Raw genomic sequence first — 57,671 nt, forward strand, 5'->3', positions numbered from 1 at the left:
TGAAGAAGGTTGCTTAAGTATTCCGGGGGTACGCGAAGATGTGTTCCGGCCCGAGCGTGTTACCATCCGCTACCGCGACGAGCAATGGCAGGAACACGAACAGGTGTTCGACGGTATGGTGGCCCGTATTATTCAGCACGAGTACGACCACATCGAAGGCATTTTGTTCACCGACCATTTATCGGGCTTTAAAAAACGCCTGCTCAAAGGCCGACTAACCAAAATAACCAAAGGCGACGTAGACGCCGATTATCGTATGAAATTTCCGGGCGCAAAACGGTAATTCTTTTGCGCTGAAAGCTCATTATTTAATAGGTGAAGGAACACACTCTCCTGTTATTCAGGAGGAAACTTTTTGGCAGATAACCAACAAGTTTCCTCCCGGAATACTTGTATTCCCAGAATGACAAATGTGAGTATTACAAGCATAAACAAATATTTACCTGAAGTGGCTCATAATATTAAGCAGCATCCTTATTCCTTGCTCCTTTTACCAACATCCAACTACTAACAGCCAAATCTAAAACACTTTAGCCGGCTCGTACTTAATCTTTTTGTTTTTCAGGCAATATTGATGGCCCTCTACTAACAAGTGCATCACCAGGTGCTCTACAGCAATAGGCAAACCAGGTGCTACTTCGTGGATGTTCGAATATTTAATTTCGGCGCCATCGATGATGGTAACCACCCCAATCCCGAAAACTTCTACCAAATTACCTTCCCGGATAATGACGCCCGTTTCTTCGCCGAGGCCAATGCCAATATATTCCGGATGCTGCGATACCGCAATCGATAAACGGCCAAAACGGCCACGTTCGGTAAAATGGGTATCGATGTAAACTTTTTTTATAAACGACAAGCCGGCACTGGTTTTGGTCCGGCCTTTTTCCAAAGAGTAAGGGCCATAACCTTCGTAAATCATTCTATCCGACATAGCCGCCGACCCGGCGCTCGTACCCGCAATTATTAAATCTTCGTGCATGTATCGCTCTTTCATGAGCTTGTGCACCTGGGTATCCTTCAGAAACTTTAAAATACGCCGCTGGTCGCCGCCGGTAAAGAAAATAACATCGGCGTTTTTAATCCGGTGCAGATAATCAGGCTGGTCGGCTTCATTTTCTTCGTCGATGTGCATATACCGGACGTTAGGTTGCCCCAGTTCTTCAAAAGCCTCTACATACGCCAGCCCTGACTCATGCGGTTCCGGGGCTGCTGTGGTTATCACCTCTATAGCGGCTTTGCCGTGGCAATGCTCCGAGTGAATCAGTTTTAGCAGCACATCGTCGCCGCCGCCGCCCAGGGCTATGAGGGTACCTTTGGGTTTATTCATGCTTTAATATTAATGATTCTTTTGGCGTAATACTTTTTTACCGGCTGTCAAAATCTTATAACATTTTGGCAGGATGCTGTAACACGAACCTGTACGTACGAGACTATCTTTGTAAAAGTAAAAAAAGAGAGAAAAATAAGATGGAAACTGCCGATATAGAAACTGCCAGCACCGTTAAATCCACTTTCCCGATAGGCGGCATGACTTGTGCCTCCTGTGCGGTAAGCGTAGAATCGATGCTGAAATCCCAGCCGGGGGTGCTGGACGCCAACGTGAGTTACCCCAACCGATCCGCCGAAGTAACTTACCAGCCAGACCGGATTAATTTAAAGAACATGCAGCAAGTGGTGAGCCAGATTGGTTACGAACTGCTGCCCGACACCGCCAATGCGGCCGCCGAACTGGAAGAGACCGAAAGAAAACACTACCAGAAAATAAAGTCCAGAACCATTGCGGCCTTTATTTTAACGCTGCCCGTGGTAGTCATTGGTATGTTCTTTCACCACGGTTTTCCGGGTTCTAACTTAATTATGCTGGTGCTCACAGGCCTGGTAATATTCTGGTTCGGCCGCGATTTCTTCAGCAGTGGGTTTAAGAAAGCCCGCCATTTATCGGCGAATATGGATACGCTGGTAGCGCTGAGTACCGGGGTGGCTTTCCTGTTCAGTGCTTTTAATACGCTTTACCCGGAATATATGCTTAGCCGGGGTTTAACGCCGCAGGTATATTTTGAGTCGGCGGCAGCTATTATTGCCTTTATTCTGACGGGTAAATTAATGGAAGAACGGGCCCGGGTGAGCACGTCGGCGGCCCTGAAAAAATTAATTGGCCTGCAACCCAAAACCGTGCGGGTGTTGCGCGAGGATGACACCGAGGCGGAAATACCGGTAGAACAGGTACAACCGCAGGATCGCATTCGCATCCGACCCGGCGAAAAAATACCCGTAGATGGCGTGATACATTTCGGCGAATCTTTCGTGGACGAAAGCATGATTACCGGCGAACCCGTAGCCCAACCTAAAAAGCCGGGGGCCAAAGTTTTTGCCGGTACCGTAAACCAGAAAGGCAGTTTTGAGCTGCTGGCCCAGAAAACCGGCAGCCAGACTTTGCTGGCTCAGATTATTAAAACCGTACAGCAGGCCCAGGCCAGTAAACCGCCGGTGCAAAAGCTGGTAGATAAAATTGCCGGCATATTTGTGCCGGTGGTCATTCTAATTGCACTCGTTAGCTTTGCCGCTTGGTATTTTTCGGGCGTAGAAAATAACCTGACTTACGCCCTGCAAGCCATGATTACGGTGTTAATTATTGCCTGTCCGTGTGCCTTGGGTCTGGCTACGCCTACCGCCATTATGGTAGCCGTTGGTAAAGGCGCCGAAAATGGCATATTAATTAAAGACGCGCAAAGCCTGGAAACCGCTCATAAAGCCACCGCGATTGTACTGGATAAAACCGGCACCCTTACCAAAGGTCAGCCCGAAGCACAGGAGATTATCTGGGCGCAGCCTGGCCTGGATGAAGGAAAAATTAAAGGTATTATGCTGGCCATGGAAAAACAATCGGAACACCCGCTGGCCGATGCCATTATCCGGAAATTAGAAGCCGAAGACGCGAAGCCGGTACCCGTAGAAAAATTCGAAAGCCTTACCGGCAAAGGCGTTCGGGCCGTTTTCGCCGGCGAAGTCTATTACATTGGTAATCGCCAATTAATGCGGGAAGCTGGCGTGGCGCTACCGGCAGCGCAGCTAAAAATAGCCGAAGAACAAGCTGCCCTGGCGAAAACAGTAATCTATATGGGCCAGGCGACACAATTAGTGGCTATGATTCCGGTTACCGACCCGATAAAAGAGACCTCGGCGGAAGCGGTTAAAGCGCTGCAGGCATTAAATCTGCAAGTGCATCTGCTCACCGGCGATAACGTGCAAACGGCGCAATCTATTGGCAAACAGGTAAATATTACCCACGTTACTGCCGAAGTATTGCCTACCGAAAAAGCCGCCTATGTGCAACAGCTACAAGCCCAGGGCCACGTAGTAGCCATGGTTGGCGACGGCATAAACGACTCCCCGGCCCTGGCGCAAGCCGATGTTGGATTGGCCATGGGCAAAGGTACCGATATTGCCATGGAATCGGCCGACATGACGTTGATGCAATCAGACCTGCGGCATATTTTAACGGCCATTCGCCTGTCGCACGCTACCGTACGCACCATCCGCCAGAATTTATTCTGGGCCTTTATTTATAACGTAATCGGTATTCCCGTTGCGGCCGGGCTTTTATACCCGTTCTTCGGCTTTTTACTAAGTCCCATGCTGGCAGGCGCGGCTATGGCTTTAAGTTCGGTTTCGGTGGTAACCAATAGCCTGCGCTTACGGAATGCCAAGTTGTAAAAGCGCTCTATAGCGTGGAAGTTACTTCCGCGCCTAGCCAAAAATACATTACTTATGATGTTACTGTTGGAATGGAAAGGAATACTTCAAAAAAGAAATATCAAGAAGTCACGGAAGTAACTTCCGCGCCATAGTGGGGGCCATGATAGGGCCAAAGTAGAATTAAGGCGGCAACATACGAAAATCGAAGAATCAAACTTTATCAGAACCAATCGTTAAATAAATTTAAAACAAATAATTTTTATCATGAAAACGCTAAAATTTAAAACCAACATAAACTGCGGCGGCTGTATTGCCAATGCCAAACCTTACCTCGATGCCGTTGAAAATGTGCAGGAATGGCACGTAGACACGAATAATCCGGATAAAATACTAACGGTGAAAGGTGAAGCCGTGAGCGCGGAGCAAGTAATCGAAAAGGTAAAGAAAGCCGGCTATAACATAGAAGAGAAAAAAAGCTTGCTCGGTGGCCTTTTCGGGTAAGTGAATTAAACCCAACGGCAGCGCTACGGAGTATAAGCAGGTATTTATGCCGTAGCCGCCGTCTGGTTTTAAACTATGGCGGTATATTTTAAAATTACAGCCCATGATTATAGAACAATTTGAAGATAAAGGTCTGGCTCATTATTCTTATACCATTATGAGTGAGGGCCAGATTGCTATTGTAGACCCGGCCCGCGACCCGCAACCTTATTACGAGTACGCCAACCTGCACGACTCCCGTATTGTAGCCGTTATCGAAACCCATCCGCACGCCGACTTTGTGAGCAGCCACTACGAAATTAGCACCACCAAAGAAGCCCCTATTTACACCAGCAAATTAACCAAAGCAACTTATCCGCATAAAACCTTCGACGATGGTGATTCATTTAAACTCGGCGACATTACCTTACACGCTCTCAATACGCCCGGCCATTCGTCGGATAGTATTTCGGTACTGGCTAAAGATGAAACCAGCAAAGCTTACGCTTTATTTTCGGGTGATACGTTGTTTGTGGGGGATGTAGGCCGGCCGGATTTACGGGAAGATAAAGAAAAGCCCGAGACTTCCCGCGAATCCCTGGCCCGGGCTCTTTATCATACTACCCGGAATAAATTAATGGATTTACCTGATGAGGTTATTTTGTACCCGACTCATGGCGCCGGTTCGTTGTGCGGCAAAGCCATCAGCAGCAATCCTAGCAGCACCCTGGGCGTAGAAAAACAAACCAATCCGGCCCTGAAAGAAATGTCGGAAGAGGAATTTGTTCAGTATTTACTGGCGGAGCAGCCTTTTATACCAGCGTATTTTGTTTACGATGTAGCCTTAAACAGAAAAGGCGCACCCGACTTTAAAGCCAGTGTTCGCTCGGTGCCACTTCTGCCGCCCGATTATACCTTAGAAAAAGGGGCGCTTGTGATTGATACGCGACCAGCCCCCGATTTTAAAGAAAATCATGTACCAGGGGCCATAAACTTGCCAAACGAAACAAAATTTGAAACCTGGCTGGGCACACTGGTAAGACCCAACGAGCTATTTTACCTGGTAGCGGCCGATGAAGCAACCCAAAAAGAAGTAATTTGTAAAGCCGCCAAAATTGGCTACGAAACCAGCATTGCCGGTGCGCTGGTAAACCCCAACTGCGCCACTGAAGCCAGTGCCGTCACCAATCTCAACGACTTCCGCCAATATCCCGAGCGGTTTACCATTGTAGATGTGCGCAACCCCGATGAAGTAAAAGCCCAAAAGCCCTTTCCGCAGAGTTTGGCTATTCCTTTGCCAGAATTACGCGATCGGTACCAAGAGATTCCGACAAATAAACCAATTATGGTACATTGTGCCAGCGGGTACCGTTCAGCGGCCGGCAGCAGCCTGTTGGCTCGTAAAATCCGCAACCTACCTGTGTACGATCTTGGGGAGACAATTCAGGAGTATATTTGAAATTTTTATTTAAATACAAATGCGTTATTTATAAATAAATAACGCATTTGTATTTAAAAGTCTTTAGTATTTCTAAATACTTGCTGTTCAAATTACAATATTTACTTAACTTGAGGCCGAAATAATCATTAACTGATATTATTAAACCACAAGTGCCTTGAAAATTTCTATCCCTAAAGAAACCAAGCTATTCGAAAACCGGGTTGCCATTACCCCTGATGTGGTTAAGACTTTAACCAAAGTAGGTTTTACATGCTTCGTTGAAAAGAACGCGGGTGTAAATTCCAACTTTCTGGATGAGTCCTACTCGCAGGCAGGCGCTACCATTGTGGCTGATCCCGTGCAATTGTATGGCCAAGCCGATGTTGTGCTAAAAGTAAATGCACCCACCCCCGCCGAAGCCCGCTTAATGAAAGATGGCGCTATTCTGATTTCTTTCTTGTATGCCTATACAGTACCGGACTTAGTGCAGGTGCTCCGCGAAAAACAAATTTCGGCTTTCTCGATGGATGCTGTTCCACGGATTTCGCGAGCGCAGAAAATGGATGCTTTAAGTTCACAGGCTAACCTGGGTGGTTATAAAGCGGTACTGCTGGGCGCTAATGCCCTGGGTAAAATATTCCCGTTGATGATGACGGCTGCCGGTACCATTACCCCAGCCAAAGTGTTAATATTTGGGGCCGGTGTAGCTGGCTTGCAGGCCATTGCTACTGCCCGCCGCCTGGGCGCGGTGGTAGAAGTTACCGATGTACGTCCCGAAACCAAAGAACAGGTAGAGTCGCTGGGCGGCCGTTTCCTGGAAGTAAAATCCGATGAAGGGGTAAAAACCGAAGGCGGCTACGCCAAAGAAGTTTCGGCCGAGTATTTACAGAAACAGCAGGAACTGATTAAAAGCCGCATTGTAGATGCCGACCTGGTTATTACCACAGCGCTGGTGATTGGTAAAAAAGCCCCGGTACTGGTTACCGAAGAAATGGTACGTTCCATGAAACCGGGTTCGGTAATCGTAGATATGGCCGTAGAATCGGGCGGAAACTGCGCTCTGAGCGAAATAAACGAAACCGTAGTAAAGCACCACGTAACCATTATCGGCGAATCTAATTTGCCAGCCTTGTTGCCGGTTAATGCCAGCGAACTGTATGCCCGCAACATCAGCACCCTGCTGCTGCACCTGGCTACCAAGGATGGTTTTAAATGGGAAATAGACGAAGAAATCACCAAAGGCTCGCTCATAACCCACCAAGGCCAACTGGTGCACGGCTTCACCAAAAACATCCTGGAAAAAGCAACAGCTTAATTTGAGTATTGTGCTAATGTGATAATATGCTAATTAAAAAAGCTTAAAATTAAGAACTGATTTTTAAGCTGTAAGGTCATTACCTTGCGGCTATTTATCACAAACAAGTACCTATAATACTTACTACCAGGTAAATTATTTAAACCAATGTAGAGAAAGAATCAGCCTGATAAGCCTATTCCTTTGCAAAAAATCATCAGTTGTTAAACTTAAAACTAATCACTTAAAACTTACAACCTAAAATATGTCGATCGAAAATTTAATTGTACTGCTTTACGTACTGGTATTGGCCAGTTACGTGGGCTTTGAGTTAATTGCCAAAGTGCCCCCTACTTTGCACACCCCGCTCATGTCGGGTTCCAATGCTATTTCGGGAATTACCATTGTCGGAGCCATTATTTGTTCCGGTCCGCTGCCCGGCGAATTTCCCTTGAGTAAAATATTAGGCATCATCGCACTGTTTTTTGCCACCCTCAACGTAGTTGGCGGGTACGTGGTTACCGACCGCATGCTCCAGATGTTCAAGAAAAAGAAATAAAGGAGACTACCCTACATGAATCAGCAATTACTTACAATTATCATTCAGTTATCTTACCTGGTAGCTTCGGTGCTGTTTATTATCGGCATTAAAATGCTGGGCAAAACCCACACCGCCCGCCGGGGCAATATTTATTCGGCCGTAGCCATGTTTATTGCCATTGTGGCTACCCTGCTGGTACGCGATGTATTGAGTTACACCGAAATTTTTGTTACCATTTTGGTCGGTTCGGCCGTGGGAACGTACGTGGCTAAAAAAGTAGAAATGACTCAAATGCCCGAAATGGTGGCACTTTTTAATGGTTTCGGCGGTATCAGTTCGGTACTGGTAGCTACTTCAGAGTACTGGCGTATGGCCCACGATGCCAATATTGCCATGCCCCTGGTAACCGGCATTACGGTCGTACTCAGCGTTATTATTGGTGCAGTTACGTTTACAGGCTCGATGGTGGCTTACGGCAAGCTTTCGGGCAAAGTAAACGGCAATGCCATTACCTTTAGCGGCCAGCACGCTTTTAACGCCATCCTGTTTTTAGCGATGCTGGTGGCCAGTATATTCCTGGTGCTCGATCCTAATAACGATATTTACATGTACGTGGTGTTGGCTATTGGTTTGTTATTGGGCATCTTAACTGTAATTCCGATTGGCGGGGCCGACATGCCGGTCGTTATTTCGCTCCTGAACTCTTACTCGGGCGTTGCGGCCTGCTTTACGGGTTTTGTCCTGAACAACCAGGTATTAATTATTTCGGGGGCACTGGTAGGTGCTTCGGGTATAATCCTGACCCAGATTATGTGTAAGGCCATGAACCGTTCGCTGGTGAGTGTATTACTGGGCGGCTTTGGTCAGGGCACCACCGCGGCAGCAGGTGGCAGCGCTTCCGATATTCAGGTAAAAGAAGTAGGCGTAGAAGAAGCTGCTATGATTTTCGATTCGGCCTCGTCGGTAATAATTGTGCCGGGTTACGGCATGGCCGTGGCGCAAGCCCAGCACATTGTACGGGAAATGACCGAGCTGCTCGAAAAAAAGAATATTACAGTAAAATTCGCGATTCACCCGGTAGCCGGCCGGATGCCGGGCCACATGAACGTACTCCTCGCCGAAGCCAACGTACCGTACGACAAGCTCATTGAAATGGAAAATATTAACGATGAGTTCTCCAATACCGACGTGTGTTTGATTATTGGAGCCAACGACGTGGTTAACCCGGCTGCCCGTACCAACCCGGCTAGCCCGATTTACGGGATGCCTATTTTAAATGCGGATAAAGCCCGTACCGTTATTATTAGCAAACGCAGTATGGCCTCTGGTTACGCCGGCATCGAAAACGAATTATTCGGTTACCCCAATGCGCTGATGCTCTTCGGCGATGCTAAAGCCACTATTACCAAAGTGGTAGGCGAACTGAAAGAGATGTAAATAATTACAACCAGGAATTAAGTAATACCAATCTTTATCCCGATTAGCAGAAAGTTAATCGGGATATTTTTTACTTCATTATTAGGTGATTTTTTTTAAAAACCAACATCGTACATAAAGAATTTAATAATCCGAATGCCGAATGCGGCCGCGGCTGGCTTTTTTGTCGGCATGTTTCTTCTTAGTGGCAATCCGTTCCTGCTGGGCTGCCCGCGAGGGTTTGGTGGCTTTCCGGACTTTCTGCTTCGCAAAAGCTTTAGCCAGCAACTCGTAAAATTTCTGAATACAATTTTCTTTGTTAGCCAATTGGCTCCGTTCGGTTTGGCAAATTAGCTGCAGATAACCTTCCTGGGTGATGTAATTACTTAGTTTTTCGTGTACCAGGGCTTTTTCTTCTGTTGTTAAGAGTTCTGAATTATCCACGTGAAACCGTAATTCCACTTTGGAAGAAACCTTGTTTACATTTTGCCCGCCGGGACCGCCGCTGCGCGAGGTCCGGTATTCAAATTCTCTTGAAAAATCTTCCATAAATATGTACAGGTTCCAAGCCTGCTATTCAGAAATAGCATTACGCAATATTTTAAATATTTATCGTACGGGTAAAATATTTCTACTGCCGGCGTAAATGCAATTATCGTTAATTCCTTTATTGCTCCGCCTGCTTTTGCTGGTTTACGCCTGGTTCATCAGCCTAACTGCCAGGAAAGGAAAACAAAGTTACCATTTTGCGGCCAATACCGTATTTCTTCATTCGAAAGAACCCTTATTTATGAGAAGAGTATGTAGTCTGTGTTTGCTGTCTATGTTTTGTAGCAGTTTATTTTCTTCTTGCCAGGAAAACAAAAGCCGGCAAACAGCGACAAACCGTTCCCAATCAGCCCAGAAAATGCAAGTAACTATCTTAAATAAAATTCTTTACCAGGATATTCCGTCGGCTTCGGGCATGGAATTGATAGAAAACAACCTTTACGTGATAGGAGACGATTCGCCGTTTTTGTATGTACTGGATGCCGACAGCCTGAAACTGACGGGAAAAATAGAACTCTTCCGCACAACCGACTTCCGTACCGGCCGCATACCCAAAGCCTTAAAACCCGACCTGGAATGTTTAACCACCCTTACAATTGCCGGCGAAACCCACCTGGTAGCTTTTGGCTCCGGTTCGGCTTCCAACCGTGCAAAATGCTACACGATAAAACCTTCTGTAATGGCAGAAGCAAACGCCGAAGTAAAGGAATATTCGCTGGAGAAATTATACACTGCCCTGCAACAGGATACCGCTTTGTTAAGCGGCGATTTATTAAACCTGGAAGCGGCGGCGGTTACGCCTGATAACAGATTAATTTTGCTGCAGCGGTCTGCCAACATCGGCCCTAATGCGCTTCTACAAATCAATAGCCAGGAGTTTATACAGCACCTCACTGGCAACCAAACGTCATTGCCGTCTTACACCATCTTTCCTTTTAATTTACCCGAACTGGCCGGTTCTAAAGCCCGGTTCTCCGGCGCTTATATTTTTGACGATAAAATATTTTTTACGGCTTCCGTCGAAAACACCACCGATGCCATACTGGACGGTGAAGTAATGGGCAGTTTTATAGGCTGGATTAATATTTCGGAAATAAAAGCAAGCACCGGATCGCAACCGCTGCAAACCGCGCTTATTACCGACCAGAGCGGCCAGCCGTACAAGGGTAAAGTAGAGTCGCTGGTAATTCAGGAGAAAGAAAACCAGCACACCTACCGGGGCTTGGCTATTACCGATAACGACAACGGCGAATCAGAATTATTGCAGTTCCAAATAAGTATTTAAAATATTTTCTGATTAGCTAATAGGTACTTTGCGCAGAATGGCTTCTATAAAATCTTTGGTTTTAATTTCTTCGGCTTCGGCTTCGTAGTTTAAAATAATGCGATGGTTTAGTACATCCAGGGCTACGTCTTTAATGTCTTCGGGTAATACGTAATCGCGTTCATCGAAAAAAGCTACGGCCTTGGCCGCCAGGTTTAAGGCAATACTGGCCCGCGGCGAAACCCCGAACTGAATGTAATCCGCAAATTCAACTAAATCGTAGTCGGCGGGGCGGCGGGTGGCAAATACCAGTTCTATAATATAACGTTCCAGCGTTTCGGAAATCTGCACCTGGTTAATTTCGTGCCGGATGGCGAAAATATCGGCTTTGGTAAGCACCGTATTTACGTGGCTGTCGAACGACATATTGGCCATGCGCCGCATTACCTCCAGTTCATCGGCTTTAGATAAATAATTCACAAATACCTTCATCATAAACCGGTCGACCTGCGCTTCGGGCAAAGGATAAGTACCTTCCTGCTCTACCGGATTTTGGGTAGCCAGTACCAGAAACGGCAAATCGAGCTTAAAAGTAGTTTCGCCAATGGTAACCTGTTTTTCCTGCATGGCCTCCAACAGCGCCGATTGCACCTTAGCCGGCGAACGGTTTACTTCATCGGCCAGCAACAAATTGGCAAATATGGGCCCCTTCTTTACTTCAAACGCCGAAGAGTTCTGGTTGTAAATCATGGTGCCAATCAGGTCCGAAGGCAATAAATCGGGGGTAAACTGAATGCGCTGGAAATCGAGGTGCAGCACTTTGGAAAGCGTGTTAATAGTTAGGGTCTTGGCCAGCCCCGGCACACCTTCGAGCAAAATATGACCGTTGGTAAAGAGTCCGATCAGCAGCCGGTTTACCATGTATTGTTGCCCCACAATAACTTTACCTACCTCCGCAAATACCTGCCTTATTTTAAGCTGTTGCTCCCGGATACGCTCCTGGTACGATACTTCTTCTGTCTCCATATTCAATTAAAACTTTTGTATGGTTTGGCACCTGTTTTTAAACCAGCTCTACCATTTCTTAAAAATAAAAAAGACCGCGAGTACCAGTAACCCAAAGCCTACTAAGTGGTTCCAGGCCAATTTATCGGTTCTAAAAATAAACACGGTAATTAGGGTGAATACCACCAGCGAAATAGCCTCCTGAATGGTTTTAAGTTCGAATAAAGAGAAGGGCCCACCGTTTTCGCGGAACCCAATTTTATTCGCCGGTACCTGAAACACATACTCGAAAAATGCCAGCCCCCAGCTAATTAAAATAATAACCCACAAACCAGCCTGCTGCAACCAACCCAGTTTCTTAAATTGCAAATGCCCATACCAGGCAAACGTCATAAAAACGTTTGATAGTATCAGGAGTAAAATGGTATAAATTCCTTTCAAAATAACAGGCTGGTTGTGCCGGAACATAAAAACTTATTCCGGGTCTGCAAAATTATAAAGTTCTGACATATTTTGCGCTTTTTACCGCATTAACCAGATTGCACGTGGCAAATGGTTACCTCATTAGAGACGGGCGCCAGATTAGAGACATAAAAGGAGGGCAAGCGTTTAATTTGAAATAATATTAATCCCGAAAAAATAGCGGGCGCTGCTAAAAACCAGAAGTAAAACCAGTAATAGCAATATTATTGATAAAGATGCTGGCTGTTTTTAAGTAAGAGGTCAAGATCAGGCAAGCAGATAGAAAAGAAATAATCCTTAAAAGTAATACTGGTCACTTTATTTCTGGCAATCATCAGGCGTATAGCTGTGGGCTTAACGCATTCTTTCCAGCAAACGGGAAGCTCTTTCGAGTTTAAGCACCTGAATTATTTCGCGAATGGCATCGAACTGGCCACGCCGCATTAAGTGTAAGAGCAACAAAACGATGTTATAACCGGTTTCGCCTTCGCTGTTACTTACAATAGCCATAAAGCCAAAAATCAATAACTCGGCCTTTTCTTTGGCTTCATTTTCGGGCAATGTTCCAAGCTCGTTTCGTAATTTATAGCTTATGCGCTCCCGGAAATCCTGGATATTGCGAGCTTCCGGATGGGTTTGCAAATAAGTTGAAAACAACAACTCAACTACCTCATCGGTTTTACCTTCTTTCAAAAAAGATTGTACTTGAACAATCAGCTTTTCGTAAGCCATTTCCTTATGGTTAAAGCCAGATAAATATTTACCCAAACCGGAGGTTTAAACCTTTACTGCCAACAGAAAGGCAGCATAAAACTGATTTTTTCAAGTTCGGGTTATAGGAGCCAAATACAGCCTGATAAAATAATCAGAGCCAACAGAGAAGAGTTAAATTTTAGTTAAAATAAAGAAAATTCTCCTAAAAAACAATTTCTACGGACTTTTAATTTGTATTCAGGCAGAGATTAAGAATTGGCCGGCTAAAGAATCAGGTTATCTTTTGAGCAATTTTCCGACCCTGTAACAGCGATGGCATTATAGGTTCCACCGCCTACTTGCGCGGAACTGCTTATAGGCAACCACAACCTTAATGGAATAAGAGCATAGGCCTTACATAATATCTATGGTAATTTCGAAACTCTTGATGGGTTTATTTTCCTGATCTACGCTGTTGCTATTTTGCTCTAACATAACGGTGTAGGAGCCCCATTGGTACGTGGTTTGGCTTAAGCCTTTGGCATTTTTAGACGAAACTTTCCGCATATTTTTACTCGTTATCTGTCTTTTTAACGCTTCAAAAGTCTTGGCATCCAGGGTAGCGTAAGAGAGTCGGCGGCATTTATTATCTTTATAAAAATAAACCAGCCAGTTTTGGGCAAACTGGTCCGCTTTAGACAAAGCTGAATGTTTCCAGGTAAGCCGGCCGGCTGTGGTTTCGGTCGGGACTTTGGCTTCACTTAAAATCCATTTTTTTTCTGCTACATAACTACTTACCGCCGCCGAATCGCGTTTGGTTAAACTTACCAGTTGCTCAAAACCAAAAACTTGTCCGAAAGATGGAACAGAGAAAACGAAAAACAAACTAACTACCAGAAGTAAACGCATCATTAAATATAATTAACACCCAAAGTTAATCCTTTTAAATAAAACAGAGCAACTATTTAGCCTAAATAAATTGTAAAAATCCAATAATTCCAAAATCAGGAAATAAAATTATATATTTATCTAATTTTGGAATTTATCAGGTTGTTAAATCTTTAATCGCGTTAAATAGATAAGGAATAGCCTGGTTCAGTTCTTCTGTAAACTGCCTAGGTTAAACTTTTAAACATTAAGTCAGCAAACTTACCCACAGAAAATAACCTGTTTAAGGCAATTGGGTAAAACTTTTTACAGTTCTGATTCTAATACTCATTCTAAGTATTTTTAATACTTAGTCTTGCATTATTCTAAAAAACTACTGGATTTTTCTTATCTTACACTTTAATCTAATTTTAAATTAGGAGCTAAAGCTGTTCTTTCTACAATAACCCTGAACAATTCGTAGCTTTTAAGCGCAGTTGCTGGAGCTTGAAGGCAGTAAATTACCATAGCACGGCTAAGTCGGGTCTGCATTTTATGTCTGAGCAGAAATAATTAAAAAGAAAAAGCAGGTACACATAAAAAGGTATGAATGAACATCTGAATAGCGGGCAGCCTTCGTTAAAGAAGATATTAGAGCGGTACCAGCAAAGCAAACCCGGCACTTCTTTAGAGGAATATGAGTTTTTGCTTAACCGCAACCCACTTCTAGAGAAAATATTTATCGGTGCCGATTGTGCCGTGGCTATCTTTGATGCAAGCCAGACCAATTACCTGTATATAAGTTATAAGCTGGAACAATTGTTGGGTTACTCGGCCAATGTTTATCACCAGGGGGGCTTATGCTTTACATTATCTAAAATTCACCCCGATGATGTAATGAGCCTGCTGGGCATCTTAGAAAAGGAAATCTCTTACATCGCTGATTTGGTGCCGGCTCAACGGCTGGAATATCGTTCCAGCTATGACTATCGCATTCAAAAATCTAATGGCAACTACATCCGGGTACTGCAACGCAACCTCGTTTTAAACCTCGATACTGCCGATAACATGCTGCACGTGCTGGTTGTGTTAACCGATATTACTCATCTAAAAAAAGATCATACCAAAATCCTCCACATTATAAACAAGCAAGATACCGGCTTTGCCTACCTCTACAACCTGACCGATCAACGGATTATAAAAGATACTTTTTTAAGTAAACGGGAGAAGGAAATTCTTAAACTATTGGGGAAGGGATATTCCAGTAAAGAAGTAGCAGACGAACTGTTTATCAGCATTCATACCGTAGAAACCCACCGGCGCAATATGCTCGAAAAAACAAATATAAAAGATACTTCCTGCCTGGTTCATTTTGCTATTCTGGCTGGGTTTTAATATCTGGCTAAACTCACATATAGGAAAATACAATATATACAAAATGTAATTATACAGATGAGCTCTATATTTTGGCTATTGCCGGCTGAAGAAAGAGCATTCATGCCTGTATGGTAGCATTATAGTTGAAGTAGCAATAATTAATCAATAAAGAAAAGTTTAAAACAATTCACAAAATACTTATACTTAGTATTTTATTTAGGTACTAGAGTAGTTACCTTTACCGATATTACTGCAGGAAATAATAATTGAAGCTGCTTTTTTAAAGGGAGAAGAGACAGCTACCAACACTACCGGTTCTTAGCTTTAATAGTATAGGCTGCTAAGATATTTACCGATGATCTGATAAATTAACACCAAATTTTCACTTATATTTTTTAAAATTCACTGCTGCTTAAGCAACTATAACCAAGGTTAAAATCCTATTTTGGTATGGGAGATGTGCTTAAAGAGCAAAACCTGGAAAAACACGTCCTTAAAAGTTAATTCGCATAAAAGTTATTCTTTTGGCCATGGAAGCGCGGCAATCTTAATTGCCTGAAGCGCAAATGCCTTAAATATTTAGCTACTGCACCACTTGCCTGCTATTTACCCTTAATAGCAATGGCTTTACACTCAGGCTTAATCCGCCAAATCTTAATCCGCCAAATCTTAATCCGCCAAATCCTCCTAATTAAAATAGGCTACCTATTTTCCTGCGTCCGGAAGCAGGCAAGCTGTACCCGGTTCCTCTCTTGCCATCTAGCTTGTCTTATATTTTTTATCATTTACCTATTTTATCATTTGCCCAAAATGTTAATCAGTTTTAAACATTTAACCTGTTTCGTAAGTAATCGCCGCTGCTATTGATAAGTTATAATTGCCCGCACCGCATGAAAACCAGAGTACAGGCCGGCGAATTAAGAAACAGATTAAACTCACTAAATATCTTTAAAACACAGTTATTCATAATTTTTTACAAGAGTTCTTTTTACAAGAGTACTTCACCAATTAAAAACAAGATCATGAAAACATCAGAAAAAACCAGCATAAATAAAATCAAATTCCTGATTCCCGCCCTAATGCTAAGCTTAGTGCTGTTATTAGCCGAATCAGCCATGGCTCAGGCTCCTACTAAGAATAAAAAGGTCGATAAAATTCCGCATGCCGAGTTAAAAGAAGCAAAAGTAATAGCCCGGGTTACTACCAACGTACAAGAAATTGCGCCTATGAGAGTTAAGCTGAATGTACTAAATCCCACCGGCAAAACTGTTCGTATCTCTATTCTCGATTACGCAAACCTACCGGTGTATCAGGAGTCTTTTACCGGAAGAGAGTATAACAAAATTTTAAATTTTACTTCTACTGCTGCCGGCCGGTATATGCTTCGGATTACCGGGCCCAAACAGGTGGAAATCCGGCGTTTTGCCATTAACAGCAACTTTAACCGTAACCTAACACCTTCGCCAATGGAAAATCACAATCCTGCTGAGGTAATGGCGGCTATCTACCAAAACGAAAAAAATAAGATTGTACTGCACGTAGTAAATAATACGGGGAAACCAATAAGTTACGTTTTACGGAACAGTAACCAAGAGGTGTCATACCGGGGTGTAATAAGAGCAGCTACATTCAGTAAACTTTTTGATTTCACTGAATTAGGCGACGGCAACTACTCTTTTGAAGTACAGAATCAATCGCAGAAGGCAGCATATCGAACATTTGCTCTGCATACTGCTTATGATCGTTCCTTTGCCTGGACTGATAAACGCGGCCGGCCGCTTAAAGCAGTTGGTTCATCGCCCATATCACTCAGAACCAATACCCTCAGAACCAATGATTAAAACTTAGCGGGCAAATAGACAAACCAGTTGGCGGTATAACAACAGCCAACTGGTTTTGTGTTTTAAGCACTTTTTTCTTTTGTAATTACTACTCAGAACCTTAATACAGCATAAGGCAAAGAAACAATCAAGTGTTAATCTACTAAACTAATCCGGCGTTTACTTGTACGCGGGCCTTGTTGCCATAAGGCCATTTTCTATCTTTAAACCTTCCGAATTATTATGCAGCAGGCGTGCCCCAAAACGCATTACAGCTTTTCAAATTCTACTCACCACCTATTCAAATCCTCTCCCCTGATACTGCTCACCTTAATTTCTGTGTAGGGGCTGATTATAAAAAATGCAACCGCTCCTTATTCCTCCCTCCTCCTTATATTTTCTTATCTCTTCATTTCAGGTCTAAAGGCAAATAGGCGTAAAAGCAGTAGCTACAAATACGCTGGAAGAAGAAACATAAAGCTGCCCCAGCTACAGCAATTTATTGCCGCCCACATCAACGCCTTCCGCATAAACGGTCCTATTTCCACTCAACAGCTTACCTGGCAGTACTACCTACAAATAGGTAAAATTCTTGTTTATTAAATTATATGTAGGTTTTTTAAACTTTTATTCTCTATATTTTGCCTGTTCCTTATTTTACCCGCAAAAAGAGGATTTTATAGATATGAAAAAATTGTAACAAAGCAGCTAATTCTCCCGCAAACCTGTATAAACAGATATTAAACCAACAAAGCAGCTTTTTCAATAAACAATATATTAATGTATAAATATAAATTTTTTAATCTGAATATATAAATTATTACATTTATCTGTCCTTACTTTTTCTAATTTAAAATTTAAACACGATGAAACACAATCTACTTCGAGGGGTCCGGTATGTCTTTTACGCCGGATTGTTTTACTTTCAGATACAAACGGGCTATACCCAATCTCCTAAATATACCGATGGCAATAAATACAAAGTTTCGGCCGATCTGCGGGAGCTAAATAATGCGCCCGTTAATGCCCGGATGCGAAAAGCACTGACTGGACCACAAAAATTAGATTTGCTCCAGATAGAGGATGGTTATGTAGCCATTGATGCAGTAGCTGAGGGAACAGATGGGCAAGCGTTACTGCGTCAGCTTGAAAGCTTAGGTTTAAAAAAAGGTGTCTTTTACAAGCGGATTGTTTCGGGCTATTTTCCTGTAGATAAAATAGATGAACTGGAACAGGTAAAAGCCCTGCACAAGGTTTCGCCGGCTTATAAATTGCAGCATGGTGCCGGCGCAGTAACTACCCAGGGCGAAGCAGCCTTAGCCGCCGACAAAGCCCGTCAGCAATTTAAGGTTTCGGGCGTTGGTTCTAAAGTTGGGGTTATTTCGGATTCGTACAGCTCCGACCCTGCCGGGGTAGCTGCCGGTATTTCTTCCGGCGACTTACCCGCCGATGCCCAGATTTTATTAGATGCAGTAGGCGGAACAGATGAAGGGCGAGGTATGGCCGAAATAATACACGATGTAGCGCCAGGCGCTAAAATTGCTTTCCATACGGCACTGGGAGGCCAGGCTGTTTTCGCCAATGGTATTCAGAAACTGGCCCAGGCAGGGTGCAATATTATTGTTGATGATGTTATCTATTACGGCGAGCCCATGTTCCAGGATGGCATAATTGCCCAGGCAGTGGACGAAGTAGTAAAAAAAGATATAGCCTATTTTAGTGCGGCGGGTAATAATAACCGGCAATCGTACCAATCTCCTTTCCGTAATTCGGGCCAGGAAGTTGTTGCAAATGGTATTAACTTTGGCGTGGCCCACGACTTTGGCAATGGTGATATTACCCAAACTATCCAGATTCCGGCGGGTGGCACCTTCGTAATCCCTTTTCAATGGGACGATCCTTTTTACTCGGTTAGTGGCGGAACCGGGGCCCGAAGCGATTTAGACGTACTGGTGTTCTTCAATGGCAGCCTTTTAATAAATTTGTCGTCTACGGAGTATAACATTAACCGCGATCCCTACGAAATTGTGGGCGTATCTAACCCTTTTCCCACAGACATCAATATTGAAATTGTAATTACTAAATTCGAAGGGCCTGATCCCCGCATAATAAAATGGATAGACTTTGGAGAAGGCACGCCCCTGGAGCATCATACCAAAAGTTCTACTATTTACGGCCATTCTAATGCCCAGGGGGCAATTACAGTTGGGGCTACGGCCTGGTTTAATACGCCGGGGTTTAATCCCAATCTTACCCGGCCGGTAATAAATAGTTTCTCATCTGCCGGCGGCACACCCATTCTTTATACATCCGCTGGCCAACGAACCGCTCCTAATATCAGACAGAAGCCAGAGGTAGTAGGTCCGGATGGGGGCAACACAACTTTTTTCGGGAACGACCATTCCGAAGATGCAGACACTTTTCCTAACTTTTTTGGGACCTCAGCCGCCGCTCCACACGTAGCCGCCGTAGCCGCTTTAATGCAGGAATCCCGCCGCAACAGCCTGAGCCCAGCCGCCATTGCCAAGAATTTAATAAGCTCCGCCATTGACATGAATGATCCGCTGACACCCGGCTTCGACACGGGTTTCGATTATCAGACCGGTTATGGTTTTGTGCAAGCCACCAAAGCCCTAGAAACTACCCTAACTTACGGCTGCAACCTTTCGCTTACTACCAAAGTAACGCAGGCGCAGCCCGGCTGGAACTGGCCCAACGGTGTAGGCGCCATAGATTTAACAGTTTTGGGAGGAACAGGCCCGTATACTTATCGCTGGAACTCCGGTACCGCTACCGAAGACCTGCCCAAAGCGACCCCGGGCTTGTATAGTGTAACTGTGACCGATGCTACCGGCTGCTCGGCTACCACCACGGTAAATGTGGGTGTTATAGATACCCCGCTAACCGTAACCTCTTCGCATACGAATGTGTCGCGTTACGGGGCGGCAGATGGCTCTATAGATTTATCGGTAATTGGCGGTACCGGCCCTTATACTTTTAAATGGAATGCCGGCGCAGCAAACGAAGATTTGTCCCGCGTTACCCACGGCCTCTACACCGTTTGGGTAATAGATGCTACCGGCGATTCGGCCTATACCGCTGTTTATGTATCGGCTTACAAAGAGCCGTTGGCCTTACAAACCGCTCATAACCCAGCTTCCCGCTCGGGTGCCGACGATGGCTCGATAGATTTAACCGTTATTGGGGGTGTAGCGCCATATACCTACCGCTGGAATGCCGGCGTAGCTACCGAAGACTTACCCAGGGCCACGCCGGGCCTTTATACCGTAACCGTTACCGATGCCACCGGTGCTACTGTTACTACTTCGGTTTATGTGTCAGTAAAAGGCCAGCCACTCGCCTTGCGAGCATCTCATACCGATGCTTCCGATTGGGGAAAAGATGATGGGTCGATAGATTTAACTATCGTGGGCGGAGTAGCCCCTTATAAGGTTAAGTGGAATGCTGGCAGCGCGATGGAGGATTTGCCGCGGGTGTTACCCGGCATTTACAAGGTAACCGTAACTGATGCCAAAGGCGCAACCGCAACCCTTACCGTGGAGGTGGGTGTGCGGGGAACCAAATCACTCTTAGCGGCCCGCAAACCCGATACGGCTCTAGCTTTAAACACCAATCCGGATAAAAAAACCAGCCTAACCGCGTATCCGAACCCGGTTAATAATAAAGCAACCATTGCGGTAACGTTAAGCCAAAGCGGTGATTATGCGCTGGAGGTATACGATTTAAAAGGCAGTTTAATAAAAACGCTGAAACAAGGCAAGGCTCAGGCCGGCAAAACGGTAGAAGCCGAATGGGAACCCCAAACTACGGCCAAAGGCATCTACCTATTGCGCCTGAAAACTCAGCACGAAGTACAAAACCTGCGCTTAATGGTAAACTGATTATTGGTTTAGCGTATAAGTAAACGCTACAAAAGCCGTTTGCGCCTGCAAACGGCTTTTGTATTTCACAGCTCCTCTAATAATAATTATAAATTAAAATGCCATCTGCTTCTTTCATACCATAAGAATTTGCCACCTGCTACCAGTTTAGCTATAGCGTAACCGGTGGTTACAATAAAGACAAGTTGGTAGCATATCTAAGCTGGGGCCCAATCTTTATGTAAAACAGAAATAATACCGGTATAATATTTACCCTAAAAACAAAAGCCCCGGACTTTTACCCCGAGGCTCCATTATCAGAACTAAAACAATACTTTTACGCGGTTTGCTTTTCCAGGTTAAATAAAGCTTGTAATCCTTCGATCAGAGTCTCCGACTCGCCCCGCTGGCAGGCCGCTTTCAACTCCAAAACAGGTAACTTCACAATTTTTTGCAAAATATTGCGGGTTACTTCTTCGAGTAAATCTTTTTCTACAGCACCCAGGTTTTTCATATAGCGGGCAATTTCCTGCTGCCGTATTTGCTCCAGGGTATTTTTAAACTGCTGTACGGCCGGTGAAATAGCCATTTCCTTAGTCCAGGCATTAAATTCAGCCATGGCTTCAGAGATTATTACCTCAACCTGAGGCACAGCGGCCAGGCGTTTTTCCAACGCTACCGTGGCCCGGTTCCGAATGCTGTCGATGTTGTGTACCGAGGCGCCGGGTAGTTGCGCAATGGCACTATCGATGCTGCGCGGCATTGATAAATCTATATAACTTTTCGGAGTAATTTCCTGGTTAGCCACAGCCGCGGCACCAATAAAAAAGCAATCGCCGGGCACCGACGAAATTACAACATCGGCTGCTTTTATCTCGTCCCAAACCGTTTCCCAAGGAGCAACTACCTGGTTACACTCCTCTGCTAGAGCTACTGCTTTGTTGTACGTCCGGTTAGTAATAACTACATTTTTCAGGTCGGTTTTTACAAAATTACGGCACACGGTTGCGCCAATATCGCCGAGGCCAATCATGAGCACCCGCGGGTTTGGTATATTTTTAGTTAATTCCTCAACTAACTCTACGGTAGCATAAGCTACCGAGGCGGCACCATCGCGGAAGGAAGTTTCGTTGGCAACGCGTTTATTCGCAAAAAAAATGGTGTGCAGCAAACGGTGCAGAAACGGTCCGGCCATCTCGGCATCGGCAGCCCACTGGTAGGCATGTTTTACCTGGTTCATTATTTGCATATCACCTGCCACCTGCGACTCCAGCCCCAACGTAACCCGGAACAAATGCTGCACCGCCAGGTTAGCTTCGGTTATGTGCCGGAAGTAAGGCGTTATTTTTTTTACACCTATAAAGCCTTTTTGCATGGCCAGTAATTTCAACATTTCCTGGTTATAGTCTTTATCGGCTACATAGTATATTTCGGTGCGGTTGCAGGTAGAAAGTACCAGCGCTTCGCGTACCGGGGTAAATTCTTTTATTCCCTCCAATAAATTCCGACAGGCGTTTTCGTTCAGCGAAACCATTTCGCGGATATCTATCGGGGCATTTTTATAAGATAATGTCAGGACTTTAAACTGATTCGGCATATCTGTAATTATTCGTTACAAATTTCTGCCAAAACCGGGCCCAAAAACATGATCCAGGTCAACTTTCGGACAGATGTTTATCACTTCCGCCGCAGAAAATAAATTTTTAAAACAACCACATTGCCAAATGCTATGTAATATTGAAGGAATATTTAACAGCATGTCGTTTTTATACATCAAAGCCCTGCATATAATTTTTGTGGTTACCTGGTTTGCCGGGTTGTTTTACATGCCCCGGTTGCTTATTTATTTTGCCGAAGCCCAGGCCAAGCCCGAACCCGAAAAATCAATTCTGCAAAATCAATATAAACTAATGCAGCGGCGCCTGTGGTACGGCATTACGTGGCCATCGGCAATAATTACCCTCATTATGGGCCTGAGCACCTGGTATCTGTATGGCGCTACGCCGGGCTGGCTGCACCTAAAATTATTATTTGTGCTGGGCTTGTACGGCTATCATATTTATACGCACCGCATTTTTAAACAACAGCAACAAGGCGTGGTCTCCTGGTCGTCTACGAACTTGCGCATCTGGAACGAAGTAGCCACCATTTTCCTCTTTGCCATCGTGTTTTTGGTTATTTTAAAAAACGGATTAGGTATGGCTTATGGGTTAATTGGCTTAGCCGCTTTAATATTTGTTTTGCTGTTGGCTATAAGGGTTTATAAAATTGTGCGGGAGAAAGCATAAGTGAAGTGTACTCAGGCTGGATTGTTTAACCTTTGAAAGATTACATCTTTCAATGTGCAAGTGCTAACTAGATTTAGAAGCCTAAGTTTGCTCCAGGCCGCGAGGCCCCGTTTGGTCATTCGGGCTGCTCATCTTCCCTTTCCTCCTGCGTCGGAAATCCTCGGCACCAGAAACCCAGAAGAGAATCTCCCAAAAGGCCCTCATCGCCCAAACTGATGTCGTTGCCAGTAGCTACATGCTAACTTTTGAATTTGAGGTTATTTGTACAGTTAAAATTATACATGGTTATGCGTAGAGTTAGCGTAGCGCTCTACGCACTTTTCGGAAAGCCAATCTCTGATTGGCGTTACCTGAATAATACTAACTGCGACTAAGCCATTTTCTGGAGTTTTAATATCAATGTAGCAGACGCATCTGTTCTGCGCAAGTCATATACCACTATTTATTATCTGCCTTTTAGATCGAATTTATTAAACCAGTACTTATTTCTTATTAATTAAATACGCCAATCAGAGATTGGCTTTACAGAAAATGCGTAGAGCGCTACGCTAACTCTACGCATAGCCATGTATAACCAGGAATAAAATAGCTTTTAATTCCGCAGGCGGGCCAGCTTGTCTGAATTTAAGATAACTATTTTGCCGCCGTTAATATCAATTAGTTTTTCGTCTTTGAAATCGGCGAGGGTGCGGATAACGGTTTCTTTGGAGGCGCCCACAATATTGGCCAAATCTTCGCGCGAAATGGTTACCTGGAAATTCTTGCCTTTGTCTTGCTGGTACTGTTTTTCGACGAGCAACAACGACTCGGCTACCCGTTTGCGCACGGAGTTATAAGCCAGTTTTAACAGACGCTCTTCTTTGTCGGCGAGGTTATCCGATAATATTTTGATGAATTTATTCGCAACATCGCGGTTGTTATAGAGCAACGAAAAAAAGTCTTCTTTCGGAATCAGGCAAATTTCGGAATCTTCCAGCGCCACCGCCGATTCGCGGTAAGGCTGGTCTTCGAGCAAATCTACGTACCCGATAAAATCTCCGGCTTTGTACAGGCTGGTAATATATTCGCGGCCTTCGGCATTGGTTTTGTAGGTTTTAACTTTGCCTTTGTTCAGAAAAAACAACGCATTGGGGTAATTACCTTCGGCAAAAAGCGGCTGTTTTTTTCGGACTTGGGATATTTTCCGTTCGTCAGTTAATAATTTATTCAAATCTTCCAGGCCGCGGGCTTCCTGAATAAAATTGTTCAGGCCTTCGGCGTTTTTCTGAAAATCAACTTTTAATATCTGGTTTTTTTTCAGCCGCATTTCTATGGCGTCCAGCAGTTCCAGGTCGTCGAAAGGCTTTATTAAATAATCATCCGCGCCCAAGTTCATACCTTTTCTAAAATCTTCTTTTTCGGATTTGGCGGTTAGAAATATAAACGGAATACCCGAGGTAGCCGGATTTTTGCCGAGCATGTGCAACACGCCGTAGCCATCCAGTTGGGGCATCATAATATCACAGATAATCAGATCAGGTAATTCGGCTTTGGCTAATTCCACCCCTACTTTGCCGTTTTCGGCTTCTAGTACGGTGTAATTGGCCAAGGTTAGTATTTCGGCAATATTTTCGCGGATGTCCTGGCTATCTTCTATCAGCAATATTTTGGTCATAGTTTTAGGCGTTTTGCGGTATGGTTATGGTAAAAGTGGTGCCTTGGTTCAGTTCGCTGGTATAATCGAGCGTCCCCTGCATAATATCTACGTATCTTTTTACAATATTTAATCCCAGGCCGGTTCCCTGAATGTTGGTTACATTCTGCGCCCGGAAAAAGGGGGTAAACAAATGTGTTTTATCAGCGTCCGGAATACCAATTCCCTGGTCTTTCACTTGTAACGTTAAGGTTTTATCGGTTAGTTTGGTATTCAGGAAAATATCTTTGCCCTCTCCCGAATATTTACTGGCGTTGGACAGTAAGTTAAATAAAATATTTTTTAATAAATTTTTATCCAGGTTAACTTCGGTTTTATCGCCGGTATGCTCGTAATAAATGCGCTGACCAGCCTTAATTACCCCTTGCATTTCTTCGGTTATATCGGTGGTGAAGGCTACCAAATCAAACGCCGAAGGCACGTTGTAAATTTTACCTTCTTCGATGCGGCTGATAGAAAGAAAATCGTTGAGGATAGAAGTTAAATTACTCACCGCCGATTTAATACGTTCCACGTGCTTCAGGCGCTTATCATCATCTTCGGTGGTTTTGTATTTCGATATTAACGAAGCCGAGGAAAGCACGGTACTCAAGGGCGTGCGGAACTCGTGCGAGGCAATGGTTACAAAGCGGGATTTTAGCTCGTGCAATTCTTTTTCTTTCTGCAAAGCTTTCCGGATTTCTATCTGCGCCTGGTAAAGCGTTTTATTCGTGTGCTCCAGTTTCTGAATCGCTTCGCCTAGTTCGCGGGTGCGTTCGGCCACCCGCTCTTCCAGTTCGGCGTTTAGTTTCCGGATTTCGGCCAGGTTTTTACTGTGCTCAATGCTGTATCGGATAGACCGCTCCAGATCGTACTGGTTAAAAGTGCCTTTTACCAAATAATCTGAAACCCCAACCCGCATGGCTTTTTCATCGGTTTCGCGGTCGCTCTGGCCGGTAAGTAGAATAAAGGGTGCTTCCACGCCCTGCTCAATGGCTTTGGTTATAAGTTCCAGCCCATTTTCGGCTCCTAACCTAAAATCGACCAGATAAATATTGTGTCTTTTCTCGTTGATAATGGCCAGCGCCTCCTCAAAAGAAGAAACCCATTCGAGTTGGTAAAGCCGTCCCGGAATATCCTGAATAATATCCTGGGTTATGATATAATCATCTTCATCATCGTCGACCAGCAAGATTTGGATCTTATCAGACATCTTTTTAGCGATTAGCTTTTAGTGATTAGAAATTAGTTGTTAGTGATTAGTTAAAAGAATGATTAGAAGTTAGTATTCAATATTATCAGATTGCTACAATCTAAATAATTGAATTAGCAATAGCTTCTTTTCCAATATCTAAAACCTAATTACTAACAACTAATAACTTACTACTATCTCACATCTTCGGCAGTTCTACTATCTCGAACCAATATTTGGTAACGGTTTTCATTACTTCTACCAGGGCCGAGAAGGTAACCGGTTTGGTAATAAAAGAGCTTACGCCCAAATCATAGGTTTTCAGAATATCTTCTTCGGCTTTGGAGGTTGTAAGCACCACTACCGGAATAGCCCGCAGGTGCGCATCGGCTTTAATCTCTTTTAAAGCTTCACGCCCGTCTTTTTTGGGCATATTTAAATCCAGCAAAATCAGGCCCGGTGTAGGAAATTTCTCCTTGTCGGCGTATTTTCCGTGGTTTTTGAGGTAATCTACCAATTCCTGCCCGTTTTCAACGAATTCCATTTTATTCGTCAACCGGCTTTCTTCCAGCGCTTCTTTTACCAGCATCCGGTCTTCCGGGTCATCATCGGCAATTAATATCACTATCGTTTTCTTATTTTTTGCGATCATATACTAGATAGTTTTTTCCTTCGGTTGTTTAAGCGCCAGGGTTATAATAAAACGAGTACCCACGCCCGGCTGGCTTTTGGCAGTTATATCGCCGCCGTGCCGGATGGCAATTTTGCGGCAGATGGCCAAACCAATGCCCGACCCTTCGTACTTATGGCCTTCCAGCCGCTGAAATATATTAAAAATCCGATCAAGATATTTCTCGTCGAAGCCAATGCCGTTGTCTTCCACGTAAATATCGGTTACTTCGTCGCCGGGAGTGGCCGTTAAATGAGCTTTTTTTTGAATGTGCTTCGCGTAAATATTAATAATAGGTTTTTCATTTTCTTTCCGGAACTTGATGGCATTGCTAACCAGGTTCTGAAACAATTGCCGCATTTGCGTGGGTTCGGCTTCTATTACGGGCAATGGCGATCTGATTATTTCGGCGTGGGTGCGCTCTATCAAAATCTCTAAATCCGAAAGCACCTCGGTTAGCACTTGGTCCAGGCTTACGGACATAAACGGTTTGGCTTTGGTGGTAACCCGCGAGAACGAGAGCAAATCATTAATCAGGTTTTGCATCCGCGACGCCGCATTCATCATGCGTTCGAGGTAATCTTTGCCTTGTTCGCTTAAGTTTTGCTGGTCTTTGGTTTTTAGCCGGTCGCCGAAGGCCTGAATTTTACGTAGTGGCTCCTGCAAATCGTGCGACGAAACGTAGGCAAAATCCTGTAGTTCCAGGTTACTCCGCTCCAGTTCGGCGGCGTAGCGGCGCAGGCGTTCTTCGTTCAGTTTTTGTTGGGTAATATCGTGCACAAAACCGGTATAAACCGTCCGGTCGGCCAGCTTCACTTCGCTAATACTTAAAAAGAACGGGAAAATACTGCCATCCTTGCGCATACCGGTAACCTCGCGGCCAATACCAATTATGCGTCGCTGGCCGGTCTGGTGGTAATGTTCCATGTAACCATCGTGGTTGCTCTGGTCGGGTTCGGGCATCAGCATGTTTACGCTTTTGCCCAGCAACTCGCCGGCCTCGTAGCCAAACAGCCGGGCGGCCGATGGGTTTACCATTTCCATAATGCCGCGTTTATCAATGGTAATAATACCGTCTACGGCGGCGTGGATAATGGCATTAATTTTATTTTCGCTTTCGCGGAGCGCATCTTCGGCTTTTTTCAGTCCGGTTATATCGTGAATAATACCGGTAAATATTTTTTTATTTTTGAGTTTAACCTCACTAATACTCAACAGAAACGGGAAAACCGTACCATCCTTTTTCCGGCCCAGCACCTCCCGGCCTTTGCCAATTATCTGCGGAATACCCGTACGATGATAATTCTGAATGTAAGAATCATGCTGGCTGTGGTCGGGTTCCGGCATTAATATTTTAACGTTTAGCCCAATTATTTCGTCCGGAGCAAAGCCAAATATACGGGCAGCGGCTGGGTTCACCGTTTCAATAATACCTTTGTCATCGATGGTAATAATACCGTCTATGGCTGTATCTATAATGGCTTGCAGCCGCGATTGGGTTTCAAAATCTTCCTGTCCTAAAGTATGCGTCACGCTTATGATTTTAGGTAAAAATATATACTTCTCCTTCGCCAATCAAGGTTTCGGCCTTAATCTTCTGTTTCATGACAATAATCATCCGCCGACCTGCCCGCGATCATCACGCCAGGCTGGCGGTTTTCCTAATTTTGTCTGGTCAGTAAAAGCTGTCTGATTAAATAAATAGCTTACCCGTTTTATTTAATTACCTGTTGATGGCTGTGTAGAATTTAAAGATGGCTTTGCTTTAGGTTATGAAAAACATTTTAGTTCCGACCGATTTTTCTAAAAATGCGTCTGATGCCGCGCACTATGCCGCCGCATTAGCTAATATTACCGGCGCGCGCCTCTTATTGTTTCATGCTTACCACGTAAGTGTAGCGCTGGCCGATGCGGCAGATCTGTCGATAGACCTGGATTTAGAAAATTTCGAGAATTTTAACCAGACCCAGATTGATAAATTAGCTTATGAGTTGCACCTGACCCATGGCATTTCGGTTACCCGCATTATGCGGCCCGGGTTTGCCGCCGATGAAATTCCGACTATTGCCCATCGCCTGAAAGCCGATTTAGTAGTAATGGGTTTGAGAGGCAAAGGGCAGGCAGCAGGTTCTAAGGTAGGCCAGATTACGGCGGCTATTATACAGGAAAGCAAAGTACCGGTGTTATGCGTGCCGGCTGGTTTAACTTTTGGTTCTTATGCCCCCTTTAATTTCCGCTACCAACTCTACGCCACGGTTACACAACCCGAATTTAATATCAGGCAAAAGCTGAATAATTTATTTGGCGCTTCGGTAGCATTAACACCCGACCCCCTTCCTACAACAAATTTACAAACAGTATCGCCGACGGCCGCCTTGCCCCAGGTCCAAGAACATCCGGCTGTAGGTTCCGGCTCCGGCAATCTTCTTCTAATTGAAGATATCCCGGTCATTAATCATTCGGATTCTGGCTTGCTGGTTATTAGTGCCGATAAAAATACCTGTAAGCAAATTGCCGTAAGCAATTTTCTGGCAAGTTACGTAGAGGGGCAGCTACAAATGCCGGTTTTGGTTTTACCCGATGAGTCTTAAACAATGGTAAGCGGTAAAAAAAAGAGCGCCTGTTAGGTAAAAAAAAGAGCGCCTGTTATAAAAATAACAGGCGCTCTTTTTTTAAATTAATTTAAGCCGGGCTGTTAAACCCAAATATTATGCTTCTTGTTTTTAGTGGGAGCAGCAACATCTTTAATATAAAGAAACCTACTAGAATGTGAATACCCCTCGTTCCAACCTTCGCCGGCCGGAATGGTGTAATTATCCGCGTCCGCAAATAATAAATTTTTCTTCTTTTTAGACTCTTCTTTGTTGATACTAGCAGCTAACATTTCTTAATTTATTTATTATCGTTATATACAAACTGTAGTGAAATATGCTATACGTATAATTGCGAATTTTGATGCTTGCCGTTTCGTTCGGTTCTGCTCTGCAAAGATACAAACAATATTTTATTTTATTGCGATATTGTATAAAAAACGCTAATAATTTTAAAAAAGTTTCATAAATATTAACCTTGTATTAAATATTTTTTATAAACCTTATCTTTAACTCTTTACCGTAAGATATTAATAACCAATTAGTTATTAAAATATTAAAATTAAAATAATTATTTATAATATCCGGAGGGCCTGAAAGTAAACTGTTTGCTAAAATCCTGAAGTTCATCGGTTAAGCTTACGGCCGGATAAACCGAAACAGCGCTTAGCTTATTGTTTGGATTAATAAATAAGGTCCGGGATTTCCGATCCTGTAGGATAAACAGCATTTCCAGGTTGGGGTAAATATCCTTAACTGCATCGGCTACATCCATTATGCTCAGGTTTTTATCTACCAAATTAAACACCCCCGGTGTCAGGTTAATATTTATCAAATTTGCCAAATCGCGGCCTACTTTGTCGATGTGTACGAAAGCCCGCTGCTGCAAACCACTCCCCTGCACGGTAATCCGGTTGGTAAAATGGGCGTCGAACATAAATTTATTTATAACCGCATCGAAACGCAGACTGCGGTTGTAGCCATACACGTTGCCGCACCGGATAACATAAGTTTGCATACGGTCGGATAAGCGGCTAATCATTTTTTCGCCGTTGTGCTTAGATATACCATAGTAGGTACGCGGTTGCGGCGGCGTATCTTCTTCAATTTGCTCTTCTGAAGCACCGTATACCGAACTGGAACTTAAATATACCACTTTCTGCACCTTGCTGTTTTCCAGGGCATAGCTCAATTCGGCCGAGCCCCAATGATTTACCTGCTCAAACATATGCGGATCGTCGTTAGAGAAAGTGGTAAGCACTTTGGCGGCTAAATGATAAACCACGTCTACTTCGGCAATTACCTTGCGTAGTTTATACGAGTCCAGAATATCGCCCAACACAAACTTAATGCGCTGATCAGGTAATTTATTATGCCCTAAAAAGAGGTTAAAATTTTTCCGGCTTAGGTTATCGTAAATAATTATTTCGGTTACGGCCGGGTCTTGGAGGAGTTGATGGGTAAGTTCGGTGCCGATATAGCCGGCACCGCCTGTTATTAGTATCTTCATTCTTATTTTTGAATCAGTTGGGTATGCAGGCCGCACTCGGTTTTGTTGGTACCAAACCAGCGGCCGCTGCGGTCATCGAGCAGCGCGTTTACATCTACTTTCCGGGTGCAAGGCTCACAGCCAATGCTCATGTACCCTTCGCCTTCCAGCGGGTGCTTGGGCAATTTAAATTCCCGGATATAATCGTAAACCATTTTGCTCGTCCAGCCCAGCATGGGGTGGAACCGGATAACACCGTTGGGCGCTTTTTCTTCGCGCCGCATTTGCGCCCGCACTTTGCTCTGGTCGCCGCGTACGCCGCTAATCCACACATCAAAGCTAGCCAGAATAGGCTCTAAGGGCTGAATTTTATTTAAGTAGCAGCAGTAATCCGGATCAGAAGTAAACAGCAACTGGCCATTGGCATCGCGCTGCTGGTTACGGGGCACCGCCGAGTACAAATCGGTAATATGTAAGCCCAGCATATCTTGCACCTGCTCCCGGAAACTCAATGTTTCGGGGAAATGGTAACCCGTGTTTAAAAAATAAACCGGCGTTTCGGGCGCTACCCGGCTAAGAATATGCAGCAAAGGCATACTGTTGGTTTGCAGGGAGGAAGAGGCAAATATTTTTAAGCCCCGTTCTTTGTACACATCCAAATCCTGCTTAATTTCTGCTACGAGCGTTTCGAAATTATTCATCTTATTAATTATTAGCCGCTTTCAAATTAGTAAAGCGATTTATCTATGTCGGCCAGAAGCTTTTCTATTAGTCGCTGGCCAGTTATTATCAGTATTTCGGTACCGAAGGGTCGATCTCATCGGACCAAGCCAGGATACCACCTTTTAAATTATATAAATTGGTAAAACCGTATCTCGATTCGAGGGCTGCAATGGCGTTGCCGCTGCGGGCACCGCTTCTACAATGCACCACTACTTGTTTGTCGCGCGCAATTTTATCGGTGTTGGCTTCTACCTGCCCCAGCGGAATCAGTTCGCCTTGTAAGTTGGCAATCTGGTACTCGTGCGGTTCGCGCACATCAATTAATTGAAAGTCGGCTTTCTCGTCTATCAGTTTTTTCAACTCCTGAACGGTAACTTCTTTCATGTGGCTATGGGTTAATTTTTTGAGGTTAATGGTTGCATTTACTTAAAAATAAGGCACAAAAAAAGCCTCCCCGCATACGGAGAGGCTCTATTCCTATATAAATGGCTAGTATTCTAAATCACACCGACCATAAGCCTTTCCGTACACGGCACAGCCATGCAACAGCAACAAGTTGCGGGCATCATGGGTGTAGGTAAAAGGTTCTGCGTCTGCATTATTTGTTCTTTATTCGCACAAAGCTAAGTACTAACTTTTAATTAAAAAAATAAGTGCCGGATTATTTAACTCAACAAATATGATGCTGAAAATATTCCTTTGGCGGCTATCTTTTCTTTTAATTGCTTAAATAGCTAAAAGGTATACCATTCTGCGTTAAATAAGTTTAATATTTTTAGGTAAAACCACTAAATAATTTAAACATTCTGCCTTCACCTGGCAGTTAATTAATTTTACAAATAAAACCACCGTTTAACAAAGAAGATTTGTTGTACCTGAAAGGTTCGCCGTTGGGCATTGTCATGATGCCGCCGCTGCCCGCTACAATGGCCTGGCCGGCGGCCGTATCCCACTCCATGGTAGGGCCGTGGCGGTAATAAATATGCGCTTTGCCTTCGGCTACGTAGCAAAATTTAAGCGAACTGCCCGCCGAAATAGACTTTACCACCGGATAATTTTGCAGAATAGCCTGTTCGTCCGGAGAGGCATGCGAGCGGCTGCCAATCGCAATCCATTCGGGCGCATCGGCCTGTACGCGTAAGGTCTTGGTTTCGCCGGTGGAGGTTCTTTTAAAGCTGCCCATTTCAAGACCGCCGTAATACAAATCTCCGGTAACCGGCACGTAAATTACGCCCAGCACTGGCGTATTTTTATGAATCAAGGCTATATTAACAGTAAATTCGCCGTTCCGGTGAATAAATTCTTTGGTGCCATCCAGCGGGTCTACGCACCAGAAATATTCCCAATTTTGCCGCTCTTCGTACGGAATAGCCGCGCCTTCTTCGGAAAGAATTGGAATTTCCGGAGTGAGTTGCTCGAGTCCTTGCTGGATAATCAGGTGCGAAGCTTCGTCAGCCAGGGTCAGCGGCGATTCGTCGGTTTTTAACTTAACCAGGCCGGCTTCCTGCGGATTATTATACACTACCAGGATGGCCTCACCGGCATCTATCGCTATTTTTAAAAGTTTTTCCAGGTCTATTTCCATGAACATGATTAAGGTAGGCTAAACTAAAACTACCACTAATGAGTTTATTTATTTGCACAAATATTCAAACTTATTTAAATATTTTTTAAATATCCAACATAACCTCTTAATTTTGGCCTCCAAAACGAAGACGTCGGTATGGCCGAACATATTTACCCTATTTTTGACCAAACCCTTAACCGCCAGGATAAGGAAGCGTTGCTGAAGCAACGGGCCGTGGTGGTATGGATGGCGGGCTTATCGGGTTCCGGCAAAAGCACCCTGGCTAAGGGCCTGGAGCGCGAATTGCACGCGCAAGGCTTTTTAACCCAACTGCTCGACGGCGATAACCTGCGCAGCGGCATCAACAATAACCTGGGCTTTTCGGAAGCGGATCGGCTCGAAAATATTCGTCGCTCGGCCGAAACGGCTAAATTATTTTTAAACGCCGGCCTGGTTACCATTTGCTCGCTTATTAGCCCCACCGAAGAAATCCGGAATCTGGCCCGTAATATTATTGGCGAGGCAGACTTTTGCGAAGTGTATGTAAATGCACCATTTGAGGTTTGTGCCGAACGGGATGTAAAGGGCTTATACAAAAAAGCCCTGAACGGCGAAATCAAGAACTTTACCGGCTTAGATGCCCCTTTTGAAGCGCCAGCACAGCCAGCGCTCGAAATCCGGACCGACCTGGAAGATTATTCAGCCAGCCTGCAGAAATTACTCGACTTGCTACTGCCCCGCATCAAACTTTGTTGTTGTTGAAAGCGGCACCCGGAAAACACTTTTCCGGTATAAAAAAATCAATTAATTTAATATTCAATAAATTTTTCCGTGGGCTACCAGCCCTGGACAATGGACGAAACAGACATGTCTTATTCTTATAAATTAAGTTATTTAAAACAACTGGAAGCCGAATCTATTTACATAATGCGGGAAGCGGTGGCCCAGTTCGAAAAACCGGTTCTGTTATTTTCCGGTGGCAAAGACTCTATTGTAATGGCGCACTTGGCCCGAAAGGCTTTCTGGCCGGCTAAATTGCCTTTTCCGATGTTACATGTAGATACCGGTCATAATTTTCCGGAGACCATCGAATTCCGTGACTACCTGGTAAATAAAATTGGTGCCCGCTTAGTTGTGCGCACCGTACAGGACTCCATCGACCAAGGTTTAGCTGTAGAAGAAAAGGGCCCCAACCCTAGCCGGAATGGCTTGCAAACGGTAACCCTGCTAAGCGCTATCGAAGAATTTAAGTTTGATGTGGCGTTTGGCGGTGCCCGCCGCGATGAAGAAAAGGCCCGCGCGAAAGAACGTTTCTTCTCGCACCGCGATGAGTTCAGCCAGTGGGACCCCAAAAATCAGCGCCCGGAATTGTGGCATTTGTACAACGGCCGCAAAAACCCCGGCGAACACTTCCGGGTGTTTCCGTTAAGTAACTGGACCGAGTTGGATATCTGGCAATATATTTCCGAAGAAGAATTGGAACTGCCTTCTATCTATTTCTCGCACCAGCGCGAAATTGTAAACCGCCAGGGCGTTTTATTAGCTAAATCCGAATTTATTACCTTACTCAAAGGCGAGCAGTACGAAGAAAAAACCATTCGCTTCCGGACCGTAGGCGACATGAGTTGCACCGGGGCCGTAGAATCGCCGGCCAGTAACCTGGATGATATTATTGCCGAAGTAGCCGCCGCCCGCGTAACCGAACGGGCTGCCCGCGCCGACGACCAGCGTTCCGAAGCCGCCATGGAAGACCGGAAAAAACAAGGATATTTTTAATTGTCAAATTGTTAAATTGCTGATTGGTGCTTGTTAAAAACCGGAAAAAACCCGACAACTAACAACAGACAACTGGCAACCAAGATATAATGGAAATAAAAGAACAAAAAAGAGAAGCCGATTTATTGCGTTTTATCACCTGCGGCAGCGTAGACGATGGCAAAAGCACCCTGATTGGCCGCTTACTCTACGATACCAAAACTATTTTTGAAGACCAGCTGCAAAATATTGAAAGAACCAGCCAGCAGCGGGGCGAAGAGTACGTAAACCTGGCCTTGTTAACCGATGGGCTACGGGCCGAACGCGAGCAGGGCATTACCATTGATGTGGCTTACCGCTACTTTGCCACGCCCAACCGCAAATTTATCATGGCCGATACGCCAGGGCACATTCAGTATACCCGCAACATGGTAACCGGCGCTTCTACCGCTAACCTGGCTATTGTGCTGGTAGATGCCCGTAAAGGCGTAATTGAGCAAACCTGCCGCCACACGTTTATTACCTCGCTCCTGAAAATTGATCACGTAATTTTGTGCGTAAACAAAATGGATCTGGTTGGTTTTAGCGAGGAGGTATTCAACAAAATTAAAACAGATTTCGAAACGTTTATCTCGCGCCTGGATATTGCCGATGTAAGCTACATTCCGGTGAGCGCCTTGCAGGGCGATAATATTGTAAACCGCTCTGAAAGTATGCCGTGGTACGAAGGGCCAACCCTGTTATACACCCTCGAGAATGTGCATCTGGGCAGCGATTTGAATTTTGTGGATGCCCGTTTCCCGGTACAATATGTATCGCGGCCCCAAACGACCGAGTACCACGACTTCCGTGGTTACGCCGGTCGGGTGGAGGGTGGTGTTTTTAAGCCCGGCGACGAAGTAATGATATTGCCCTCCGGCTTTACAAGCACCATCAATTCTATCGAAACGTTTGATGGTCCGCTGGCAGAAGCCTTCCCGCCCATGTCGGTTACGATAACCCTGGCCGATGAGATTGATATTAGCCGGGGCGATATGATTGTAAAGCCGAACAACCAGCCGCAGGCTTCCCAGGATGTAGAACTCATGATTTGCTGGATGAACGAAAAACCGTTGGTAAAAGGGCGTAAATATATTATCCGGCATACTACCCGTGAAGCCAAATGCCTCGTAAAAGAAATCCGGTATAAGATGAATATTAATACGCTGCACAAAATAGAAGACGACCTGAGTATTGGCCTGAACGATATTGCCCGGATTGCCATTCGTACTACTGTACCTTTGTTCTACGATGAATACCGCCGGAACTCCGCCACTGGTAGCCTGATTCTGGTAGATGAATTTACCAACGAAACACTGGCAGCAGGTATAATTTTATAAGATTTATCCAAAATGCTTTTGTATAAGAGCTATGTTTTAGAACATAGCTCTTTTTTTTATGGTTATTTTTTAAATTCTACAAAAATTATTATATCAATCTTGTTTTAAAACCAGAATTTGCCAATGAAAAAAAATATTATAAATAAAAAAAGAAAATATATGATAAATACATATTAGCTTAGTCCAAATTAAAACTTCTGCTTAGCTTAGTCTGTAGCAAGAAAACTAAAAATCGAAATGCAGTCTATAGACGAGGTTTTATTAATAGACGACGATCAAATCAGTAATTTTTTAACTACCTCTCTTTTGAAAAGAATTGGGGTAGCTAAAAATATTTCTATTTGTTTGGATGGAAGAGAGGCCATGGATTTGCTGCAAAACCGAAAGGAAACCAGTACACCTTTTCCGGAGTTAGTTCTGCTGGATATTAACATGCCCGATATGGATGGGTTTGAATTTTTGAAGGCTTTCCGGGTATTAAGCGCCTGCCCAAACCAACCGGTAATTGCTATTTTAACTACTTCGCAAAATTACCAGGATGTGGAGATGCTGAAAAATTTTCCGGAAATAGAAGTGTTTCTGAACAAACCCTTGTACGAAGAGGATGTACATTTTCTGCTCTCCGAATATTTTACCCGGTAACAAAAAACCGCTCCATTAACCCAACCTGCTTCTCTTACGCCAACCAATCTGAAATTTACCTGGTTGGGTTAGTCAGCAAATCTTTTTACCAGCCTTCCGCTAAAATATCTGTTAAATATCCGGGCCACCGGCCGTTACTTTTCCGCAGAAACTATTATCTTCAAACGCAGAAAAAAAGGAGGAGGAACCACATGCGCGTTTTACATACGTCGGATTGGCATTTAGGAAAGAGGTTAGAACAATGTGAACGGACCGATGAGCATCAGCATTTTCTGGACTGGCTCGTGCAAACCATTCAGGCGCAACAAGTTGAAGTTTTAGTAATTGCGGGGGATATTTTCGATACGGGCTCTCCGTCCAACACGGCTTTAAAACAATATTACGATTTTCTGTGGCGCCTGCGGAACTCCGGTTGCCGCGAAATAATTATTATAGGGGGTAACCACGACTCGGTTTCTACCCTGAATGCGCCCAAAGCCTTGCTCCGGTATTTTAACGTGCACGTAATAGGCGGCGCTACCGCCGATATTCGCGAAGAAATAATTCCGGTTGCCGATACGGCCGGTAATACCCGGCTGGTAGTTTGTGCCGTGCCATTTCTGCGCGATAAAGACATTCGGTTATCGGTACCCGGGGAAACGTACGAAGAACAGGAAGTTCGCCTGAAGCGCGGCATTTGCGCCCACTATGAGGAACTGGTGGAACACATAGAGCTTTACAAGCAACAAGGAATACCGGTAATGGCCATGGGTCATTTATTTGCCGCCGGCAGTTCCGCTTCCGACAGCGAAAAAGAAATTCACGTGGGCAACCTGGGCCAGATTTGCGGCGATCAGTTTCCGGCAGCGTTTGATTATGTAGCTTTGGGCCATTTACACCGGCCCCAAAAAGTAAACGGGTTTCAACACATCCGTTATTCCGGCTCTCCTATTCCGCTTAGTTTTAGCGAAGTAGAAGACAAAAAAATAATTATTATCCTCGATTTTGCCGACGGCCAGCTTACCCGCCTCGAAGAAGTACAGGTGCCCGTTTGCCGGAAGCTGGTGCGCTTTCGTGGTGATTTAGATAAAATCAGGCGACATATTACCACTTTCGACAACAGCGATTACCCCTACCCGGCCTGGGTGGAAATACAGGTGGAAACCGAAAATTTTATTCACGACCTAGATAGTCAGTTGCAGGATTTTCTGGGCGGAAAGAACCATTTGCAGTTCTTTACGCGACAGGTACGATTAGCCCCGGCGCAAGCCCTGGAAACAACCCTGCCGGAAATGCAGCAATTACACGAACTGCAGCCCAAAGATGTTTTCCGGAAAAAATGCGAAACGGCTTTCCCGGCCGCTGACGAAAATGCTTTTAGTGATTTACTCAGCACCTTCGACGAGTTACTCGAATTAATGCATCAGCAGGAATCTAAATAAAGAGGTTATCCAAGCTCTGAAACTATGCCTGCCAAGCGGGGAACCTTTCAAATTTTTGCTTAATAGCCCTTTATCTGCTTATTAGTTTTTGCTGACGATTTATTTAGCCTTATTATTAAATGAAAATATTAGGTATCCGGTTTCAGAATCTGAACTCCCTGAAAGGGGTACACGAAATCTGTTTTAACCAAAGCCCTTTAGCTGAAGCGGGTTTATTTGCTATTACGGGCCCTACCGGCGCCGGCAAAACCACTATTCTGGATGCCATAACCGTGGCCCTGTACGGCAAAGTGCACCGCCACGACCGCGATGCCTTCGAAATCATGACCCGCCATACCTCAGAGTGTTATTCGGAGGTTGAATTTGAGGTAAAAGAAAAAGCTTACCGCGCTAAGTGGTTATTGCGGCGCAGCCGGGGCAAAACTGATGGCAAACTGCAGGATGTAAAAATGGAGTTGAGCGAGGTCGCCACCGGTAAAATACTGGAATCGAAGCTGACCGAAACCAAAAACCGCATTATAGAAATAACCGGGCTGGATTACAGCCAGTTTCTGCGCTCAGTTATGCTCTCGCAAGGCGATTTTACCCGTTTCCTGAAAGCCAGCGAAAGCGAACGCAGCGAATTACTCGAAAAAATAACTGATACCGGCATTTATTCCGAAATATCGGTCTGGGCTTTTGAGAAAGCTAAAACCGAGAAAAAGGAACTGGAAAACCTGCGGCAGAGACTGAAGGATGTGGTTTTATTAACCACCGAAGAAGAAACGCATTACCAGGATCAGCTGCGAGAACTTCACCACCAGGAAAAAGCGCTGCGCCAGATTAAATATACCATTGATAACCAGGTAAACTGGCTGCAAAACATACAAAAACTGGAACTCCAAAAACAGGAAGTTACCAGCCATTTAACTGAGCAACAGGCCCTGCGCGAGCGCCAGCAACCCCAGTTTCGGCGGCTCCAACAGCACCAGCAAGCCCTGGTTTATAAGCCGGCACTGGCCCAGTTAGAAACAACCCATAACTATTATAAAAATATTACCCAAACCCTCGAAAGCTTAAACCAGCAATTACCGGCCCTACAAGCCGAAGCCCGGGAAGCAGCCCAAGGATTAAAGCAAGCCGAAGAAAATGCGACCACGGCCACCGCTAATCTGCAACAGGCGCAGCCAATTCTGGAAAAGGTAATTCAACTGGATGCCACTATTAAGCACCAGCGGGAAGCTTACGAACAGGCCTTAACAGCGTATAATCACTTAAGTACCGAAGTTAATACGGCTACTGAACAAACTGCTAAAAAGCAAGCCGATCTAAATAAACTAAACGGGCAAATTCTGGACTTGCAGCATTGGTTGGGTGAACACGAAGGCGAAGCCTGTCTGGAGCGCGAAATAGATAATTTCCGGCGATTTATCCAGGATTTACAAGATGTTTACCAGGATATTCGGAAAAAAGAGCTCGAAAAAGCAAAGCTGGAAAAACAAAACCAGGACGAGGAAAGAAACCTGACCGCTATTCAGGAAAATATTACCCGCTACCAGCAAACCGTTGCCGAAATCGAAACAACCCGTCAGCAGTTGCAGTCGCAGTTAAAAAAAATATTAGCCGGTAAAACCCTGGAGGCGTTGGAAGCTATAGCCAGTAGTTTACCCGCCCTGATTAGCCTTTGCGAGCAGCAAGCCCAATTAGCCGACCAATTTGCCCAGTTGCAAACCCGCGAAGCGGAAGTAACTAAACTAGTTGCGCAAAATGGCCTAACGCTGAAAAATGCCCGCGCCGAACTCCTGCATTACCAAACGCAACAGGCGGAAGCAGAGACCCATTTAAAAGATTTACAAGCGCTGGTAGAACTGGAAATCCGGATTCAGAAGTACGAAAAAGACCGTGAGTTATTGAAATCCGGCGAAGCCTGCCCTTTATGCGGCTCCGACCAGCACCCTTTTGTGCAGCACCAATACCAAACCCGGTTAAGCGAAGCTGAAGAAAAACGCAATGCCTACCAGCAATATGTAACCGACTTTACGGCCCAGGTAAATCGCCAAACAACTCATATTACCACCCTGGAAACGCGAATAGCTGCTGATACGGAGCAAGTAAAAGGTTTAAAAAATGAGATAAATAGCATTTTACAAAAGTTTGAGCAGCATAACAAGCTTCTGCCCAAGCCTTTGGAAATCGGTAATTTAAGTTTAATCTGGCGGGTTTGCCAAAGCAAGCAGCAAGATTACGAAAAATGCCGCAGTACCATCGGGCAGATAAGGGAATTTGAAACCCAATTAAAAACGCTGGATCAGAAAATGGTGCAAAGCCGGGAAGCAGCATTCCGGGCCGAAAACGAATCTGGCCAGCTGGCCGAAAAGAGGAGAGGTACCCAGAGTTTAATCCGCCGAATAGCGGATGAACTGATTGACCTCCGAGACCAGGAAAAGCATTTTACCGCCGATGCGGGTTCTTTTCTCTCGGCGTTTAATTTAACTTTCGATTATCAGCACCGCGAACTTCTGGAAAAGGAGTTAGCGGCCCGGGCCGCTGCCTATATTAAAAACAATAATTTACTCCGCGATCTGCAGCTTACGCAAAAGCAAACCGAAACCGATTTGCATAAAACACTCGAAATATTAACCGAGAAGAAAAATATCTTAGTTGCCCAACAGAAGGAACTGGCAAACCAACTAACAGCGCTGCAGAATGTAGAAGCCGAACGAAAATCTTTATTTAACGATAAACAACCGGCCGCCGAACGCGAACGGCTGCAACAGAATGTTGACCAGCATACGGCCCTGGTAAATACCTTGCGTGTAACTTTAAACCAGAAGCAGGAAGCCTTAAACCTGAACCAGAAACAGCAAGCAGAACGCCAACAAGAACAAGCGCACCTGCAAGCCGAATTTGACCAGCTTACCCGGAATCTAACTGCCCAAATTCAGGCCAAAGGCATTAGTTCCGTCGAGGCTTTGGTAGAACTGTTTTTATCCGAAGAAGAAGCACAGCAGATTGCCACGTACCAGCAGCAACTGGAAAATAGCCTGGCTTCGGCAGCGCAATTATTACAGCATACCGAAATAAATTTACATAAAGAAACTGCCCGAGCCTTAACCACCGAAAACGAAGAAACCTTAACGGCCCAAATACAAAATATAGAGCGCGAAATAACCCAGCACAACCGCGAAATAGGTCGTTTAGAAGAACTCCTGAAGAAAGATGCGGAGCTAAAAGAACGGCATCAGGCGCTGGCCCGGCAAATTGAAATTCAGCAAAAAGAATATTTGCGCTGGGATAAACTGGCTACCTTAATTGGATCGGCCGATGGGAAAAAATTCAGCAAGTTTGCCCAAGGGCTTACTTTGGCCCGTTTGGTTATGCTGGCCAACCGGCACCTGCTAAAAATAAACCAGCGCTACCGTATTCTGAAAAACCCTGAACAGGACCTGGACCTCCAAATTATAGATACTTACCAGGCCGATGCTGTCCGGCCGATGACGACTTTATCGGGCGGCGAAAGCTTTCTGGTAAGCCTCGCGCTGGCGCTAGGCTTATCAGATTTGGCCGGCCGGCAGGCCCAGATCGGCTCTTTGTTTATCGATGAAGGCTTCGGCACGTTGGATGCCGAGACCTTGGATACCGCTATTACATCGCTCGAAAACCTGCAGGCCAGCGGCAAAATGATTGGTATTATTTCGCACGTAGAGGCGCTAAAAGAACGCATCAGCACCCAGATTCAGGTAATTAAAATGACGGGCGGCACCAGCAAACTGCAAATTATAGGGCACGCGGCGGATGCTTACAACTAAAAAATAGTTTAGTTAATCTTTCAGAAGGAGTTCCATTTGGTAAAGGTCGAAGCCTGGTGCCCAGAAATCTTTTTGGGTTGTTTCTAATTTAAAACCCATTTTCTGGTAAAACAAATAAACTAATTGGGTGGTCCGTACACAAACCAGGTTAATAGCCGGGTTTTTCTGGAGTAAATTAATCCGGTACTGCGTGAGTTGTTTCCCGATTCCCTGCCCTTGAAAACATGGATGAATAATATCCCAAGATAGGCGGGCTTCTTGTTTATTGTGAAAATAGTTTATACCGCCCGAGCCAACAATTTCTCCGTTGATTTCTACTACAAAATAATCTTCCCGGTGATGGTCGAGGTAATAAATAAAATCGGCTTCTTCTGACGGTGCAAAATATTGCGGCGAATTTAGCTGGAGCAGGTTTAATAGTCCGTTTTTGTCTTTTACAGAATATTCCCGAATCATACATTGGTTTTACAGAGGCTGGCAATCAATATTAAACTTATAATAACTGCTATTAACCCAAGCTTCTAAAGAATTGGAGCTGCCTATTAATTACTGACGTTACGCAAAATATTCTTCTAAATAATCTATGGGGATAAGGAGCCCAGTGCAATCAACTGATACTTACCTTACGGCTCGTGAATAATGAGCATGGGAAGCTTGCTTTGGTAAGTGAGTTGCTCGGAAAAGCTTTGGCTAAATAAATTATGGAAGAATCCGCGTCTTTTCTTCAGAATAGCCAATAAATCGGCGTTTTTCTCAGCCAGATATTTTTTCATACCTTCTACTTCATCCGGGTGAATTACCTCATGAAATTCCAACGCAAAATCGGGCAATTCTTGTCTCAGGCGCTCCCGGAAACGGTTGGCTTTAGATTGCTCGCTGGCTTCTGCGCTTACGTGCACAATCTCGACCTTTGCCCCAAATAGATGGGCAAATTGCAGCACCTGCTGCAAGGCAAAGCTATCTTCCTTTTCGTAGTTGGAGGCATATACCATACGCTGAAAAGGAGCCGGGAGTGCTTTAAGCGGCACAGTAAGGACCGGACATTTTACCCGCTCAATTACCGCAGCAGTGTTACTGCCCACCAATATTTCTTCCAGGGTATTGCCGCCGCCCGTCGAGCCAATTACCACCATATCGTAACCCTGCGTTTCGGTCAGGCGTTTTACTTCATCGCCCAGCAACGATTCCTTTACCAGATAATCTATTTGCAGGTGTTCGGCCCGATGCTTTTCGCTTAAATAATGGCTCAGGGCATGTAGCTTCTCCTGGGCGTGCCGCCGCTGCTCGCTCAACACTTCAGAAGCCACCATCGCCGTTTCGGTGGTATCCAGAATGGGCAGGTGCAGCACGTGTAAAAGCGTAATAGAGGCCCCTACACGGCCGGCAATAATAGCGGCAAACTCAACGGCATTGGTAGCCGCTTTCGAAAAATCAGTTGGGCAGATTATTTTTTTCATAGCTACGGGGCTTAGGTACGAAAGCCAAATTTACACCTGGTTCTGCTATAAATATACGCAGGGATATGAAGTTTATGTTAAATTTTAATAATCACCTGGGTCGAAACATTTGTTGATTCAGCATTTTTACTTTCTCCCAGGACCAATTTTTTTCGGGTTGAATATTTTTATAAGCGGTTCTAAAGTAAGCTAATATCTTGTTTTTAAAAACAGGAGCCGATAAGCTGGAGGCATAAATAGGCCGCTCTGTGGGGTTAGCATACCGCTCGGCTTTGTTTAACGTTGTACCGGCTAATCGCAAAATCGGTCCTGTATCGGTTATGTTTTCGGTCGTCCAGGTTAGGCCGGTCGTTTCAGCATTATTCAACTCGATTACCAGCGGCGCCAGCGAAAGTCGCGGTAAAGTAGGCCGCGAATGAATATCGACCCAGGTCGTATATTTATATTCCAGTTCGTAGCGGTTATTCTGGTACTGGGCCAAAACAATATCGTACCCGCTAGTAACGCTAAAAAGCGCGTAATAATGCACCGGCTCCGGTGTTTGCACGCAAACCAAGCCAATTTCCGGATATTTTTCGACGGTGGTAGCTGAACTATGGATGCGGGCATAATCCCGCATAACCTGGTTGTACTCGGGGTCCCAAACTGCCTGTTCCGTTTCGGGTTGCAACAATATTTTTTCGAACTCCCGCAGGAAAAAATCAAACTTGGGTACCGAGGCAATTACTTCGTTTTCCGCTGTCTCGTCAGCGCCAAAAGGCCGGTAAAAAAGTTCTTTCTCTTTAGCGTTAATCCAACAAACCAATTGCAACGCGTGCCCGGCACCCGTATTAGCTAAGTTTAACTCCCGGAAATCGCCAATTAAAGCAGCTTGCCGCAATATTGCTTCGTAAGCCAAAGCTAATTCGGGGTTTAGTAAGGCCCATACGCCCACAAAGCCATCAATATCAAAATGATTAGCGGTTACAAATTCATAATCCAGGTTCAGTTTAGGCGCGTGGAGGGCGTTAAAAACAATATCGGCGCTGGTATCGCCAGCCAGGCCATCCGGAACAGGTGCGCCCCGCCAGTGCGATAACACTAATCCGTTGGGATGCAGGCTATCTACCACAATGGCTTTATGGTGCTTAACCTGGGTAAAAGGAAGAAAAGTACGATGCATACTATTTAGGCCCGAAGCAGTAATTAGTGATAAGTGATAAGTTTTAAGTAAACCTGTATTGGTTTTAAATTGATCGCTGATAAGTACTTTAACTTATTGGGTAACGGCTCAAAGGTATGAAAGGCATTTAGAAAAAGAGATTTAAAGAAGATTAATGACGTTTGCCGCGGCGGTTTTTGAGTACATCTACATTCTTATTCCGGATCCAGCGGAGGTATTTTTGCAACGGTTCAGCTTCCTGCAGGGCGCTAATGCTCCGGAAACCTCGGGCCAGTTCCTGGTTGGTAAAGTTCAGGTGAATAGTGCTGTGGCAGGGCTGGCATAAATTTACGGTTTCGGTGTGTTTGCCTCCCTCCTGCTTGGGTAGTAAGTGATGCCTCGTTACAAAACTTACGTCGCGGTTACAGAGCCCGCATCTGGCCATTTCTTTCTCTTTCTTTCCCATCTTGGTTAAAACTTAAAAAACAGATTGTGGTTATAGTAAAAAACAAAACACCATCACCGCGGCTGTGTTTGCCGTATACCGCTTAATTTATACGTAGCTTTGCCGGCTGTTATGGCCTACTAATAAAAAACGCTTTAAGTAATAAAATATGTCTACTGTTAATGAGCACTTGCCTTTACAGCACAATGGCGAGAATGCTATTGTACCAAAAAAAGTAATCCGGGAAGGCTGGTTATTGTTCATTCTGGCAGCCATCCAGTTTACCCACATCATGGATTTTGTGATTATGATGCCGCTGGGCCCGCAACTGATGCGGGTTTTTAGTATTTCGCCCAAAGAATTCGGCTTCCTGGTTTCGGCCTACACGTTTAGCGCCGCTGTTTCAGGGTTCATTAGTACGTTATTTATCGATAAATTCGACCGTAAGAATGCTTTACTGGGCTTATACCTTGGGTTTATAATAGGCACGTTTTGCTGCGCTATTGCGCCTAATTACGGCCTTTTACTTTTGGCACGTATCTTGGCGGGGGCTTTTGGCGGGGTAATTGGGGCTTTGGTTTTTGCTATTATCGGCGATGCCATTCCGGAAAACCGCCGGGGCGCGGCCACGGGTAAAGTGATGGCCGCTTTTTCGGTGGCTTCTATTGCGGGCATTCCGGTGGGTTTGTACCTGGCCAGCCGGCTCAATTGGCACGCGCCTTTCTTTCTGCTTACCGGCTTAAGTGTTCTGGTTTTAATTATTGCTTTCCTGGTTTTACCGGCAATGCGGGGCCATTTAACCAATGCGGTTAAAACCAAACCGTTAGCGGTTGTCGGCGAAATTCTGCAGAATAAAAATTTGCTGTGGGCGCTTTCTTTAATGGTAATGCTAACCTTGGCCGGCTTTACGGTGGTACCTTTTATCAGTCCGTATCTGGTTTCAAATGTGGGCTTTGCCGAGGGCGACCTGGCTTATATGTATATGTTTGGCGGACTAGCCTCGGTGATAACCTCGCAGATAGCAGGTCGCCTGGCCGATAAATTTGGGAAGCAGCGCGTGTTTATTTACATGGCCATTTTTTCTATTATCCCTATTTTACTGTTAACCAATCTGCAGCCGGCGCCTCACTTTTTGGTATTGCTGGTTACTACTACTTTCTTTATTGGGTTTGGAGCCCGTTTTGTGCCAGCGGTTACACTTATTACTTCGAGTGTGGCGCCCAAGCTGCGCGGCAGTTTTATGAGCTTTAATTCCTCTATTCAGCAATTGGCTTCCGGGGCTTCAGCTTTTTTATCAGGGTTAATTATTCAGAAAACCACGGCCGGCCCCCTACTGCATTTCAATACCATTGGCATTATCGCTTCGGTAGCTACCCTGCTGTGTATTTTTATTATCCGGCAGTTAAAAGTAGTAAGTTGATGTAATTGTTTTTGTTTTTAGCTCACTGCGTAAAAAAGAGCGGCTGCCCTAAAGCAGCCGCTCTTTTTTATGCAGTGAAATTATTAGTTATTGCTTAGCAGGTTCCTTCAAAGACTGGAACCATGGAATAACTGATTTTAACATAGGCTCGATGCTGCTGCCGTGGGTTCCGCCCTGAATCGGAATAAACTCCAGGTTTTTAGCCCCGGCGGCCACAAATTTATCGTAGGAGTTCTTCGAGTTCTGGTAAAACACCACCGCATCGGCCGTGCCCTGGTATATTTTAGTGGGGCTTTGGGGTACCCAGTTCGTTACAATACTGTTATCTACCAAAGCTTTTTTCAGCGTTAACTCGCCATCTTCCTTTTTCAGGTTAGCGAAGAATTCCGCATTAAATAATTTTTCGGGTTCTTTGGGCAAAGCCCGGTTAATGGTGCCGGCACTGGCAGTCCCGTTAAATAAGCTAGGCATTTGCGAGGCATACGGCTCTTTAAACAATTCGGTTAAAGGGCGGTTCCAGCCGTTGGCCGAATTAAAAGCCTGCAGAATAAAAGCCAGGTAAGATGGGTTCGGATAGGGTTTACCCGATTTAACTTCGGCCAGCATATCGGCTAAATCGTAACCACCGGCGCCAGAAGCCGAGGCGGTAACCGTTAGCTTATGGCTGGGGTTGGTTTCAATTTCTTTTTGTGCGGCCAGGGTTACATAACCACCTTCAGAATAGCCTACCAGAAACAACTGATCGTTCAAAGTTAGGGCATTCTTTTTGGCGTACGACTTAGCAGCTTTTATCAGGTCGATTACCGCTAGTGCCGAATATTGCTGGTTGTAGTACGGGTGAAAAATATCTTTGCTCACGCCGTAGCCAATATAATCCGGTATTACCGTCAGGTAACCAGCCGAAGCGAATAACTCAAAACCCGAAAAGGCAGCGGGGAAATTAGTAGGCGCATCTTGCTGCTCGAAAGTAGTGCCATGATGACCCGATAAAACAGGCATGGCCCCGATTACGTTTTTAGGCACACACATCAGGCCGGAAGCCTTTATTTCTTTGCCCTGGTAGGTAGTCAGGTAGGTTACGTGGTATACCTGAATATCGTTTTTAATGTCATTTTTAATACCCGGATATCCCCGGTTGTCGGCCATTGCCTGTAAAATGGCCTGGGGTAATTCGGTTAAAAGTTTGGCTGTTACTAAGTGGTCCTTTTCGGGGGCGGGTGCAACTGCTTTTGCTTCTTCGCGTTGGCACCCGGTACTTACAAAAAGCCAGAGCAGCAGCAACCACGATAATATTATATTTTTCTTCACGATTTTCGGATTAATTTTTATTCGGAATAAATAGAATAGCTATAAGTTTAAACCGAATAAAAGCTTATAAGTTCCCGCGAAAAAACAACTAACCCGAAATTTTATTAGGCGCTAAAAATAAGTCTGGAGAATGTGCTTTAAAGGTATTTTACAGCCTTGAAGTAGCGGCCATTGGTGCTCCAAATTTATGCGCCTCTACCCGCGCTTTGCCTTTGGGCGATACCGTTAGCTTAAAAATATTATCGTAATCGCTGTCCGTAATTTCTGATATCGGTTTTTTAGCGCCAAAAGCTTCTATGATGGGCAGTACCGTGTTGGAGTGACCAACCACTACTACCGTTTTGCCTTTATATTCCGCCAGTATTTTATCGCGGAGCAAAGTATAAGCATGTGATTCGTAAAACTGAATAGGGCGGCCCTGGGCTAGTGGCGTTATGGTTTGCTGGTTTCGCTTATAAGGTGTTGAGAAAAAGGCATCAACTTTTACATCTTCCAGATAAGCCTTTAAAGCCAGTGCTCTTTTTCGGCCGGCATCTGTTAATTCCGGATCCTGGTCGTTGGAGTTACGGGTGTCTTTTTCAGCGTGCCTGACCACGTAAACCGTAGTAGTTCCGGCCTGCACTGTTGCCAGTTCACGGCTGATTTTTTCTTTACCAGACTGCCGGGCATCCAGATTAAGGTACCCTGTTACTATTAAAACAAAAAGGAGCAAATAACGACCCATCGTAGCAAAATAGTAGATTTGGGTTATAAGCTACTTATTTTCGGGTTAAAACCATAACAATTATTTAATAATTAATTTCAGCTACCTGGTTGTACCACTATAACAAGCACTTTTAAGAAATTACTTTTAGCTAAAAACACACCCGAATGCTTCTTATTTTACATTCGCGAGGCGGGCATAAATTTCCAGCATACCGGCCTGGTCTATTAATGTTTTCTCCCGTTTTTTGCCCAGCAGGTTTTTACTATCGCGTTCCTGTTGCCATACTCGTTCGGCATCATCTATAATAAACTGTAATCTTTTTTTGTTTTTATCTACTTCATACAAGGCCAGATACCCCCGCAGAAACACGGCATTAAACCAGTAATGGTCGGGCAATTTGTTTTTCCGGTAAAAATGCTTTTCAGCGGCCTGCGCAATCCGTTGTGCTTCCTGCAGGTATTTTTTATTTTTAGTAAGGGTATACAGCATTACGTTCGATTGCAGCATGGTACCGGTATTGTAAGTATAGGTCGCCGAGTCAATTTTCAGGCTGGGCAGTTTTACCGCATCGTAATAAACGCCTTCCGGCGCCAGCAGGTACTTGTTTGTCCAGGCGTATAATTCCTGCGCGGTTTCTAAATATCTCTTTTGCTTCGTGGCCTGGTATAGCTGTAAAGCCAGGATAATGCCGGGGCCATTCGAACAGGTATTTTTAGTGGTTTTATCATTTTCGCGCCAGTACAAACCACCACCAGAGGCCGAATCGTACCCCGTCATCATAAACCGGTAAATCTCCCCTGCCAAATCCAGGTACTTTTTATCTTTTGTGCGGGCATAAGCATCCATGTAGGCAATGCCAATCCATTGGTTATCGTCGATGTAGCGGGTATCAACTTTGGCTTTGGCAATTACGGCCTGGTAACCCGGCGCAGGCGGGGTAGTATTGTAATATTGCTGAATAGCTTTCATTACCGGTTCCATATATTTTTTAGCTGGTTCCAGGCGCTCCATTTCGTTGGCGGCCTGAATTAAACCGCATAAAGGCCATAAGTACGAGTAAGGGTTGTCGTTCTTACTTTTATCGTTGGTCTCCATAAATAATCCGGCGGCTGGATTGTAAAATTCTTTATAAATATTATCGTGTATGATTTTTATCCGGCCTTTGTAATCAGGCTGCGCCTGCAGGGTACCAATCAGGAAGAGACAAAAGGACAGGAAAGGCAATATTCTTTTCATAATAAATTTCATCTACCAAATGGTAAATTAAGCTGTTTCGGGTTAAATACATGGTGTTTCTTTGAAAAAAAGCGAGGCGGGTTAAAACCACATTTGCCTAGCTCAACTTCTCCGCCTTTCCTTTCGCGCAGCAATTTCTTGCATGGCCAAATGGCACTACTCATCTTACCCTAAGTTATTTTAGCAGCGCTAACTTTTAAGGCAGAAATTTTAACCTTCCGGCGGTTCGCTTATCTTTGCAGGATGCAGCTAAAAAACGATTTGCTTTTACGCGCCGCCCGCGGCGAAAAAACAGAACGCACGCCCGTATGGCTCATGCGCCAGGCCGGACGCATTTTACCCGAGTACCGCGCGGTGCGCAGCAGTGTAAGTGGTTTTAAAGAACTGGCCGAAACGCCCGAACTGGCCGCCGAGGTAACCATTCAGCCGGTTGATATTCTGGATGTAGATGCCGCTATTATTTTCTCGGATATTCTGGTGGTACCCGAAGCCATGGGCTTGCCTTACGATATGATTGAGCAACGGGGCCCTTCTTTTCCGAAAACCATCCAGAGTTTGGCCGATGTAGAAGAACTGCGGTCGGTGGATGCGCACCTGGAACTGGAATACGTATACGAAGCTATCCGGATTACGAAAAAAGCCCTGAATGGCCGGGTGCCGCTGCTGGGTTTTGCCGGCGCTCCCTGGACTATTCTGGCTTATATGGTGGAAGGGCACGGCTCTAAAACCTTCTCCAAAGCCCGTAAAATGCTTTATACCGAGCCCCAACTGGCCCACCTGCTGCTGCAGAAAATAACCGAAACCACTATTAAATATTTAAAAGCCCAGGTAGTGGCCGGAGCCAACCTGGTGCAAATATTCGATTCTTGGGCAGGCATTCTTTCGCCGGCCCAATACCGCGAGTTTTCCGGACCATATATTAACCAGATTTGCGCTGCCATTACCGAAGTACCGGTTACTGTATTTGCCAAAGGTGCCTTTTTTGCCTTGCCGGATTTTGCTAATTACCCTTGCAGCGTCGTTGGCCTGGACTGGAATATGGATATTGCTACGTCGCGGCAAGCCGTTGGCCCAGATAAATCCTTGCAAGGCAACCTGGATCCGTGTGCCCTGTACGGCTCTTTCGACCAGATTAAAGCCGAAACCCACAAAATGCTGCAGGCATTTGGCCCCGACCGGCACATTGCTAACTTAGGCCATGGTGTTTACCCGGACACGGCGCCGGATAAAGTTCGGTGCTTTGTGGAAAGTGTTAAAGAATACCGGCATCAACCTGAGTAATGGCAATAGCTGTTATTAACAGCGGTATAAATTTGAATCAAACCAAAACCTAATGATTCCGGTACAATACGCTTTATCTAAGCTAATATTTTCATGCACGACGAACACGTTAATCCTTGGCAAACGCTCTCTACACAATCTGTTTACGATAACCCCTGGATTAGCGTACGCGAAGACCAGGTCATAAACCCCAAAGGGGGCCGGGGTATTTACGGGGTGGTGCACATGAAAAACAAAGCTATTGGCATTATTCCTATTGATGCCGAGGGCAATACTTACCTGATTGGGCAATACCGCTATGCGCTGAATGAATATTCCTGGGAAATACCCATGGGCGGTGGCTTAATCGAAATTGATTTGCTCGAATCGGCGAAGCGGGAACTGAAAGAAGAGACCGGCTTTACGGCCCAACGCTGGACGAATATTGCCCGATTGCATACCTCCAACTCCGTTACCGACGAAGAAGGCTTTGTTTTTCTGGCCGAGGATTTAATAGCCGGCGAAACCGAATTTGAAGAAACCGAAGACCTCAAAATAAAAAAACTGCCTTTTGCCAAAGCCGTGCAGATGGTAATGAATAACGAAATTACCGACTGCATCAGCGTGGCCGGTATCTTAAAAGCCCATAAAATACTACGCGAGCGGCACCCGTAAACAGGCAAAAAGCCGCAACCTGGAATTTTTGGGCCTGACCTGTGGTTTTAACTACATTATTCCTATTTTTGAGGCTGATGAGATTTGTAGTTGCGATATTCCGGAAAATTTATGCTGCCTGGTGCGTGGTTTCTTTCCTGCTGCCGTTTTTCCTGTTTTATCCGCTTTTCCTGCTCTTTACCTCCCGCCCGGCCTGGTACCAATATGCGCATACCCTAAACCGGCTTTGGTCGGGTTTGCAGTTACGCTTGTACGGCCTGCCGGTTACGATTAAAGGTCGCGAGCACTTAAACTCCAACACCACTTACGTTTTTACGCCCAACCACAGCTCGTACATCGATATTCCGCTGCTGCTGCAAACTATACCGGGTTTTTTAAACTTTGTAGGCAAAGAAGGTCTGGCCAAAGTGCCTTTGTGGGGACCTATTTACAAAAAATTATACATTACCGTCGATCGGCGCAACCCGGTAAGCAGTGCGCGCTCATACATCCGTTCTAAAAGAACCGTAACCGAAGGCCGCAGCATTGTTATTTTTCCGGAAGGCACCATTGCCGAAACAGCCGGCGTAGAAATGCTGCCCTTTAAAGACGGACCTTTTAAATTAGCCATCGAAACCCAAACGCCACTGGTGCCCGTTACCATGCCGTTTAACCACATTTTTTTACCCGATGTAGATGGCAAATTTATTGTGCGGTGGCATCCGCTTAAAATGATTATTCACGAACCCATTTCTACCGTAGGACTTACCCTGGCCGATTTGCCGGCCCTGAAAAATAAAACTTTTACCCTCATTCAAAACGAACTAACCAAACACGTACATGAACATCGATATACAAACCATCCGGAACCTAGCACACTTAGCCCGTCTGGAATTTGACGAAACCAAAGAGCAGGAAATGATGCAGGACCTGAACAAGATTCTGGACTGGATGGATAAACTGCGCGAACTGGATACCTCGGCGGTAGAGCCTTTAACGCACCTGTCAGAAGAAGTAAATGTGCTGCGCGAAGATATTGCCCATAATGCCATTTCCCACGAAGAAGGTTTGCGTAATGCTCCGAAAAAAGATTCCGATTATTTCAGGGTACCCAAAGTACTGGACTAATATTCCGGAATAAGATTAACCAGCTTAGATGAATATTTCTCTTTTTAGTAATGCCATGAATAAGGATACCCGGTATCCTTTTCTTTTTTTAGTATTTACCACCCTCGTAGCCTTGGTGGCGGCCATCTATTATTATTTTATTGGCGATGACCTGACGGTGCCCTGGGAAATAATTACCGAAGCCGAAGCCGTTAATTTACCCGTAGACCGCATTCAGGTGCTGCTACAGGAAATTCCGGTACAGCTGAAAGGGTTTGTTATTACCGAGCACTTTGAAGCCGGATTGCCGCGGCCCAATCTGGTAGCGGCTAACCTTTTCCTGGCTATTCTGGCCATTAGCCTTATATATTTCCTGGCACTCATCAGCACGTTCCGGCAGCTCGCCTTTTTTGCGGCCATTTTGCTGCTCATGCTGTTTTTAACCACCTTTAATTTCGATTTATTAGGCATTTTCGGCAGCCAGGAGCAATATTTATTAATTTCTATTATTACCCTGCTGGGTGGCACCACTTTTTTGCTGCAGGCTTTTTTTACGCAGGTTACTTTTACCTGGCGATTAATCATTTTCACTTTCCTTGTAGCCGGTATTGGTATTTTTCTGTATGTCGTATCGCCACTTACGCCCAACCAGGTTACGCTGCACTTATTGCATTACAGTTCGGCGGGCGGTATCGTGGCCGCGCTGCTATTTATTTTCTGGGTTTCATTCGAAAATATTCATGGGCTGCTCTGGTTTAATACCCAGGCCGAAAACCCGGCGCGCCGGTTTGGCTTGTGGCAGTTTTTGCTGATTTGCGGCCTGTATTTATTTAACCTGATTCTGCTTTACGCCCGCATCGCCGACTTATTCAAAGTAGAAATTTTGCTGCTCAATAGTTTCCTCATTTTGCTGTTTTCGGCCTTTATTGGTTTCTGGGGTACGCAGCGGCGGGAAAAGGTGTACGAGAACTGGTTGTCTTTTCAGAACGGCGCTGCTATGCTGTACCTGGTACTGGCGGCTATTACTTTCCTGAGCATCGGCTATGCCTTTGCCACCGCCAACGATGCGCTGGCCCGCACCTTTACGGACCTCATTGTTTACACCCATTTGGCTTACGGACTTATTTTCCTGGTTTATATTCTCATTAATTTCGGGCGGCTGATAAACCAGCGGCTGCGGGTATACCGGGTGGTATTTCAACCTACTGTTATACCGTTTTACACGGTATATATCATGGGTACCATTTTACTCGTGGCTCTTTTATTCCGGACCAATTATGCTACTTACGACCGGGCCGTAGCCGGCTATTATAATTACCTGGGCGATTTTTACAAAGCGACCGACAGCGATATTCTGGCGCTGAAGTTTTATTCGGAAAGCAGCGTTTATGAGCACAACAACGTAAAAGCAGCTTATGCCCAATCGGCCATTTACCGCGAAAAAGAGTATGTACAAAGCGAAATAAACCAGCTAAATGAAGCTTTAAAACTTTATCCCAACCCCAAATTATATATCCGCCTCGCCAATAAATATCCCGATCGGCAACATTTCTTTAACCGCATGTTTTCTTTAAAAGAAGGGCTGCGCAAATTCCCAAACAATGTACCGCTTTTAAATAACCAGGCCTTGGTTTACGCTTCTATCCCCATGGTCGATTCGGCAGATTATTTCTTTGACCAGGCTGTGGCACAAAACCAATGGGAAAGCACGATTACGAGTAATAAGCTGGCTTTTTACCTTTTGAGCGGGTTGGGCAAACAAGCCATAGCGCTGGCCCGGGAACAAGATGCCGTGCAACACCTGCCCCTGACCAGTAACCTGCTGCTGCTGGAAAGCTTTACAAAACAAAAGCTAAAGACCGAAAACTTAACTTTACCTACTGCAAGAATATTAAGACCCGAAGATTTTACGGGCTTTTACCACGGCATCCTACAGAACCGGATCCCGGCAAATAAACAAGCGCTGGATAAAATAAACACCTACCTGGCCAGTGAAGAAAACCAGCAATACCACCTGGATTTAAAACTGATGAAAGCCCTGGTGCAGCAGCGCCTGAACCAAACTTTGGCCGCCCGCACCACCCTCGAAAACCTGGCCGGTACCGAAGAAAATTATTCGGCTTACCTGCTGGATTTAATTGGCCTGCATTTGCTGGATCAGAAACTATACCGGGCGGCGGCCAACCACTTTGAGCAGGCGCAGGCCAAAGGCTTACCCGATGCGGCGTTGCACTACCTGTACGCACTGGCCTTCTTACCCGACCGGGCCACAGACGCATTGCTGCTAGCCGGCCAGTTAGCCGAATCGGAAAACCCGGCGGTGGCAGCCCAGGCCAACCAGCTAACTTTTTTAATGCAGGCCTCGCCGGCGCAGGTAGTAATTAACAACAGCGATACCGCTAAGGTACAGTACCTGCAGTTAAACCAATATAACAACAGCCTGACCGGCGAAGAATTTGCGGCCATTGCCAGTACGGTTAAAAACCCGGACCTGAAAAAATTAGCGCAGAAAAAATTGGCCGCTTACCACGTGGCTTACCAGAACTGGCCCGCGGCCATGCAAACCCTGGAAATGCTGCTGCCCCAGTTAGATCAGGAAAACAAAGTATTATCGGAAGCAAACGTGCTGCAAGCCGAAATAATGCTGCAAAACAACCAGTTGCCGCAATTGGAAAAAGCTTTGTCGCGGATGTATTTCCAGGGACCGGACTTGCACCTGAAGAAATATTACCAGGCGGCTTTAGCCGAACGCACCGGCAAAATACAGGAGGCCGGTAAATATTACAACCAGGCCATTACGGCCATGCCTTACCACGTACCAGCTGTACTGGCGGCCGCTAATTTTTTCAGCACCAAGGTATCGCGTAAAAACCAGGCTTACGATATTTTACTCAACAGCATTACCTACAATCCAAACGAGCCGGAAGTATATAAAGCTTATATTTTGCAAAGCGTAGAAGTAGGCTACGGCGGTTTCGCTGAAACCGCGCTGGAAGAACTGGCTAAACTAGTTTCGCCCACCGAGCTGACTGCTTTCCGGCAGGAATACGAAGCCAAAGTAAACCAAAGGCTGAATTCTTTAGGCATTGGTGGTCAGTAAAAGGCAGTACCCAGCAGGCACCGGCAAGTTTTAGCCCGGTTTTTTTAACTTTAGAAGCTAAAACTGTATCTTGCAGAAAGTAACGGCTTTTAGCAATGAGCAAATCCCTTATCCTGACACAAGACTTATCGCGGGTTTATCGCATGGGCACCGAGACCATTCATGCCCTGCGGAGTGTTTCGATAGAAATTGCGAAAGGCGAATACGTGGCTTTTATGGGTCCGTCGGGTTCCGGTAAATCAACGCTCATGAATATAATCGGCTGCCTCGATACGCCATCGGGCGGCAAATATATCCTGAACGATAAAGACGTGAGCAACATGACCGATAATGAACTGGCCGAAGTCCGGAACAAAGAAATTGGTTTTGTTTTTCAAACATTTAATTTATTGCCCCGTTCCACGGCGCTCGAAAACGTAGCCCTGCCCCTGGTTTACGCAGGGTACGGCAAAACGGCCCGGAACGAAAAAGCCATGCACGTGCTGGAAAGTGTAGGCCTGGCCGAGCGGGCCAAACACAAACCCAACGAGCTATCGGGTGGGCAGCGGCAACGGGTTGCCATTGCCCGGGCACTGGTAAACGACCCCAGCATTATTCTGGCCGACGAACCTACCGGTAACCTCGACTCCAAGACCTCGTACGAGATAATGGATTTGTTCGAAAACCTGTACGTCAAAGGCAATACCATTATTATGGTTACCCACGAAGAAGATATTGCCAAATACGCACACCGCATAGTGCGGCTGCGGGACGGCCTAATCGAAACCGACCACCTAAATACCGAAATAGCTACCCACCACGAACACGCTTAACAGCGCCTTTGTTACCGGCTACTTTATTAGCCACGACCTCAGAATTATGAAAATATACACCCGAACCGGCGACCAGGGTCTTACGTCGTTAATTGGCGGCACCCGGGTTCGCAAATCGCACCTGCGCATTGATGCTTACGGCACCGTAGACGAACTGAATTCCTATATTGGTTTGGTCAGCGACCAGCCGGTAAACGCCGCGCGCCTTACTATTCTGCGGGAAATTCAGGACCGGTTATTTACCATTGGCGCTACGCTGGCCTCCGACCCGGAAAAAGAAACCAAGAGAATACCGGATCTGCACGAAGCAGATATTACGTTGCTGGAAAAGGAGATAGATGCCATGAACGCCGAAATCCCGCCGCTGAAAGTATTCGTATTACCCGGTGGGCACCAATCGGTTTCTTTCTGCCACGTGGCCCGTACGGTTTGCCGCCGCACCGAACGCCTGGTGATTGCCTTGCAGGAAGAATCGTTTGTGGCAGAACTGGTAATTAAATATTTAAACCGGCTTTCTGATTATTTATTTGTGCTGGCCCGTAAAATGGCGTACGAACTCGGGGCCGAAGAAATATCCTGGAAACCGCGCCTGTAACATAATTAAATAAAAATATTAGTTTTACAGCGTAAACCGCTTTCAGTTAAAGCCGTAACTTTTAATATATCATTTATAATTCATAATTAGCTATGCTTTCGACCCAAACCATCCATATAGAGAAAACAAATAATTCACGGTTGCCGGAAGTTGATTTCAGCAACTTAGAATTTGGCCAGACCTTTTCCGACCACATGTTTGTATCGGATTTTGTTAACGGCGAGTGGCAGGCCCCGGAAATTGTGCCTTTCCAGAACTTTAGTTTAAGTCCGGCCAACCCGGCTTTGCATTACGGCCAGGCCATTTTCGAAGGCCTGAAAGCTTATAAAAACGAAGACGGCGAGATTAGTATATTCCGTCCCCAGGCCAACCTGCGCCGGATGAATGTATCGGCTGATCGCTTGTGTATGCCGGCTTTTCCGGAAGATGTTTTTATGGAAGGTTTAAAAGAATTGTTGCGCCTG

General features: G+C 45.2%; 50 protein-coding genes and 1 pseudogene (2 of these 51 running past the window's edge). 28 read left to right on the forward strand and 23 right to left on the reverse strand.

Annotated elements, in window-relative coordinates:
• Positions 1-283, forward strand: partial view of a peptide deformylase gene (gene def / locus AAE02nite_RS01705; protein ID WP_146894694.1) — the 3' end only. The gene continues 284 nt to the left of window position 1, outside the view; the window shows 283 of its 567 coding nt (coding positions 285-567); its start codon lies off the left edge, out of view; its stop codon occupies positions 281-283.
• A 237-nt stretch (positions 284-520) separates the two neighbouring features.
• Here the strand turns inward: def and AAE02nite_RS01710 are convergent, their stop codons facing one another.
• Entirely contained in the window at positions 521-1,330 is an 810-nt protein-coding gene (locus AAE02nite_RS01710; RefSeq protein ID WP_146894695.1) for a cyanophycinase, read from the reverse strand.
• A gap of 140 nt (positions 1,331-1,470) precedes the next feature.
• On the opposite strand from AAE02nite_RS01710, the gene AAE02nite_RS01715 reads away from it, so the two are divergent.
• The 6 genes from AAE02nite_RS01715 to AAE02nite_RS01740 all read left to right on the forward strand — a co-directional run bounded on the left by AAE02nite_RS01715 (position 1,471) and on the right by AAE02nite_RS01740 (position 8,892).
• Positions 1,471-3,717, forward strand: coding sequence for a heavy metal translocating P-type ATPase (locus tag AAE02nite_RS01715; protein ID WP_146894696.1), 2,247 nt, complete (start codon positions 1,471-1,473; stop codon positions 3,715-3,717).
• Positions 3,718-3,963: 246 nt separating this feature from the next.
• The gene (locus AAE02nite_RS01720) at positions 3,964-4,200 is read left to right on the forward strand and encodes a heavy-metal-associated domain-containing protein (protein WP_146894697.1); all 237 of its coding nucleotides are present in this window, start codon (positions 3,964-3,966) and stop codon (positions 4,198-4,200) included.
• Positions 4,201-4,303: 103 nt separating this feature from the next.
• Positions 4,304-5,638, forward strand: coding sequence for an MBL fold metallo-hydrolase (locus AAE02nite_RS01725; protein WP_146894698.1), 1,335 nt, complete (start codon positions 4,304-4,306; stop codon positions 5,636-5,638).
• 157 nt (positions 5,639-5,795) lie between these two features.
• Entirely contained in the window at positions 5,796-6,935 is a 1,140-nt protein-coding gene (locus AAE02nite_RS01730; RefSeq protein ID WP_146894699.1) for a Re/Si-specific NAD(P)(+) transhydrogenase subunit alpha, read from the forward strand.
• Between the two features lie 244 nt (positions 6,936-7,179).
• Positions 7,180-7,473, forward strand: a complete 294-nt coding sequence (locus AAE02nite_RS01735) for an NAD(P) transhydrogenase subunit alpha part 2 (protein ID WP_146894700.1) — start codon at positions 7,180-7,182, stop codon at positions 7,471-7,473.
• A gap of 15 nt (positions 7,474-7,488) precedes the next feature.
• Positions 7,489-8,892 (forward strand): NAD(P)(+) transhydrogenase (Re/Si-specific) subunit beta, encoded by a 1,404-nt coding sequence (locus AAE02nite_RS01740; protein ID WP_146894701.1) that lies wholly within the window; start codon positions 7,489-7,491, stop codon positions 8,890-8,892.
• A gap of 123 nt (positions 8,893-9,015) precedes the next feature.
• Here AAE02nite_RS01740 and arfB read toward each other — a convergent pair whose 3' ends face one another.
• Positions 9,016-9,420 carry an alternative ribosome rescue aminoacyl-tRNA hydrolase ArfB gene (gene arfB / locus AAE02nite_RS01745; RefSeq protein WP_146894702.1) on the reverse strand — a complete coding sequence of 135 codons (405 nt, stop codon included), beginning with the start codon at positions 9,418-9,420 and terminating at the stop codon, positions 9,016-9,018.
• Between the two features lie 358 nt (positions 9,421-9,778).
• Here arfB and AAE02nite_RS01750 point away from each other — a divergent pair, with 358 nt between their 5' ends.
• The gene (locus AAE02nite_RS01750; RefSeq protein ID WP_146894703.1) at positions 9,779-10,705 is read left to right on the forward strand and encodes a DUF6929 family protein; all 927 of its coding nucleotides are present in this window, start codon (positions 9,779-9,781) and stop codon (positions 10,703-10,705) included.
• 12 nt (positions 10,706-10,717) lie between these two features.
• Here the strand turns inward: AAE02nite_RS01750 and AAE02nite_RS01755 are convergent, their stop codons facing one another.
• The 4 genes from AAE02nite_RS01755 to AAE02nite_RS01770 all read right to left on the reverse strand — a co-directional run bounded on the left by AAE02nite_RS01755 (position 10,718) and on the right by AAE02nite_RS01770 (position 13,756).
• Positions 10,718-11,710, reverse strand: coding sequence for an AAA family ATPase (locus AAE02nite_RS01755; RefSeq protein ID WP_146894704.1), 993 nt, complete (start codon positions 11,708-11,710; stop codon positions 10,718-10,720).
• 48 nt (positions 11,711-11,758) lie between these two features.
• Positions 11,759-12,130 (reverse strand): DMT family protein, encoded by a 372-nt coding sequence (locus AAE02nite_RS01760; RefSeq protein WP_146894705.1) that lies wholly within the window; start codon positions 12,128-12,130, stop codon positions 11,759-11,761.
• 375 nt (positions 12,131-12,505) lie between these two features.
• Complete coding sequence (locus AAE02nite_RS01765) at positions 12,506-12,883, reverse strand: hypothetical protein (protein ID WP_146894706.1); 378 nt, start codon at positions 12,881-12,883, stop codon at positions 12,506-12,508.
• Positions 12,884-13,258: 375 nt separating this feature from the next.
• Positions 13,259-13,756 carry a hypothetical protein gene (locus tag AAE02nite_RS01770; RefSeq protein WP_146894707.1) on the reverse strand — a complete coding sequence of 166 codons (498 nt, stop codon included), beginning with the start codon at positions 13,754-13,756 and terminating at the stop codon, positions 13,259-13,261.
• Between the two features lie 561 nt (positions 13,757-14,317).
• Between AAE02nite_RS01770 and AAE02nite_RS01775 the strand changes: the two genes are divergently transcribed.
• The 3 genes from AAE02nite_RS01775 (at position 14,318) to AAE02nite_RS01785 (ending at position 20,810) form a co-directional block, all read left to right on the forward strand.
• Entirely contained in the window at positions 14,318-15,106 is a 789-nt protein-coding gene (locus tag AAE02nite_RS01775; RefSeq protein WP_146894708.1) for a LuxR family transcriptional regulator, read from the forward strand.
• Between the two features lie 1,004 nt (positions 15,107-16,110).
• A complete protein-coding gene (locus tag AAE02nite_RS01780) occupies positions 16,111-16,929 on the forward strand; it encodes a hypothetical protein (RefSeq protein ID WP_146894709.1) in 819 nt (272 codons plus the stop codon).
• Positions 16,930-17,774: 845 nt separating this feature from the next.
• The gene (locus AAE02nite_RS01785) at positions 17,775-20,810 is read left to right on the forward strand and encodes a T9SS type A sorting domain-containing protein (RefSeq protein ID WP_146894710.1); all 3,036 of its coding nucleotides are present in this window, start codon (positions 17,775-17,777) and stop codon (positions 20,808-20,810) included.
• A 316-nt stretch (positions 20,811-21,126) separates the two neighbouring features.
• Here the strand turns inward: AAE02nite_RS01785 and hemA are convergent, their stop codons facing one another.
• Positions 21,127-22,386 (reverse strand): glutamyl-tRNA reductase, encoded by a 1,260-nt coding sequence (hemA, locus tag AAE02nite_RS01790; RefSeq protein ID WP_146894711.1) that lies wholly within the window; start codon positions 22,384-22,386, stop codon positions 21,127-21,129.
• A gap of 160 nt (positions 22,387-22,546) precedes the next feature.
• Here hemA and AAE02nite_RS01795 point away from each other — a divergent pair, with 160 nt between their 5' ends.
• Positions 22,547-23,077, forward strand: a complete 531-nt coding sequence (locus AAE02nite_RS01795) for a CopD family protein (RefSeq protein ID WP_146894775.1) — start codon at positions 22,547-22,549, stop codon at positions 23,075-23,077.
• Positions 23,078-23,669: 592 nt separating this feature from the next.
• On the opposite strand, the gene AAE02nite_RS01800 is transcribed toward AAE02nite_RS01795, so the two are convergent.
• From AAE02nite_RS01800 to AAE02nite_RS01815, 4 genes are all read right to left on the reverse strand, one after another.
• On the reverse strand, positions 23,670-24,731 hold the full coding sequence (locus tag AAE02nite_RS01800; RefSeq protein WP_146894712.1) for a response regulator: 1,062 nt from the start codon (positions 24,729-24,731) through the stop codon (positions 23,670-23,672).
• Between the two features lie 4 nt (positions 24,732-24,735).
• Entirely contained in the window at positions 24,736-25,962 is a 1,227-nt protein-coding gene (locus AAE02nite_RS01805; RefSeq protein WP_146894713.1) for a hybrid sensor histidine kinase/response regulator, read from the reverse strand.
• Positions 25,963-26,140: 178 nt separating this feature from the next.
• A complete protein-coding gene (locus tag AAE02nite_RS01810; protein WP_218033422.1) occupies positions 26,141-26,593 on the reverse strand; it encodes a response regulator in 453 nt (150 codons plus the stop codon).
• 3 nt (positions 26,594-26,596) lie between these two features.
• Positions 26,597-28,144, reverse strand: a complete 1,548-nt coding sequence (locus AAE02nite_RS01815; protein ID WP_146894714.1) for a sensor histidine kinase — start codon at positions 28,142-28,144, stop codon at positions 26,597-26,599.
• A 239-nt stretch (positions 28,145-28,383) separates the two neighbouring features.
• Between AAE02nite_RS01815 and AAE02nite_RS01820 the strand changes: the two genes are divergently transcribed.
• Positions 28,384-29,202: a universal stress protein gene (locus tag AAE02nite_RS01820; RefSeq protein ID WP_146894715.1), complete on the forward strand. Its 819-nt coding sequence runs from the start codon at positions 28,384-28,386 to the stop codon at positions 29,200-29,202.
• 104 nt (positions 29,203-29,306) lie between these two features.
• Here the strand turns inward: AAE02nite_RS01820 and AAE02nite_RS01825 are convergent, their stop codons facing one another.
• The 5 genes from AAE02nite_RS01825 to cysQ form a co-directional block, all read right to left on the reverse strand.
• Entirely contained in the window at positions 29,307-29,495 is a 189-nt protein-coding gene (locus AAE02nite_RS01825) for a hypothetical protein (protein WP_146894716.1), read from the reverse strand.
• Between the two features lie 278 nt (positions 29,496-29,773).
• Complete coding sequence (locus tag AAE02nite_RS01830; RefSeq protein WP_146894717.1) at positions 29,774-30,712, reverse strand: NAD-dependent epimerase/dehydratase family protein; 939 nt, start codon at positions 30,710-30,712, stop codon at positions 29,774-29,776.
• Between the two features lie 2 nt (positions 30,713-30,714).
• On the reverse strand, positions 30,715-31,392 hold the full coding sequence (locus tag AAE02nite_RS01835; protein WP_146894718.1) for a phosphoadenylyl-sulfate reductase: 678 nt from the start codon (positions 31,390-31,392) through the stop codon (positions 30,715-30,717).
• A gap of 88 nt (positions 31,393-31,480) precedes the next feature.
• Positions 31,481-31,798: a rhodanese-like domain-containing protein gene (locus tag AAE02nite_RS01840; RefSeq protein ID WP_146894719.1), complete on the reverse strand. Its 318-nt coding sequence runs from the start codon at positions 31,796-31,798 to the stop codon at positions 31,481-31,483.
• A 439-nt stretch (positions 31,799-32,237) separates the two neighbouring features.
• On the reverse strand, positions 32,238-32,999 hold the full coding sequence (cysQ, locus tag AAE02nite_RS01845; RefSeq protein WP_146894720.1) for a 3'(2'),5'-bisphosphate nucleotidase CysQ: 762 nt from the start codon (positions 32,997-32,999) through the stop codon (positions 32,238-32,240).
• A 138-nt stretch (positions 33,000-33,137) separates the two neighbouring features.
• Here cysQ and cysC point away from each other — a divergent pair, with 138 nt between their 5' ends.
• From cysC to AAE02nite_RS01875, 6 genes and pseudogenes are all read left to right on the forward strand, one after another.
• On the forward strand, positions 33,138-33,743 hold the full coding sequence (gene cysC / locus AAE02nite_RS01850; protein ID WP_146894721.1) for an adenylyl-sulfate kinase: 606 nt from the start codon (positions 33,138-33,140) through the stop codon (positions 33,741-33,743).
• 90 nt (positions 33,744-33,833) lie between these two features.
• Entirely contained in the window at positions 33,834-34,757 is a 924-nt protein-coding gene (gene cysD / locus AAE02nite_RS01855) for a sulfate adenylyltransferase subunit CysD (protein ID WP_146894722.1), read from the forward strand.
• Positions 34,758-34,837: 80 nt separating this feature from the next.
• A pseudogene (cysN, locus tag AAE02nite_RS01860) lies at positions 34,838-36,115 on the forward strand (sulfate adenylyltransferase subunit CysN); the annotation flags it as partial.
• Positions 36,116-36,352: 237 nt separating this feature from the next.
• Positions 36,353-36,757, forward strand: a complete 405-nt coding sequence (locus tag AAE02nite_RS01865) for a response regulator (RefSeq protein ID WP_146894724.1) — start codon at positions 36,353-36,355, stop codon at positions 36,755-36,757.
• Between the two features lie 191 nt (positions 36,758-36,948).
• The gene (locus tag AAE02nite_RS01870) at positions 36,949-38,178 is read left to right on the forward strand and encodes an exonuclease SbcCD subunit D C-terminal domain-containing protein (protein WP_146894725.1); all 1,230 of its coding nucleotides are present in this window, start codon (positions 36,949-36,951) and stop codon (positions 38,176-38,178) included.
• Positions 38,179-38,297: 119 nt separating this feature from the next.
• Positions 38,298-41,966, forward strand: coding sequence for an AAA family ATPase (locus tag AAE02nite_RS01875; RefSeq protein WP_146894726.1), 3,669 nt, complete (start codon positions 38,298-38,300; stop codon positions 41,964-41,966).
• 12 nt (positions 41,967-41,978) lie between these two features.
• Here AAE02nite_RS01875 and AAE02nite_RS01880 read toward each other — a convergent pair whose 3' ends face one another.
• From AAE02nite_RS01880 to AAE02nite_RS01895, 4 genes are all read right to left on the reverse strand, one after another.
• Entirely contained in the window at positions 41,979-42,422 is a 444-nt protein-coding gene (locus AAE02nite_RS01880) for a GNAT family N-acetyltransferase (protein WP_146894727.1), read from the reverse strand.
• Between the two features lie 167 nt (positions 42,423-42,589).
• Positions 42,590-43,423, reverse strand: coding sequence for a universal stress protein (locus AAE02nite_RS01885; protein ID WP_146894728.1), 834 nt, complete (start codon positions 43,421-43,423; stop codon positions 42,590-42,592).
• Between the two features lie 91 nt (positions 43,424-43,514).
• Positions 43,515-44,585 carry a DUF6687 family protein gene (locus tag AAE02nite_RS01890; protein ID WP_146894729.1) on the reverse strand — a complete coding sequence of 357 codons (1,071 nt, stop codon included), beginning with the start codon at positions 44,583-44,585 and terminating at the stop codon, positions 43,515-43,517.
• A gap of 151 nt (positions 44,586-44,736) precedes the next feature.
• A complete protein-coding gene (locus AAE02nite_RS01895; RefSeq protein WP_146894730.1) occupies positions 44,737-45,030 on the reverse strand; it encodes an HNH endonuclease family protein in 294 nt (97 codons plus the stop codon).
• Positions 45,031-45,178: 148 nt separating this feature from the next.
• Between AAE02nite_RS01895 and AAE02nite_RS01900 the strand changes: the two genes are divergently transcribed.
• Positions 45,179-46,429, forward strand: a complete 1,251-nt coding sequence (locus tag AAE02nite_RS01900) for an MFS transporter (RefSeq protein WP_146894731.1) — start codon at positions 45,179-45,181, stop codon at positions 46,427-46,429.
• A gap of 87 nt (positions 46,430-46,516) precedes the next feature.
• On the opposite strand, the gene AAE02nite_RS01905 is transcribed toward AAE02nite_RS01900, so the two are convergent.
• From AAE02nite_RS01905 to AAE02nite_RS01915, 3 genes are all read right to left on the reverse strand, one after another.
• The gene (locus AAE02nite_RS01905) at positions 46,517-47,737 is read right to left on the reverse strand and encodes a lipase family protein (RefSeq protein WP_146894732.1); all 1,221 of its coding nucleotides are present in this window, start codon (positions 47,735-47,737) and stop codon (positions 46,517-46,519) included.
• Positions 47,738-47,885: 148 nt separating this feature from the next.
• Entirely contained in the window at positions 47,886-48,461 is a 576-nt protein-coding gene (locus AAE02nite_RS01910) for a SixA phosphatase family protein (RefSeq protein WP_146894733.1), read from the reverse strand.
• 153 nt (positions 48,462-48,614) lie between these two features.
• A complete protein-coding gene (locus AAE02nite_RS01915; RefSeq protein WP_218033424.1) occupies positions 48,615-49,691 on the reverse strand; it encodes a glycoside hydrolase family 76 protein in 1,077 nt (358 codons plus the stop codon).
• Between the two features lie 231 nt (positions 49,692-49,922).
• Between AAE02nite_RS01915 and hemE the strand changes: the two genes are divergently transcribed.
• The 8 genes from hemE to AAE02nite_RS01955 all read left to right on the forward strand — a co-directional run.
• On the forward strand, positions 49,923-50,960 hold the full coding sequence (gene hemE, locus AAE02nite_RS01920) for a uroporphyrinogen decarboxylase (RefSeq protein WP_146894735.1): 1,038 nt from the start codon (positions 49,923-49,925) through the stop codon (positions 50,958-50,960).
• A 93-nt stretch (positions 50,961-51,053) separates the two neighbouring features.
• Positions 51,054-51,614, forward strand: a complete 561-nt coding sequence (locus AAE02nite_RS01925) for an NUDIX domain-containing protein (protein ID WP_146894736.1) — start codon at positions 51,054-51,056, stop codon at positions 51,612-51,614.
• Positions 51,615-51,691: 77 nt separating this feature from the next.
• On the forward strand, positions 51,692-52,492 hold the full coding sequence (locus AAE02nite_RS01930) for a lysophospholipid acyltransferase family protein (protein WP_146894737.1): 801 nt from the start codon (positions 51,692-51,694) through the stop codon (positions 52,490-52,492).
• On the forward strand, positions 52,434-52,721 hold the full coding sequence (gatC, locus tag AAE02nite_RS01935) for an Asp-tRNA(Asn)/Glu-tRNA(Gln) amidotransferase subunit GatC (RefSeq protein ID WP_146894738.1): 288 nt from the start codon (positions 52,434-52,436) through the stop codon (positions 52,719-52,721). The genes AAE02nite_RS01930 and gatC overlap by 59 nt, the downstream gene beginning before the upstream one ends.
• Before the next feature lie 28 nt (positions 52,722-52,749).
• Positions 52,750-55,800 carry a tetratricopeptide repeat protein gene (locus AAE02nite_RS01940; protein ID WP_146894739.1) on the forward strand — a complete coding sequence of 1,017 codons (3,051 nt, stop codon included), beginning with the start codon at positions 52,750-52,752 and terminating at the stop codon, positions 55,798-55,800.
• 95 nt (positions 55,801-55,895) lie between these two features.
• A complete protein-coding gene (locus AAE02nite_RS01945) occupies positions 55,896-56,612 on the forward strand; it encodes an ABC transporter ATP-binding protein (RefSeq protein WP_146894740.1) in 717 nt (238 codons plus the stop codon).
• 46 nt (positions 56,613-56,658) lie between these two features.
• Positions 56,659-57,207 (forward strand): cob(I)yrinic acid a,c-diamide adenosyltransferase, encoded by a 549-nt coding sequence (locus AAE02nite_RS01950; protein WP_146894741.1) that lies wholly within the window; start codon positions 56,659-56,661, stop codon positions 57,205-57,207.
• Positions 57,208-57,299: 92 nt separating this feature from the next.
• On the forward strand, positions 57,300-57,671 hold the 5' end (the start) of the coding sequence (locus tag AAE02nite_RS01955) for a branched-chain amino acid aminotransferase (protein ID WP_146894742.1). The gene runs 693 nt beyond the window's last position; 372 of the gene's 1,065 nt are visible here — the first part of the coding sequence; its start codon is at positions 57,300-57,302; its stop codon lies off the right edge, out of view.

The sequence above is a fragment of the Adhaeribacter aerolatus genome, from assembly GCF_007991635.1.
Classification (GTDB): domain Bacteria; phylum Bacteroidota; class Bacteroidia; order Cytophagales; family Hymenobacteraceae; genus Adhaeribacter; species Adhaeribacter aerolatus.

Coding starts and splice junctions, on each gene's coding strand:
- AAE02nite_RS01710 (WP_146894695.1), bottom strand. CDS start 1,330: ATGAATAAACCCAAAGGTACCCTCATAGCCCTGGGCGGCGGCGGCGAC.
- AAE02nite_RS01715 (WP_146894696.1), top strand. CDS start 1,471: ATGGAAACTGCCGATATAGAAACTGCCAGCACCGTTAAATCCACTTTC.
- AAE02nite_RS01720 (WP_146894697.1), top strand. CDS start 3,964: ATGAAAACGCTAAAATTTAAAACCAACATAAACTGCGGCGGCTGTATT.
- AAE02nite_RS01725 (WP_146894698.1), top strand. CDS start 4,304: ATGATTATAGAACAATTTGAAGATAAAGGTCTGGCTCATTATTCTTAT.
- AAE02nite_RS01735 (WP_146894700.1), top strand. CDS start 7,180: ATGTCGATCGAAAATTTAATTGTACTGCTTTACGTACTGGTATTGGCC.
- AAE02nite_RS01740 (WP_146894701.1), top strand. CDS start 7,489: ATGAATCAGCAATTACTTACAATTATCATTCAGTTATCTTACCTGGTA.
- arfB (WP_146894702.1), bottom strand. CDS start 9,420: ATGGAAGATTTTTCAAGAGAATTTGAATACCGGACCTCGCGCAGCGGC.
- AAE02nite_RS01750 (WP_146894703.1), top strand. CDS start 9,779: ATGCAAGTAACTATCTTAAATAAAATTCTTTACCAGGATATTCCGTCG.
- AAE02nite_RS01755 (WP_146894704.1), bottom strand. CDS start 11,710: ATGGAGACAGAAGAAGTATCGTACCAGGAGCGTATCCGGGAGCAACAG.
- AAE02nite_RS01765 (WP_146894706.1), bottom strand. CDS start 12,883: ATGGCTTACGAAAAGCTGATTGTTCAAGTACAATCTTTTTTGAAAGAA.
- AAE02nite_RS01770 (WP_146894707.1), bottom strand. CDS start 13,756: ATGATGCGTTTACTTCTGGTAGTTAGTTTGTTTTTCGTTTTCTCTGTT.
- AAE02nite_RS01775 (WP_146894708.1), top strand. CDS start 14,318: ATGAATGAACATCTGAATAGCGGGCAGCCTTCGTTAAAGAAGATATTA.
- AAE02nite_RS01780 (WP_146894709.1), top strand. CDS start 16,111: ATGAAAACATCAGAAAAAACCAGCATAAATAAAATCAAATTCCTGATT.
- AAE02nite_RS01785 (WP_146894710.1), top strand. CDS start 17,775: ATGAAACACAATCTACTTCGAGGGGTCCGGTATGTCTTTTACGCCGGA.
- hemA (WP_146894711.1), bottom strand. CDS start 22,386: ATGCCGAATCAGTTTAAAGTCCTGACATTATCTTATAAAAATGCCCCG.
- AAE02nite_RS01795 (WP_146894775.1), top strand. CDS start 22,547: ATGTCGTTTTTATACATCAAAGCCCTGCATATAATTTTTGTGGTTACC.
- AAE02nite_RS01800 (WP_146894712.1), bottom strand. CDS start 24,731: ATGACCAAAATATTGCTGATAGAAGATAGCCAGGACATCCGCGAAAAT.
- AAE02nite_RS01805 (WP_146894713.1), bottom strand. CDS start 25,962: ATGTCTGATAAGATCCAAATCTTGCTGGTCGACGATGATGAAGATGAT.
- AAE02nite_RS01810 (WP_218033422.1), bottom strand. CDS start 26,593: ATGATCGCAAAAAATAAGAAAACGATAGTGATATTAATTGCCGATGAT.
- AAE02nite_RS01820 (WP_146894715.1), top strand. CDS start 28,384: ATGAAAAACATTTTAGTTCCGACCGATTTTTCTAAAAATGCGTCTGAT.
- AAE02nite_RS01825 (WP_146894716.1), bottom strand. CDS start 29,495: ATGTTAGCTGCTAGTATCAACAAAGAAGAGTCTAAAAAGAAGAAAAAT.
- AAE02nite_RS01830 (WP_146894717.1), bottom strand. CDS start 30,712: ATGAAGATACTAATAACAGGCGGTGCCGGCTATATCGGCACCGAACTT.
- AAE02nite_RS01835 (WP_146894718.1), bottom strand. CDS start 31,392: ATGAATAATTTCGAAACGCTCGTAGCAGAAATTAAGCAGGATTTGGAT.
- AAE02nite_RS01840 (WP_146894719.1), bottom strand. CDS start 31,798: ATGAAAGAAGTTACCGTTCAGGAGTTGAAAAAACTGATAGACGAGAAA.
- cysQ (WP_146894720.1), bottom strand. CDS start 32,999: ATGGAAATAGACCTGGAAAAACTTTTAAAAATAGCGATAGATGCCGGT.
- cysC (WP_146894721.1), top strand. CDS start 33,138: ATGGCCGAACATATTTACCCTATTTTTGACCAAACCCTTAACCGCCAG.
- cysD (WP_146894722.1), top strand. CDS start 33,834: ATGGACGAAACAGACATGTCTTATTCTTATAAATTAAGTTATTTAAAA.
- AAE02nite_RS01865 (WP_146894724.1), top strand. CDS start 36,353: ATGCAGTCTATAGACGAGGTTTTATTAATAGACGACGATCAAATCAGT.
- AAE02nite_RS01870 (WP_146894725.1), top strand. CDS start 36,949: ATGCGCGTTTTACATACGTCGGATTGGCATTTAGGAAAGAGGTTAGAA.
- AAE02nite_RS01875 (WP_146894726.1), top strand. CDS start 38,298: ATGAAAATATTAGGTATCCGGTTTCAGAATCTGAACTCCCTGAAAGGG.
- AAE02nite_RS01880 (WP_146894727.1), bottom strand. CDS start 42,422: ATGATTCGGGAATATTCTGTAAAAGACAAAAACGGACTATTAAACCTG.
- AAE02nite_RS01885 (WP_146894728.1), bottom strand. CDS start 43,423: ATGAAAAAAATAATCTGCCCAACTGATTTTTCGAAAGCGGCTACCAAT.
- AAE02nite_RS01890 (WP_146894729.1), bottom strand. CDS start 44,585: ATGCATCGTACTTTTCTTCCTTTTACCCAGGTTAAGCACCATAAAGCC.
- AAE02nite_RS01895 (WP_146894730.1), bottom strand. CDS start 45,030: ATGGGAAAGAAAGAGAAAGAAATGGCCAGATGCGGGCTCTGTAACCGC.
- AAE02nite_RS01900 (WP_146894731.1), top strand. CDS start 45,179: ATGTCTACTGTTAATGAGCACTTGCCTTTACAGCACAATGGCGAGAAT.
- AAE02nite_RS01910 (WP_146894733.1), bottom strand. CDS start 48,461: ATGGGTCGTTATTTGCTCCTTTTTGTTTTAATAGTAACAGGGTACCTT.
- AAE02nite_RS01915 (WP_218033424.1), bottom strand. CDS start 49,691: ATGAAATTTATTATGAAAAGAATATTGCCTTTCCTGTCCTTTTGTCTC.
- hemE (WP_146894735.1), top strand. CDS start 49,923: ATGCAGCTAAAAAACGATTTGCTTTTACGCGCCGCCCGCGGCGAAAAA.
- AAE02nite_RS01925 (WP_146894736.1), top strand. CDS start 51,054: ATGCACGACGAACACGTTAATCCTTGGCAAACGCTCTCTACACAATCT.
- AAE02nite_RS01930 (WP_146894737.1), top strand. CDS start 51,692: ATGAGATTTGTAGTTGCGATATTCCGGAAAATTTATGCTGCCTGGTGC.
- gatC (WP_146894738.1), top strand. CDS start 52,434: ATGAACATCGATATACAAACCATCCGGAACCTAGCACACTTAGCCCGT.
- AAE02nite_RS01940 (WP_146894739.1), top strand. CDS start 52,750: ATGAATATTTCTCTTTTTAGTAATGCCATGAATAAGGATACCCGGTAT.
- AAE02nite_RS01945 (WP_146894740.1), top strand. CDS start 55,896: ATGAGCAAATCCCTTATCCTGACACAAGACTTATCGCGGGTTTATCGC.
- AAE02nite_RS01950 (WP_146894741.1), top strand. CDS start 56,659: ATGAAAATATACACCCGAACCGGCGACCAGGGTCTTACGTCGTTAATT.